Raw genomic sequence first — 55,738 nt, forward strand, 5'->3', positions numbered from 1 at the left:
CCTCACCCTCCTCTCCGGCTGATCCCGCTCATCTCCTCGACGAGCACTAGGAGCGCCGAGTGGTCGAGGTCGCCCCTGCCCTGCGCCTCGAGCGCGGCGAAGAGCTGGTCCGCGAGCGCGGCCGCCGGGAGCACGACCCCGAGCTCACGGGCGGTGTCGAGCGCTATACCGAGGTCTTTGTGATGGTAGCGGGCCTTGCCACCGGGCTCGAAGACGTGAGATAGGAACTTCTCCCTCTTGACCTCCATCACCCTGTTGCCCGCAAGACCTCCTGAGAGAACATCCAGGATCTTCTCCGCAGAGACCCCTCCCCTCTCCCCCAAAACCAGCGCCTCAGAGACCGCCTCTATGCTGAGCGCCACCACGATCTGGTTCGCAGCCTTCACGACCTGCCCGGCCCCCGAGGGACCAACATGGGTTATGGTCCTGCCCATCACCTCGAAGAGGGGCCTTGCCCGCTCGAAGTCCTCCTGTTCTCCTCCGACCATGATCGAGAGGGTCCCCTCTTTAGCCCCCACGTCTCCTCCCGAGACCGGCGCGTCGAGCGCGGAGGCTCCCTGCTCGCGCGCGACTTCGGCTATCTTTCGGGCAAGAAGGGGAGAGGAGGTGGACATGTCCACCAGCAGGGCCCCCGTGCCCCCGCCTTCGATCAGGCCGTCCTCCCCCAGAAAGACTTCCTCCACCTCGGGCGGGCCCGGGAGCATGGTGATGACGACGTCGCTGTTGTTTGCGACCTCTCTGGGGCTCTCTGCGAGCTGTGCACCGGTGTTTTTGGCGAACTCTTCGGCCTTCTTCTTGGTGCGGTTGTGGACGGTGAGGTCGTAGCCGGCCTGCACCAGGTTTTCGGCCATGGGCCACCCCATGATCCCGAGCCCTACGAAGCCGACCCTCATCTCTTATCCCCGTCGAGCGGGACGTTGTGCAGCCTGAGCTGTCCGCGGGCCACCTCCTTGCCGTCCTCCGAGCGCGTGATCACGACCTGCCAGAGCTGCTGCGTCCTGCCCTGCAGGATCGGCTCCGCCACCACCTCGACCCGCCCCTCCCGCATCGGACGTAGAAAATCCGTGGCGTTGTGCACCCCGACGGCGAACATCCCGTCCTCCTCGACCGCCGCCGAGGCCCCCACGCTCGCCGCACTCTCGACCGCCGTCGTGTACACCCCGCCGTGTACCACCCCCCACGGCGTGTGGTGCCGCTCGTCGAGCTCGATGTGACCGCGCACCCTCCTCCCGCTCACCTCATCGAGCTCCAGCCCCGCCGCCTCCAGAAACTCCGAGACCCGATACTTGTCAGCTTCCAACTTCAGAACCTCCTCGCGCTCACGTGCCACGCAAGAGGATAACCTCCCGCCCAGCTCGATTTTTGACTGATCGTTCAGTTGACAGTATTTTGACCGATTGGTTAAACTGAAAGACAGGTGACATGGATCACAGCCGCATGGAGGATTCGTCGTATGGCCGAACCTTTCGTTGGTGGGGAGTACGTCGAGGTCACGGGGATGGGGAGGATATCCGTCGTGGACCCGGCGAGTGGGGAGGAGGTGGACACGGTACCCCTCTGCGGGGACGAAGAGGTGGACCGGGCGGTGGAGAGCGCGCGGGAGGCGCTTGCCGGGTGGCAGGGTATGCCGGCCTCGCGGCGTGGTGAGATCCTGACGGAAGCGGCGCGGGCGGTGATGGAGAGGCGGGACGAACTGGCGCCGCTTCTCACCGCCGAGCAGGGCAAGCCGCTGCGGGAGGCGAGGATCGAGATCCGGCGCTTCGTGCTCACGCTCGAGCACTACGCCGGGCTCGCCAAGAACATCCGGGGCGGGTACGTGCCGGACCTGGACGAGGGGGCCTACGGCATGATCCTGCGGCGTCCGCTCGGGGTGGTCGGGGCGATCGTGCCGTGGAACTTCCCGACGACGCTCCTGGGGAACAAGCTCGGGCCGGCGCTCATAACCGGGAACGCCGTGGTCGCCAAGCCTGCGGAGACGACGCCGCTGACCACGCTCCGGATCGCCGGGATCATGCACGAGGCCGGGCTGCCGGCTGGGGTTTTCAACGTCGTCACCGGTGACGGGCCGACCACCGGGCAGGCGCTCGTGGAGCACCCGCTGGTACGCAAGGTCGCCTTCACCGGCTCGACCCCGGTCGGCAGGAAGCTCGCCGCGCTCGCGGCCGGGGAGCTGAAGCGCGCCACCCTCGAGCTCGGCGGCTCGGACCCCATGATCGTCTGCGACGACGCCGACCTCGACCGGGCGGCGAGCGCCGCGAGCGTCGGGCGTTTCTTCAACTGCGGGCAGGCTTGCCTGGCGGTGAAGCGCCTCTACGTCTTCGAGAGCGTCGCGGAAGAGCTGGTCGAGAAGCTCGTGGGGAAGGTGAAGAAGCTCAGGGTCGGTCCCGGGACCGAAGAGGGCGTGATGATAGGACCCCTCCACACCCCGCGCCAGCGCGAGCTGGTCGAGGGGCAGGTCGAGGACGCCGTCTCCTCCGGGGCGAAGGTCCTCGCCGGGGGGAAGCGCCCCGACGGCCGCGAGAAGGGCAACTTCTACGAGCCGACCCTGCTCCTGGAGCCCTCCCACGACTCCCGGGTCGCGATGGAGGAGGTCTTCGGGCCCGCGCTTCCCATCTGGAAGGTTTCGGACCTCGATGAGGCCATCGAACGGGCCAACTCCTCCGTCTACGGCCTCGGCTCCTCCATCTGGACCCGAGATCTCGACCGCGCCACCGAGGCCGCAGAGCGGATAGAGGCCGGCTACACCTGGGTCAACTCGCCCCAGATCGTCTACGACGAGCTTCCCTTCGGAGGATGGAAGCAGTCGGGTTACGGCAAGGAGCACGGTATCGAGGCGCTCGAGTACTACACCGAGACCAAGTCCGTCGTCGTCCGGCGCTCGTCCTGAGAGAGCGAGGTGGGATCGAATGATAGATATACCACGATGGTACAACGCGAGCGAGCTAATAGACCGCAACCTGGAGGCTGGTCGTAGCGGAAAGGTCGCCGTTCGTTGCGGCGGGGAAGAGGTGACCTACGGGGAGCTCGCCCGCAGGATGAACCGTTTCGGGAGTGTGCTTGGCGAGCTCGGGGTGAGGCAGGAGGACCGGGTTTTGATGGTCCTCAACGATACGCCGGCCTTCCCGGTGGTCTTCTTCGGGGCGATGCGGATGGGCGCGGTTCCGATCCCGGTGAACACCCTGCTCGGGGCGGAGGACTACCGTTTCTTCGTCGAGGACAGCCGGGCCCGCGTGGTGGTGGTGGACGAGACGCTCTACGGGAAGGTGTGGGAGGGCCTCGAAGGATACGGGGAACCGGTCGAGGTCATCGTGGCCAACGGTGATGTCGAGGGCAGAAAGACGCTCGATGAGCTGCTCGAGGGTGGTGAGGACGAGCTCTCTCCGGTGAGGACGCACAGGGACGATCCGGCGTTCTGGCTCTACAGCTCCGGTTCGACGGGCAGGCCCAAAGGGGCCGTCCACCTGCAACACGACATCCTCTACACCTGCGAGACCTACGCGAAAGAGGTGTTGAAGGTCACCGAGGAGGACGTGACCTTCTCCGCCTCCAAGCTCTTCCACGCCTACGGTCTCGGTGGCGGGCTCACGTTCGCGGTCTGGGCGGGGGCCTCCACGGTGCTCTACCCGGGCAAACCGAAGCCGGATGCCGTGCTGGAGACCATCGAACGGTTCCGGCCGACGCTCTTTTTCACCGTGCCTACGTTGTATAACGCCATGTTGAACCATCCCGGAGCGGAGCGGTACGACCTCTCCTCGATAAGGCTGTGTGCTTCCGCGGCCGAGGCTCTGCCGCCGGCGATCTGGCGCCGGTGGAAGGAGACGTTCGGCTCGGTGATACTCGATGGTATCGGTTCGACGGAGATGCTGCACATCTTCCTCTCCAACACGCCCGAGAAGCTCAAGCCGGGTTCGAGCGGGGTCCCGGTACCGGGCTACGAGGTGAAGATACTCGACGAGGAGGAGCGTCCGGTGGAGCCCGGCGGGGCCGGGTACCTTTACGTAAAGGGGGATTCGGCAGCGGCATACTACTGGCGCAACCACGAGAAGACCAAGAAGACGATGAAGGGGGAGTGGCTGTTCGCCGGGGACTGGTACCGGCAGGACGAGGACGGGTTCTTCTGGTACGAGGGGCGGGCGGACGACATGATCAAGGTAGGGGGTTTGTGGGTCTCGCCGGTCGAGATCGAGAACACCCTCGGGGAGCACCCGGCGGTGGTCGAGGCGGCGGCGGTCGGTGTGCCGGTCGGCGGTCTGATGCGGGTTAAGGCGTACGTCGTGTTGCGGGAGGGACGTGAGTCTTCGGAGGTGCTCGTCGCAGAGCTGCAGGAGTGGTGCAAGGGGCGCCTCAAGCGCTACCAGTACCCGCACATGATCGAGTTCGTCGAAGACCTGCCGAAGACGGTCACGGGGAAGATACAGCGCTTCAAGCTGCGCGAGCCCGAGCCGGAGGCCAGGCTTCCAAAGCAGGAGGACGAGCTCGTGTAGCGGGGGGCGAGGGGAGGGGTAAGATGGCGTAGAACACGGGAAAGGAGGAGGCTCATGGAGATCACCGCCGCCGTAGTCCGGGAGAAGGAGAGGCCGTTCGGGGTGGAGGAGCTCGAACTTGAGGAGCCGCGGGAGGGAGAGGTGCTGGTGCGGGTCGTCGCGGCCGGGATGTGCCACACCGACCTCATCTGCCGCGACCAGTGGTACCCGGTGCCGCTGCCCTCGGTGCTCGGCCACGAGGGGGCCGGGGTCGTCGAGAGGGTGGGGGAGGGGGTGACGAAGGTCTCTCCCGGGGACCGGGTGGTCCTCACCTACGCCTCCTGCGGGCGTTGTACGAGCTGCCAGCGGGGCAAACCCTCCTACTGCAAAAACTTCTTCGATCTCAACTTCGGCGGAGCCCGGCTCGACAAGACGAACGCCATCGGGGGCGGGGTGCACGGGCACTTCTTCGGGCAATCTTCCTTCGCGACCTACGCGCTCGCGACCGAGCGTAACGTGGTGAAGGTGGATGCGGACGTGCCGCTCGAGATACTGGGGCCGCTCGGGTGCGGGATCCAGACGGGAGCCGGCGGGGTCCTGAACTCGCTGCACCCGGAGGCCGGCTCGAGCATCGCGGTCTTCGGGACCGGGGCGGTGGGCCTGAGCGCGGTGATGGCCGCGCGGGTCGCCGGGTGCGCGACGATCGTCGGGGTGGACGTGCGCCCGGAGAGGCTCGAGCTCGCCCGGGAGCTCGGCGCGACGCACACCGTGGACGCGAACGAGGCGAACCCGGTCGAGGAGATCCGACGCATCACCGGGGGAGGCGCGGACTACGCGATCGAGACGACGGCCGTGCCGGCGGTCTTCCGCCAGGCGGTCGACGCCCTCGGGACGCTCGGGGTCTGCGGTCTCATCGGGGCGGCCCGGCTCGGGACAGAGGTGAGCCTGGACATGAACGACCTCCTGCTGCCGGGGAAGACGGTGCGGGGGATCGTCGAGGGGGACTCGGTCCCGGACGTCTTCATCCCGCGCCTGATAGAGCTCTACGCCCAGGAGCGTTTCCCGTTCGACCGCCTGATCGAATTCTACGAGCTCGACGAGATAAACCGGGCCGCCGAAGACGCCGAGGGCGGCAGCGTGATAAAGCCCGTGATCCGCATGCCGAACTAGAGAGGGGGAGGTTTTGCTCGAGGGTATCCCGCTCATAGACGCACACGTCCACGCGGCGCGTCTTCCGACGCTCAAGCTTTCCTGGAAGGAGTGGGCGCAGAAGTTTGGGAAGGACGTGCCCTTCTCCAAGATCTACGACGAGGAGGGCACTCTGATCCCGGAGCAGTTCGACGCCTACATGGCCTCCGAGGGGGTGGACCTGGCCGTGCTCTTCTGCGAGTACAGCCCGCGTTCGACCGGTATCCAGCCGGTCGAGGACCTGCTGCCGATCGTGGAGTACAACCCCTCCCGCTTCAAGATCATGGCCAACATAAACCCCCACCTCCACTACCCGCCGGTCGCAGAGGTGCGCAGGCAGCTCGACCTGGGCGCGGTCGGACTCAAGCTCCACCCGGTCCACGGCTCCTTCGCACCCAACGACCGGATGCTCTACCCGGTCTACGCCTTCTGCGAGAGCGAGGGCGTCTCGGTCGTCTTCCACTGCGGGACGAGCGTCTTCCCCGGAGCCACCAACCGCTACGCCAACCCCGAGCTCATCGAGGACGTCGCCCGCGACTTCCCCGACCTCACGATCATCCTCGCCCACGGCGGTCGCGGCTGGTGGTACGACGCCGCCGCCTTCATGACCCTCATGCGCGAGAACGTCTGGATCGAGATCTCCGGGCTGCCCCCCAGAAAACTCCCCGAATACTACAAGAACTACGATCTCGAACGCCTGGCGAAAAAAATGATCTTCGGTACCGACTGGCCCGGCGTCCCCGGCCCCAGGGCAAACGCCACCGCTCTCCTCGACCTCGGCCTCTCCAGAGAGACCATCGAACTGATCTTCCACCGGAACGCCCGCAGAGTCTATCGGCTCGACGGATAGAGAGCACTTGCGTTTGACTGTCCGGTCAGTTATATTTGGGTGGAACGGAAGAGACGAGGAGGAGAGATGCGGGCGGTAACGGAGGAAGCGCTTCTGGAGAGGATCCGGGCGGGGCGTTTGATCGAGGACCCGGAGCAGGCGACCGAGCGGTACATCGAGGGGCTCAAGCGCACCCTGATCGTCTCGGCGGATACCGAGCTCATCAGCGCGCCGGCTTACATGAACGCGGCGAAGAACTTCGCGAGCCTGCCCAGCGTGAACAACTACATCACGATCATGGGGATCGTGCAGGATGAGCTCGGGCACGCGCACATCGCATACCGGATGCTTAGGGACCTCGGGGTCGACACCGAGGAGCTCGTCTACCGCCGCGAGCCGAGACAGTTCAAGTACCCCTACGCCTTCGACGTGCCGCTCGAGAGCTTCACCGAGCTCGTCGTCGCCAACGCCTTCTACGATCGGGCAGGGTTCGTGCTCCTCTCCGACATCCACCGCAACTGCTCTTACGGCCCCTGGAAGCGGGCCCTGGTCAAGGTGGACCGCGAGGAGAACTTCCACCTGCGCCACGGCGAGAAGTGGATGCGCACCCTCTGCCGGGATCCCGAGAAGAAGGAGGAGGTCCAGCGCGCCGTCGACTGGATGTTCGTCCTCACCCTCGAGTGGTTCGGCCTGCCAGACAGCCAGAAGCGCCACAACGAGCAGATCGAATACGGTTACAAGGGTTCGACCAACGACCAGCTCCGCCAGACCTGGATGTCCTCGACCGTACCCCTCTGTGAGAGCCTGGGCATCGATGTTCCTGCACATTACGACGAAGTGCGGGAGGAGTACGTCATAGACTGCCCGTTCCCGGCGGACTTCGTCGCGGAGGAGAAGCGCTGGGACTTCGAGAAGGGTGAGATCTCCTGGGACGAGGTACTCAGGCGCTGGAAGAGACGCGGGCCGAAGAACGAGGAGTACGTGGCGCACCTGCAGCGCGGCTACAGGGAGCTCTACGGGAAGAACGGGGGATGAAGATGGCCGGTGTGGAAGAGGTGAGGGGAGCGCTCGAGGAGGTTCTGGACCCGGAGTACCCGATCAGCGTGGTCGACCTCGGGCTCATCCGGGGGATAGAGGTCGAGGGTAGGGTGGCGAAGGTGAAGCTCACCTACACCTGCATGGGGTGTCCGGCGATGGACATGATCCAGGACGACGTCAGGGAGCGACTGCTCGAGGTCGAGGGGATAGACGGGGTCGAGATCGAGGTCGTCTGGGACCTCTGGTCCCGGCGGGACATAACCGAGAAGGGGCGGAGGAAGCTCAGGGAGGTGGGGGTGGTCTGATGCGTCCGGTCGAGAACTACGAGGTGTTCACCGCGCGCCCGGGTGGTCCCTTGAGGCATAACGGCAACGTCCGGGCCGCCGAGCCCAGAGACGCCGCCGTCTACGCGCACCTGATGTACGACGAGTGGCGCTGGCGGGAGATGTTCGTCGTGCCGAGCCGGTCCCTCATACGGGTCATAAAGCCGCGGTAGGGGGTTGAGCATGGAGAGCTACATGGTCTTCGCCAGGACCGGCTACGACGAGCCGGTGGAGTACAAAGGGCGCCTGGAGGCCGCCGGGGACGAGGCGGCGAGCAAAGAGGCGGTCGAGCGTTTCGGGGAGGAGTGGCTCGAGCTCGTCCTGGTACCCGAGCGCGAGGTCTACTGGGTGCAGAGACAGGAAGAGGAGGTCGAGGTATGAGCTTCGGGCGCGAGGGTACCGACGAGGTCGCTCCCGGACGCGGCACCTTCGAGGAGTTCATCGTCGAGGACGACGAGGCGCTCGCGGCGCTCGTCAACCTGATCGCGGTCCTCGCCGACAACGAGTACTTCATGGGGCGCCGGATCTCGGAGTGGGCCGACGCCGGACCGCTGCTCGAGTCCACCGCGGCCTGCGCCGCTATAACCCAGGACAAGCTCGGGGAGTCGCGCATCCTCTACCCGCTCTTGGAGGAGCTGCCCTGGCCCAACCCGCCCGCCACCCTGCAGGACGAGGCCGACCGCGCGCGCCGCTACTCGGTGAGCTTCCTGGACGAGCCGTTCGAGAGCTGGTCCGACGTGGTCGCCGCGCTCGCGCTCATCAACCCGGCGCTCAACGTCGTGCTCGAGGCCGTCTCGAACTCGAAGTACGAGAACCTGGCCAAACGCGCCACCCGCATCCTGGACGAGGAACGCCTCACCTCCGCCTACGCGGAGAGCCTGGTGCGTCAGCTCGCCTACGAAGAGCGCGGCAGGAAGCTCCTGCAGGAGCGGGTCGAGCGGCTCCTGCCCGAGATGCTCTGCTGGTTCGGCCCCGAGGGCGAGGAAGGGCTCGAACGCCTCGAGCGTGAGGGGCTCGCGAGCATGACCAACGAGCAGATGCGCCAGCGCTACCTGGACAGGGTCGTGCCGCTGCTCGAGGAGGTTGGCATCGACGTGCCGGTGGAGCGAAACGAAAGCGAGAAGAGATGGGAATACGGAGAACTCCCGTGGAGCGAGTGGAACCAGCTTCAGCGCAGGCTCGAGAGGAAGAAGAGCGTGGTCTAGAGTGTCCCTGGTGCGGCTCGGATGACGTCGAGCGCGTCTCGGAGTACGGCCAGCACCTGATGGTCGCGCAGTACATCTGTCGCGCGTGCCACAGCCCGTTCGAGCGCATAAAGCGGTGAGCGGGCTGCGCATCGAACGCGAGGGCGGCGTCCTCCTGCTGACGCTCGACCGTCCCGGGCGGCGCAACGCGCTCGACGAGGGGATGCAGGACGCCCTGCTCGGCGCCCTCGCCGAGGCGGAGGCCGACCGCAGCGTGCGCGGGGTGGTGATAACCGGCAGCGGGGAGGCGTTCTCCGCCGGGGGCGACCTTTCGCGCTTCGAGCGGGAGTGGGACCCGGCCGGGTTTCGGGCGCACAGCCACGAGCTCACCCGCCTCGTCTCGACGATAGAGCGGATCGAGAAGCCGGTCGTAGCCGCGATAAACGGGCTCGCCACCGGGGCCGGGACCCAGCTCGCGCTCTCCTGCGACCTCAGGGTCGCCTCCGAGCGGGCGCGGTTTCTGTTCCGGGAGGGGATGATCGGCCTGATCCCCAGTCACGGCGGGTGCGTCAGGCTCGTCAAGCTCGTCGGGCTCGCCCGCGCGCGGGACATCCTGCTCGGCGGGGAGGATCTCGACGCCGAAGCGGCCTTCCGCCACGGGCTCGTCACCTGCGTCGTGCCGCCCGAGAGGCTGCTGGAGGAGGCGAGAGAACGGCTCGGGCGCATCTTCCTGCGTGCACCGCAGTCCTACGGGCTCGCCAAGCGTCTGCTGTACCTCTCGGCGAGCGTGGACATGGAGAGCGGGCTCTTCGCCGAGAGCCTCGCGCAGAGCCTCCTGGTGCAGACGGAGGATCACAGGGAAGGCGTCCGGGCGGCGCGCGAGAGGCGTGCCCCCGAGTTCGAGGGGAGGTAGGAGTACTTGGCGCATCTGCTGGCCTTCGGGGGCAGGGAACCACGGGTGGCGGAGGACGCCTTCGTGGCTCCGAACGCGACCCTCGTCGGGGACGTGGTCGTCGAGTCGGGGGCGAGCGTGTGGTTCGGCGCCGTTCTGCGGGGGGACTTCAACCGCATCGTGATCGGTGAGGGGACCAGCGTGCAGGACAACTGCGTCATCCACACCAACGAGAGCCTTCCGACGCTCGTCGGCGCGAACGTCACCGTCGGGCACCTCTCGCTGCTCGAGGGCTGTACGATAGAGGACGGGGCTCTCGTCGGGATGGGGAGCATAGTCCTCAACCGCGCCCGCGTGGGGAGGCGGGCGATGCTCGCCGCGGGCACCGTGGTGCGCGAGGGGCAGGAGATACCGCCGGGGGTGCTCGCCGCGGGCGTCCCGGCCGAGGTCAAGAAGGAGCTCGGTGGGAGCTCCTCGGAGTGGGTCGAGAGCGCGGCGCGCGAGTACCAGGCGCTGCGCCTCAGGTACATGACCTGAAGGGAGGAGAGATGGAGAAGATGCTAATAGGCGGCGAGAGGGTCGCCGCGCGCGGCGGAGAAGAGATGCCGGTCGTGAACCCGGCGACCGAGGAGGAGTTCGACTCGGTCCCAAACGGCGGGAAAGAGGACGTCGATGCCGCGGTCGAGGCCGCCTCACGGGCGTTCGATGAGTGGTCGAAGAAAGACCCGGACGAGCGGGCGGCGGTGCTCAGGGCTGGCATCGCCGCGGTCGAAGAGAACGGTCGGGAGATAGCGCAGCTGCTGGTCCGCGAGCAGGGCAAGCCCCTCTCCGAGGCGATGGGGGAGCTGCATCACCTGCTGCACGGGTTGAACTTCTACGCGGATCTGGCGAGCAAGATCCGGGGTTCCCACGCCCCGCTGCCGTCGAACCTGGGCAGGAGCTACGGGATGGTAATAAAGCGCCCGGTCGGCGTGTGCGGCGCGATAGTCCCCTTCAACTTCCCGCTCACCCTGATGGGGACCAAGGTCGGACCGGCGCTCGCGGCGGGGAACACCGTCGTCGTGAAGCCCTCCGAGAGCACCCCGCTCGCCACGCTCAGGGTCGCGCAGCTCCTGCAGGACGCGGGGCTCCCCGCCGGGGCGATAAACGTCGTGACCGGCGGGGCCTCACCCGGTGAGGCGCTCGCCGCGCATCCCCGGGTGAGGCGACTGGCGTTCACCGGGAGCACGAAGACGGGCAGCAGGATCATGCAGATCGCGGGTCCCGCCTTCAAGCGGGTCACCTGCGAACTCGGCGGGTCCGACCCGACGATAGTCTGCCCCGATGCCGACGTGGAGGCGGCGGTTAAGGGTGTCGTCATCGGTCGCTACTTCAACGCCGGGCAGCAGTGCCTTGCCACCAAACGGGTCTACGTCTTCGACGAGGTCTACGACGAGTTCATGCAGAGCCTGATCAAACGCGTCTCACGCTACGAGCTCGGGGACGGGATGGAGAAGGCCGAGCGGCCGAAGGTCAGGATGGGGCCGATGAACGCCGCCCGCTACCGCGACGCGATAGCCGACCAGCTCCAGCGGGCCGTCGACGGCGGCGCGAGGGTCGTCCACGAGGGCGAGGGCAGGGACGGCAAAGGCTACTTCTTCGCCCCGGTCGTCGTCGAGGGGGGCCCGCACGAGGGCCCGCTGGTGCGCGAGGAGGTCTTCGGTCCGGTCCTCCCGGTCTGGAGGGTGCACGACATGGACGAGGCGATAAGGCTCGCCAACGACACCCCCTACGGGCTCGGTTCTTCGATCTGGACGTACGATGCCCGCCTCATCAACCGGGCCGCGGAGGAGATAGAGGCCGGGATGACGTGGGTCAACCAGATCCACTACGGTTACGACGAACTGCCCTTCGGCGGCTGGAAGAACTCCGGCATAGGGCACGAGCACGGCCTGGAGGCTATGGATTACTACCTGGAGACCAAGTCGGTCGTAATCGGCGGGCTCGACTAGGAGGGGAGGAGAAAGAGATGGCGGTGAGCTACACCAGAGAGGGCAATATCGGGTACATCACGCTCGACAACCCTCCGGCGAACAGCTACGAGTACACCTTCATGGAGGAGCTCGGGCGGGCGATACAGTCCTCCGCCAACGACGAGGATGCCCGGGTGGTCATCCTGCGCAGCGCGAGCGAGAGGTTCTTCTCCGCCGGGGCGGACATCAAGGCGTTCAACGAGAACTCCGCCAGGGACAACATGCGCATGATCGAGCTTGCGCACGAGAACCTGGCCTACATCGCGGAGATTCCCAAGGTCTTCATCGCCCAGGTCAACGCGACCGCCCTGGGGGGCGGACTGGAGATGGCGCTCGCCTGCGATCTGCGCTTCGGGGCCGAGGGGGACTACCCGGTCGGCCTGCCGGAGGCGACGCTCGGGCTTTTGCCCGGAAACGGCGGCACCCAGCGGCTGCCCCGGCTCATCGGGGCGAGCCGGGCGCTGGAGCTGATGGTCACCGGGCGCAGGATCTCCCCGCGGGAGGCGTACGAGATCGGCATCTTCAACCACCTCTTCCCGGCCGAAAAGCTCGCCGGGAAGACCCGCGAGTACGCCGAGACGCTCGCCGCCGGTGCCACCCGGGCGATAGGCGCCATCAAGCTCGCCGTGCACCGGGGTATGGACCGCCCGCTCCAGCAGGGGCTCGAGATAGAACGCGAGCTCGTCGAGCCCCTCTTCGAGGGTGAGGAGGCCAGGGAGGGGATCTCGGCGTTCATGCAGAAGCGCAAGCCGCAGTTTAGTAGGTAAGCTGCTACCATTAGATACACTCATGTAGAATAAAGCAATGGTTCTCGGGGCCTCGGCAGGTCCCGGCTGGTCCATGGCTAGAGTGGAGGGAGCGTGGCACGGTCTGACACCCTTATAGACGCCTCCGGCGACGAGGCTCTTGCCCCCAAGCAGGCTCACCTGATAAGGAGCGCTTACAAGGTGATGGGCGAGAAGGGGCTGACGCGTCTCTCGCTACAGGACGTCGCCGACGAGGCGGGGGTGAGCAAAGCCATCCTCCCCTACTACTTCGACTCCAAGGAGAACCTGACGCTGCTGACGATGCGCTGGGTCCTCGCGCGGGTGGCCCGGCGCATCCACGAGGCGATAGACGAGGTCGAGGACGCCGAGGAGAAGGTCTCGGCGATGGTCGACGCGATCTTCGTCGGGCCCGAATCGAACCGCAACTTCTACCTGACCTTCTTCGACTTCCTCGGCTACGCGGCGCGCAACGACCGCTTCGCCGACGTGGGGACGACCTTTCATGAGATCTGCAACGGCCTCTACGCCGAGGTGGTGAAAAGCGGGCAGGAGCAGGGCATCTTCGCGCCGCGCGACCCCCGCGAGGCGGCGACCGTGGTGCGGGCGCTGGTGGACGGGCTCTTCACCCAGTGGGTGCAGGAGAGGGACTGGGAGAAGACGCACGCCGCCTACCGCGACCTGTGCAAGCGTTCGATCCTCACCTACCTGAAGAGCGCCGACGATTAGCGTGAGCGTTCCTCCCTCCACCCTGGGTACCCAGCCGATAGGGGCGGCCTCGCGCGTCGCCGGGGGTGTCTTCCAGCTCAAGCTGCCGGTGCCCTTCCCGCTGCGCTTCATCTCTTCCTACCTGATCCGGGAGGAGGACGGCTGGACGGTCATAGACCCCGGTTTCGATTACCCACCGGCGCGTAGGGTGTGGGAGGAGGCGGCGGGGGATCTCGGGATCGACCTCGACCGTGACCTCTCCCGCATCATCGTCACCCACCTCCACCCGGACCACCTCGGGCTCGCCGGCTGGCTCGAGGCGCTCTCCGGAGCACCGGTCTGGATGCTCGAAGGTGAGATCGAGAACGCCCGCCGGGTCTGGACCTCGGGGGATGCGGCTGGCCTGGAGGGTTTTCTGCGACGCAACGGTATGAACCACGATACCGCCCGGGACGTCGCCTCGTTGACCGGAAGCGAGGTGAGGATGCCGCAGGAGATCTTCGCCCTCCGTCCCGGGGACGAGGTGTCCCTGGGAGAGGGATCTGCCCGCGTGATCCACACGCCGGGACACTCCGACTACCACTTCATGCTCTTCGACGAGGGAAGTGGGCTTCTTCTCGCCGGGGATCATCTCCTGCTCAGGATAACGCCGAACATCGGGCTCTGGCCCTACACGGCCGCGAAGCCGCTCGGGCGCTACCTCGCCTCCCTGCGCTCGTTGCGCGGGCTCGGGGCGAAGACCGTCCTGCCGGGACACGGCCCGCTCTTCCACGACCTCGACGGCAGGATAGACGAGCTGCTCGCCCACCACGCCGAACGGCTGGACGTGATGCACGCGGTCTTCGAAGGCCGGCCGGCGACCCCGTTCGAGATCTCACGCCGCGTCTTCCGTAAGGACCTCACCGCCCACGAGATGCGCTTCGCGCTCGCCGAGACCCTCGCCCACCTGGAGTACCTGGAGGACGAGGGGCGGGCCGTGCGCCTGGCGGAGGGCGATGTTGTGAGGTATGCCCCCCTCTGATCTCCCGGACCCCGGCGGCGCCGCCCGCGCGCTCGGCATAGAGCTGCAGGAGGCCTCGCGGGAGCGGGCCACAGCCTCGATGAGCGTCGGGGAGCGTCACCTCGGACCCGACGGCGTACTCGACTGGGGTGCCCTGGTCTCGCTCTCCTGGGCCGCCGCCCGCGCCGGTGCCTGCTTCAACCGCTCCCCGAGCCGCGCCACCCGTCCATCCGGACTCGACGCCCGCCACCCCCGTCCGGCCCGCGCCGGGCAGACCCTCACCGCCACCGCCACCCCGCTCTACGTCGGGCTCGACCGCCAGCTCTGGGAGGTCGAGGTGAGAGACGAGGGAGGCTCCCTGGTCTGCGCCTGCCGCTGCGACTTCGGCCCCGATCCCGGGCTGACGCGTTAGAATGTAATCGTTGACCTTCCGGTCAGACAGGAATGCTGACCGGGACGCCTGTGGGGAAACGTTTGGGGAAGGGGTGATCCCATGAGAGACGTCGTGCATGGCAGCGGTCTCAGGCTGGAGCTGGACGGCCGTTCGCTCACGATAGACGATGTGGTGGCCTTCGCCCGCCGCGAGGGTGAGGCGGTATGCACCCTATCCGACGATGCGTGGGAGAGGGTAGAGGCTTCGTGTGCGCTGAAGCGGGAGTTGATCGGGCGCGAAGTACCCATCTACGGCGTGACGACCGGCTTCGGAGACAGCGCGCACCGGCAGATCTCGCCGCAGAAAGCCGCCCGGTTGCAGCAGAACATGCTCCGGTTCCTCGGCTGCGGGACGGGGCCAATCGCGCCCCCCGAGGTGACGCGGGCGATGATGCTCCTCCGGGCCAACTGTCTGGCGCGGGGCAACTCCGGGGTCAGGCCGGAGGTCGTCGAGCGGCTGCTCCTCTACCTCAACGAAGACATCCTGCCGCTCGTGCCCGAGAGGGGTTCCTGCGGGGCGAGTGGGGATCTCATCCCGCTCTCCTACCTCGGGGCCGCGCTCGTCGGGGAGGAAGACGTCCTCTACGAGGGAGAGGTCAGGCCCTCGCGCGAGGTGCTCGCGGATCTCGGCCTCGAGCCGCTCGAGCTCGAGGCCAAGGAGGGGCTCGCGCTCACCAACGGAACCTCCTTCATAACCGCCATCGCGGCGCTCGCCGTCCGGGACGCCGAGGAGCTCGCCCTCGTCTCCGACCTGTGCACCGCGATGGCCTCCGAGGCCTTGCTCGGCAACAGGGGACACTTCAACGCCTTCATCCACGAGAACAAGCCTCACCCCGGGCAGAAGGAGAGCGCCCACATCATAAGCTCCCTGCTCGCCGACTCCCACCTCGCGCTCGACTCCGAGGAGATCTTCGCCACGGACGGGCTCGGGGGAAGGGAGTTCCTCGAGCTCGAGCGCCAGGTGCAGGACCGCTACTCGATCCGCTGCGCACCCTACGTCTCGGGCGCGCTGCGCGACACCCTCGATTGGGTCAGGCGCTGGGTCGAGATCGAGATGAACTCCTCGGACGACAACCCACTCTTCGATGCCGAAGGTGGCCGGGTGCAGAGCGGCGGCAACTTCTACGCCGGGCACATGGCTCAGGCGATGGACTCGCTCAAGGTCGCCCTCGCCAACCTCTGCGACCTGATGGACCGCCAGCTCGAACTGCTCGTCGACGAGAAGTTCAACGCGGGCCTCACCCCCAACCTCATCCCTTACTTCGACGAGGACAGCCCCGAGGCCGGACTCCACCACGGCTTCAAGGGCATGCAGCTGTGCTCCTCGGCCATGACCGCCGAGGCGATGAAGCTCTCCGCCCCCGCCAGCGTCCACTCCCGATCCACCGAGTGCCACAACCAGGACAAGGTGAGCATGGGCGCGATCGCCGCCCGCGACGCCCGCTCCATCGTGGAGTTGACGCAGAACATTGCGGCGATACACCTGATCGCCGCCTGCCAGGCCCTCGAGCTGCGCGGGGAGGAGAAGGCGAGCCCGAAGACCCGCCGCGCGCTCGAACTGGTGCGCTCGCGGGTGCCTTTCCTGGAGGCCGATCGCAGGATGGACGAAGACATAGAGGAGGCCGCAGAGATCATCCGCTCCGGCGCGCTCTCGGAGGTGGTCTCCGGGTAAGGCGCGGGGTTCGGGGGGTGCTTAGAATGGGGAGAGGGAAAGGAGGAAGCCATGCTGCAACGGGAGAGACCCTGGCTATCCGTCTACGGGGGTAAGCTCTCGGGGGAGCCCCTGCAAGGTTCGCTCGTCGGATTCCTCGAGGAGGCCGCCCGGAAATACCCGCAGCACGTCGCGTTCACCGGCGGAGGGCGCAGGGTGAGCTACTCCGAGTTCCTGGAGATGAGCCGTGCCCTCTCGCGGGCGCTGTGTGATCTCGGGGTGAAGAAGGGCGACCGGGTGGGTCTGATGCTCCCCAACTGCCCCGAGTACGCGATCGGGTTCTTCGGGTTGCTCGGGGCCGGGGCGGTCGCCACGCAGCTCAACCCGCTCTACGTCGGGCGCGAGCTCAAGCACATCCTCGGCGATTCCGGCACGGAGACGGCGATCGTACACCCGTCGGTGTACCGGAGGATCAAAGAGGTCCAGCCCAGGACCCCGCTGCGGCGGGTGATATGCTCCGACGAGCCCGAGGGTGGGCTCGAAGAGGGAGACCTCCTGCTGGAGGACGTGCTCTCCTCGGCCTCGGGAGCGCCGCCAGAGGTGTGGATAGACCCCGGGGAGGATCTCGCCTCGCTGCAGTACACCAGCGGCACGACGGGCGTCTCCAAGGGCGCGATGCTCACCCACGCCAACCTGCTCGGCGGGATCAAGCAGACGATGGACCTCCTGATCGAAGACCCCGGCGCATTCCCGGAGAACGGCAAGGTCGTCGCCGTGGCGCCCTTCTTCCACATCTTCGGGATGACGATGGTCCTGCTGTTCGGGATCAGGATGGGCTGGAACCTCCTCACCGTCGAGCGCTTCAAACCGGACGTGGTGATGGAGATGATCCGGGACGAGAAACCCGTCATGGTCCCCGGGGTGGCGACGGTCTTCATCGCGCTGCACAACTACCCCGGGATGGAGCACTACGGCCTCGATGAAGTCCTCCTCTACACCTCCGGCGGCGCCAGCGTCCCGACCGAGCTGCTCCGTTCCTTCGAGAGGAGAACGGGGCGTCCGATCTGGGAGGGCTACGGCCTCTCCGAGGGCGCTCCCGCCACCTTCAACACCTATCTGCGCGGTCCCGTCCCGGGGAGCATCGGCGTACCCATCCCCGGCACCGACGCCAGGATCGTGGACGTGGAAAGCGGGGAGAGGGAGCTTCCCCCGGGAGAGCCCGGAGAGCTGCTCATAAAAGGCCCCCAGGTCATGAAGGGATACTGGAAGATGCCCGGGGAGACCCGAAAGGTCCTCTCAGAAGACGGCTGGCTGCACACCGGGGACATCGTGCGCATGGACGAGGACGGCTACCTCTACGTGGTGGACCGCAAGAAGGAGCTGATAAACGCCTCGGGCTACAAGGTATACCCGAGGGAGGTCGAAGAGGTGCTCTACGAGCACCCCGACGTGGTCGAGGCCGTCGTGATAGGCGTCCCCGACCCCTACAGGGGGGAGACGGTCAAAGCCTTCGTGGTCAGGAAGGAGGGGAGCACCCTTACGGAGGAAGCTTTGATCTCGCACAGCAGAAAGAGGCTTGCAGCGTACAAGGTCCCAAAGGTGGTGGAGTTTCGGGAGGAGCTGCCGAAGAGCGCGGTGGGCAAGCTCCTGAAGAGGGTTCTCGTGGAAGAGGAGCGCCGGAAGGCGGAGGGTAGAGGGTGAGGTTCGAGAAGGCGTTCATCCCGGCGGGTTTCTGCTGGTCTTCCCCCTTCACCCGCTGGCAGGGACCGCTCGCCGAGGTGAACAGTTTGGATCTCGCCGTTCGGGTCACGGAGAAGGCGCTCGAGCAGAGAGACCTCGCGCCGCAGGAGGTCGGCTCCATCGTTTTGGGCTGGACCATCCCCCAGAAGGAGATCTTCTACGGCGCGCCCACGCTCGCCGCCCGCATCGGAGCACCGGGTGTGACGGGCCCGATGATCTCGCAGGCCTGCGCGACCTCGGTCGCCTGCATCCATGCCGCCGCGTCCGACCTCGAAGCGGGGGTGGAGGATCTCACGCTCGTCGTCACGACCGATCGCACCTCCAACGGCCCGACCCTCTTCTACCCCCGACCCTCCGCCCCCGGCGGCTCCCCCGAGGTGGAGAACTGGGTGCTCGACTCCTTCGCCAGAGACCCCTGGGGCGGGGCGGCGATGTACCAGACGGCCGAGAACGTCGCCAGGGAGAAGGGTATCTCGCGCGAGGAGCTCGACGAGATAGCCGCCCTGCGTTACGAGCAGTACCGGCGCGCGCTCGAGGACGACCGCGCGTTCCAGCGGCGCTACATGGTGCCGGTCGCCGTCCCCGAAAAGCGCGGTGAGCCCACCCTCGTGGAAGAAGACTTCGGCGTCCATCCGACCACGCGGGAGGGGCTGGCCAGACTCAAGCCCGTGGCCGAAGGCGGCGTCGTCACCTACGGCACCCAGACCCACCCCGCCGACGGGGCGGCCGGGGCCGTACTGACGACGGAGCGGAGGGCGCGAGAGCTGGGAAGAGGAGAAGGGCTCATAAGGCTCCTCTCCACCGGCTTCTGTCGGGTGGAGAAGGCGAGGATGCCCAAGGCCCCGGTTCCGGCGGCGAGAGCGGCGCTGAAAGATGCCGGGATCTCCCTCGCAGGAGTGGACGTGATAAAGACCCACAACCCCTTCGCGGTCAACGACGCGTACTTCGCCAGAGAGATGGGGGTCGGGGTGGAGGAGATGAACAACTTCGGCTCCAGCCTCGTCTACGGGCATCCGCAGGGACCGACGGGGATGCGGCTCGTGGCCGAGATGATCGAAGAGCTCAGGATGAGGGGAGGAGGCGTGGGACTGTTCACGGGGTGTGCCGCCGGGGACACGGGGGCGGCGGTGGTCCTGCGGGTCGAGGATTAGCTCCCTTCGGAGAGCCTCTCCTTGACCCTCTCCTCCCTGTCCTTCAGGTACAGGAAGACGTCCTGGGCGAAGCGGATCGCGTGCTCCTCGTTCAGGTTGACCCGGCGGTTCACCAGGACCGACTCCAGGTACTTCACCGCCTGGTCGGCCATCCCGACCATCAGCTCCGCCTGGTGCAACGTCTCCCGTCGCTCCTCTGGCGAGAGCTCCCCGGCCCTTTGCGCCTTCTCCTCGTGTTCTTCCAGGTAGCGGATGAAGTCCCGTATTCCCAAAACGAACGCCTCCTCTAGAACCTCGAGTCCTCCAGTATCTCGCGGGTGATCCTGTGCTCGCCCAGCTCCCTCGCTCGCTCCTCGGCGAGCCTGCGCGCCCGTCCCCGCAGGAACGCCGGTACCTCCTCGAGGGCGGCGAGCGCCTCTCCGGTCCACACGGGTTCCTCCGGTGCCGCCGGCGAGGGGCTCCTGGTGCGGCGCAGCGCGCCGTCCACCGCATCGGCCAGCAGTGCCGCCCCCCGGTAACCCATGAGCGGCAGGCGGACGAACGGATGTACCGCGGCCGGAGGGCAGAGCGGGAGGAAAGAGGCGCCGGATCTCTCCGCAGCCTCACGCTCGAAGTGCGTCGCTATGAGCAGGTCCGGGCGGGTGCGCTCCACCCTCAGGGCCACCTCCCCCGGCTCTTCGGCGACGAAGGTCTTCTCGGTGAACGTGCCGGCGTGGAACGAGAAGTCGTGCTCGAGATGGGAGAGGTAGGTCCCGCTCCAGGCGATCTTCGCCCCGACCTCGCGCGAGAGAGCGTAGCCGAGCCCCACCGCGTAGGTGAAATCTCCGAAGATCGCGACCTTCTTCCCCCGCAGGGTCCGGGGGCTGAGAAGCCGGGCGTACCACGGCAGCTTCGCCGTCTGCGCCAGCTCCCGGAAGACGAGCCGCCGCACCCGCTCCTCGCTCGTCGAGCAGGCCTCTCCCACCGCCCGCAGCGCTGCCCCGGTGCCGGCCGAGCCGATCATGGGGGTGGTGATCCTCGGCATCCCGAAGCGTTCTTTGAGGAAGCGGGTGGCCGACTCGCCGGCCTCCCTGTAGAGGACGACGTTCGCCCACGCCCGGGGGAGGTTCCGGAGGTCTTCCAGGCTTGCTCCGAGCGGCACCCGGGCGTTCACCCCGACGCCGAGTCCCGCCAGGAGCCGCTGCAGCTCGTCCATCTCGGCCTCCGCCCTCGGGTCCAGTACCGGGGCGCCGAAGAGGTTGACCGAAGGCTCGGGTGTCTTCTCCTGGGGGACCGCGTACTCCCGGACGAGTTCGGCGAGCATGAGGTCGGCGGCCTCGTGCTCACCGAGTCCCGGCTTCTGCCAGGGGCATCGGAAGAGACGGCGGGGACGATCTTCTCTTGCCGGCAACCTCACCTCGGGCACCTCTTCTCCCGAGAGCAGCGCGGAATCCGAGCGGGCCACGATGACGGCGCCGACCCCGGGGTGTCGCCGCACGACCTCGAGTACGTCCCTCTGCAGGCTCTCCGCCCCTCTGCCCGCCGGACTCGGGGAGACCGGCGCACGCCCTTCGTAGCGCGCCCAGGGCCCCCAGAGAACCTGGAAGTACTCCTCGTGGGCGGAAGCCCGGAAGATTACCCACACGTCCTTCAGGCTCGCGGCGACCCTGAGGATGCCGTGGGCCGAGGGGCCCTCGTAGACGCCCGCTACCACCCTCACAGCTTTATCGAGTCCAGATCTTCGGCCCGATCGAGGGTGCTGCAGAGGAACTCGAGCACCCGGCGGGCTCCGCGGTAGCCGTAGACCCCGAGCTGCATGAGCTCCGTGCTCTGGCAGCACAGCCAGCCCCGCGCGGCGAGCGGTACGTGGAGCCCGGGGCTGGCGACGACGATGTCGGGGCGGCTGCTCTCGATGCGCTCCATCTGTCCCTCGGGATCCGGCGCCTCGACCACGTCCACCTCGCCTCCGAGCGCCTGTATCTCCGCAGAGAGCACCCGGCGGTCGAGGCGCGGTACGCCCACCTCCACGATGACCGCCCCGGCGTCCGCCAGGAAGCGCGCCAGCGGCAGCTCGAGCCCGGTATCCCCGGCGAAGAAGATCCTCTTGCCCCGGATACGGCTTCTGAGCGGCTCGAGCTCCTCCCACGTGGGGTGTGGTCCGCCGGCCCACTTCACATCCAGCCCTGCTGCGGAGGCCACGTCCTGCAGAAACCTCGAGGTGCCCCCGATCCCGATCGGGAGCAGGCTGCGCACCACCAGCGCGCCGCGCTCTGCGGCGGCCCGGACGGCGGTCGGCAGATACGGCGAGCAGGCTGCCACTACCACGCCTTCGCCCAGGGCGGGCAGGCTCGCCGCTCCGAGCCCGGGCAGCCCCCCCGCCACCTCGACCCCCAGACGGTCCAGCTCCGACGCGAGCTCCTGCCAGGCGCCGGGGGGAGACCCGGCCCCGAGCAGGACCACCCGGCGGGATTGCTCCCGGCCGGGCCTCTCCGAGCGCCCGGTCCCGAAGAGTCCCCCGAACAGACGGCCGGTGCGGCCCTTCGGCGGTGGTGTAGGGGCTATCTCGCCCGTGGCGGCGGGACACAGGTCGACGAGCGCCGCCAGCGCCCGGTCCTCCAGGTCGGTGGATAGGATGCGTGATCCCTCGGGCTCGAGCCCCACCGCCCGGACCGGCACCCCCAGACGCCTCTCCGCGAGCCGGGCTTCGAATGCCGCGTCCACCCCCAGTTGTCGCGCCGGGCGCCCGCAGACGATGAGCCCGGCCGAGATGCCCGCCAGACCGTCGGCCGCCTCGGCTACGCCGGAGGCCACGCTCCCCTGTCTCACCTTCGTCTCCGGGTCGAGCAGGATGAACCGAACCCGCTCTCCCGGTGAGTAGTCCGCGGTCAGGGCTCCCGGCAGCAGGCGGGACAGGTGTATATCGGAGCGGGTTCCGACGAGGACGATGAGCACGTCGGACAGCTCTTCGGAGAGGCTCCTCAGGCCGCAGAGCGGCGAGAGGACGTCAGGTGTGCCCGCTTCGTCGAGGATGGTCAATTTCTTCCGGATCCCCTCCCGAGATACCGTCCCCCAGAAGACTAGTCTAGCGCGACGAGGGTGTCGAGCGCCAGCTCCACCATGCCTTCCACCGCCTCCTTGAGCGCCGCGTCGGAGATGCGCTCGGTCTCGTGCCCGGTGAAGGTGTCGGAGACTGTGAGCAGGCACCCCGCCCGTGCTCCGTGCATCGCGGCGAGGGTGAAGATGGCCGCGGCCTCCATCTCGACGGCGAGGACCCCAAGCTTCCCCCACGTTTGCTTGGGATCCTCCATGGGGTCGTAGAAGAGGTCGGAGCTGACGATCGGGCCGGTGAAGACCTTCCTCCCGGCCTCCTGCGCGGCGTGGTGGGCGGCGTGCACGATCTCGAAGCTGGCCGCCGGGGCGTAGGGCAGCCCCCGGGTGAGCTTCGAGACGGTCCCGTCGAGCGGGGTCGCGGCGGTGGCGACGACGAGGTCCCCGAGCTGCATCTGCGGGTGGTAGCCGCCGCAGGTGCCGACCCTGAGCAGGTTCCTGGCTCCGAGCTGCAACAACTCCTCCGCGACGATGGAGGCGCTAGGGCACCCCATCCCGGTCGTCTGCACCGAGACGGGACGGCCTTTGTAGGTGCCGGTGTACCCGAGCATCCCACGCTCCTCGTTGACGAGCCGGGCGCCCTCGAAGAAGTTCTCTGCTATGTAGCGGGCCCGCCGGGGGTCGCCCGGCAAGAGCACGCTCTCGGCGTAGTCTCCCGGCTCGGCGCGCAGGTGGACGGGGCTCAAGTCTCGCTACCTCCCTCCTCCGTTCTCTTCTACGGACCCTCAAGGATAGCAGGGAGAGGGCGGGGCGGCTCGTCGGAGATCCCGATCGAACGCACCAGCCGTCTTCGAGCCTCTTCGAGGCCCCGCCCGCCTCTGTGGTAGAGGAGGGCCACCTCTCGCCCGCTATCGACGCCGTCCCCGACCCGGACGAGCACCTCGACGCCGACGCCGGGGTCCACATCATCACCTTTTCTCTGCCGCCCGGCGCCGAGCAACAGCGCCGCCTCACCGACGAGGTGGGCGTCGAGGCGGGCGACGTAACCGTCGCGGGGGGCTCTCACGGCCTCGACCTCCCCGGAGACGGGGAGGGTATCGAGCGCGGAAGGATCCCCCCCCTGGGCGGCGACGAGGCGGAGGAAGGTCTCGTAGGCCGCCCCCGAGGAGATGGCCCGCTCGACATCCCGTCCGGGCTCCTCCCGCCCCGCGAGCGAGAGCAGACGCGAGGCGACGGTCTCGGCGGTCTCCGAGAGGTCTTCCCTGACCTCCTCCCCCTTCAGGAACCTCACGGCCTCCCGCACCTCGAGCGCGTTGCCGACGGCGCTGCCCAGCGGCTCGTCCATCCCGGTGATGATCGCCGAGGCGGAGATGCCGAACCGACCGCTCAGCCGTACGAGCATCCCGGCGAGCTCGCGGGCATCCTCCACGCTCTTCATGAACGCTCCCGAGCCGCACTTCACGTCGTAGAGCAAAAACTCCGCGCCGGTGGCCACCTTCTTGGAGACGATCGAGGATGCGATGAGCGGCAGCGAGTCCACCGTCGCGGTCGCGTCCCTCAAGGCGTAGATCGCCCGGTCCGCCGGAGCGACCTCCCCGGCCTCTCCGATCGCGATCCCCACCTCCTCGACCTGCCTCCGGAAGCGATCCTCCGTGAGCGCGCACGAAAAGCCGGGGATGGACTCGAGCTTGTCCACCGTCCCACCCGTCGTCCCCAGCCCCCGGCCGGAGAGCTTGGCGACCGGGAGCCCGCAGGCGGCGGCGACGGGGAGAGCGGTGAGCGAGACCTTGTCCCCGACCCCGCCCGTGGAGTGCTTGTCCGCGCATCCCGGAAACGAATAGTGCTTCCCGGAGTACGCCATCGCCCGGGTCATCGCGAGCGTCTCCCCGTAGCTCATGCCCCGGAGCAGGATCGCCATGAGTAGGGCGGACATCTGGTAGTCCGGGATCTCACCCGAGGTATACCCGAGGACGACCTCCTCTATCACATCCCGCGGGAGTTCTCCTCCACGCTTCTTGACCTCGATCGCTTCGAGTATCCCACCGCTCCCTGGCACCTTTCCTCCCCGCGTCATCGTTGCCACGAAGACCCATCTTAACCCGTACACGGCATCCTTGAGGATGTCGTGTACCCAGAGATTTTGTGGGGGCGGGCATCGTAGCCGCCGACGCCATCCTGCTCGGCGCGATGGTAGCCTCCGGCATGTGTGGACCGGTACCGCGGACAACGGACGGGCCGACTGAACCACACGAGAGCCTCTTTTATCACCGAGGAGGAGATCCCCTTCACGGCGGGCCCGCTGCGCGTGATCCCCTCGAACATGGTAGGCTCAGCGATGGCCGGGACGCTCTCGCTCGCGTTCGGTTGTACCCTGCGGGCGCCCCACGGTGGCATCTTCGTGATCGGGCTCGTCGGACGCTGGACGCTATAGCAACGGGTAGAAGGCTGGGTAGATAAACCAGCTTGCAGACGCGCGTACCGCCAAACATCAGGTTGATCTCAGCCCGATCACGCACAGGCTCAACAGTCGACCTCGTAAGACTTTAGCCTACGAGGCTCTAACTGCTACACCTGTCAAGACCGTTGTGCTTGCCGATGAACCACAAGCTTTCCTGTACGAGTTCGGGTTCAACAAACTGCCAGTAAACCTCACAGCTTAAGAACTTTAGCATCTGGAAGTGTGCGTGCCGAATAGAAGTCAAAATTTTACATTTGCTCTTGACTGGAACATTAGTCAAAGATATTATGTTGCGAGACGAACTCGGGAAGGGGTAAGTCGAATGACGATATGGTCGGCATTGCTTATGGTGTTGGGGGTGTTATGGCTGGCTCAGATAGTCGGCACCTACTTCCAGATGCGCCACTACCGGCGAGTTCTGGGCAGGATCACAGAGAGATACAGCGAGGGGTATGTGGGGGTAGGCAACTCGCGGACACGTTTTGGTAAAGGGGTCATTCTTATCCTGGTGGTTGACAGCAAGGGGGTAATAATCCGGGAAGCTTTGCGAATGAAGGGTATGACAGTATTTGCCCGTTTCAAGAGATGCTCAGCGCTTGAGGGATTGGACCTGGAGAAAATCAAGAATGGGGGTGAGCCGCTGATGGATCGTTCCACTGCACTAGCCGCTCAGAGAGCGATTGAGCAGATCGAGCGGATAAGCGAAGAACGTGGCCGTCAACTTGTCTCCGGTCAAGCAAAAAAATAAACACATACGAGACATAGTAGGGGGGTAGAGATCATGCACGAAATATCTGGCTGGCTGAGTCATGACCAGGTACTAGCTCTGATTCAGAGCGCTTCGAAAGCCCAGCAGCAAGTGCAGGCAGGAGGCATCTTCGGAACTCTGGGTGCGATAGGGCAGTGGTTCATTGGACTTTTCCAAGCGGGTGGGAAGGTCTTCGTCAGCTATGTAACCGGTATACTGCCACTCCTAATCGTGCTGTTGACGGCACTTTACGCCGTTATAAACCTTGTCGGTGAGCAGCGCATACACCGGGCTGCTAGGTTCGCGGCCGGGAACATAATTACCAGGTACTCGTTGCTGCCGCTTCTCGCGGTGTTCTTTTTGACCAACCCGATGGCGTACACCTTCGGGACTTTTCTGGAAGAGAAGTACAAGCCAGCCTTCTATGATTCTGCGGTTTCCTTCGTACACCCGATACTCGGGCTCTTCCCGCATGCCAATCCCGCGGAACTCTTCGTGTATCTTGGGGTGGCACACGGCATTCAGAAACAAGGGCTTCCTCTCGGCCCTCTAGCGGTCAGGTACTTCATCGTCGGGTTGATCGTCATCTTTATTCGCGGGGTTGTAACTCAACAGATAACGTTTTTCTTGGCCCGCCGTCAGAACATAGAACTTTAGGGGACGTTAAAAGATGCAGGAGCAGGAGAAGAGGCGTACCTTCAGAGCCGTACGAGTCGAGCGCGGAGCTCAGGGATGGGGAGGCCCGCTCGTAATCAAGCCCACCGAGGAGAGGGATAAGATCTCAGCGGTTACTGGGGGAGAGATCCCACCTGTAGCCCGCAGGCTCGCCGAGCTCACCGGAGCAACTGTGGTGGATGGATTCCGCAATCCACCCCCGGATGACGAGATCGCTGCTGTAGTTATAGATTGTGGAGGGACCGCGCGCGCCGGGGTCTACCCGAAAAAGCGCATTCCGACGATCAACCTTACCCCATCGGGGCAGACTGGGCCTCTGGCCCAGTTCATAAAAGAGGATATCTACGTAAGCGGGGTTCGGCCAGAGAACATCAGCCTGGTTAATGAAGAGAGCACACCGATCACCGACGTTGGGGAGGCTGAGCCCCGAGGTGCTCCTGCCAATCCTTTCGAGCTTGGGGGTAGAGCCCAGGAGGCTATCCCGGAGCACGGGGGTGGCATCACCGGGTTCATCTCTCGGCTGGGCCGCATTATGGGCGGCATCATAGGGGTACTCTACCAGAGCGGTCGACAGGCGATAGACCAGGTCATAAGGAACATCCTGCCGTTCATCGCCTTCGTAACGATGCTCATCGGGATCATCAACGCGACCGGTTTGGGCAATATAATCGCTCATGTTCTGACCCCTCTTGCAGGCAGTCTACCGGGTTTGATCGTTCTCTCGTTGATCGTGGGATTGCCTTTCCTCTCCCCGGTCCTTGGTCCGGGGGCGGTCGTGGCTCAGGTTACCGGTGTTCTCGTCGGGCAGCAGATAGCCGCAGGCAACATTGCCCCGGCCTTTGCGCTCCCGGCGCTCTTCGCCTACGACACTCAGGTGGGGTGTGACTTCATCCCGGTGGGACTCTCTCTCGGAGAGGCCAAGCCCAAAACCATAGAGGTCGGGGTCCCAGCAGTACTCTTCTCGCGCCAGATCACCGGCCCCATAGCGGTCATCATAGCCTGGGCGTTTAGCCATGGACTCTACTGATAGAGCGCCTGCGCTCGAAAGCAAGGGGGATAGGAAGTTTTGGATAAGGTTTATTCAACGGAGATAAAGGAGCTCGGCCCTGAGGCGACAGAGTTTCTTGACGCGGGTATGGCCATCCTCTTTCAGACCGGGGCTCCACCGGAGCTGGCCGAAATGAGTGTGCTGCATGAGCCACGGGTCTGTCGGGAAGCCCCTCCTTTGCCAGGAGATGTGCTCCGTGTTGATGCGGCGAAGGTTCATATAACGGCCATTGGTGAGAAAGCCTGGCAGAACATGCGTTCTCTTGGTCACGCCGTCCTCAAGTTCAACGGAGAAAAGACGCCAGAGTTGCCCGGGGACATCTGTTTGGAAAAACTGGATGGCAAACGAATTGCAGAAGCCTTCAGGCCTGGTGTGAGGCTCGAGATAGATGCGGAGACAAGATGAGTCTGCGCCGGAGACTGGAAGAGCTGCAGCGGGAGGGCAAGCCCATCAGGGTCGGCCTTATCGGAGCGGGACAGATGGGGCGTGGTTTCATTGCGCAGGTGACCTGTATCCCGGGTATGGAGGTGGTCGCCTGCGCAGACATGTTTCCCGAGCGCGCTATCTCCGCACTTCGGGAAGCCGGGCTTGCGCCGACGGAAGGTGTCGGTGGTCTGCCTGGACGTCCGGCCGTGACCGATGACGCGGTTATGGTTGCACGTTCTGAAGGGATAGACGTCGTAGTTGAAGCGACCGGTGTACCCGAAGTAGGCGCGCGAGTTGCCTATGAAGCCATACAGAGTTCAAAGCATACTGTCATGCTCAACGCCGAGGCCGACGTTACCGTTGGCACCATACTCGCTCGAATGGCTAAGAGCGCAGGCGTCGTCTACACTGGCTCTGCCGGGGACGAGCCCGGTGCGATAATGGAGCTTTTCGAGTTTGCCTCTACCCTGGGCTTCGAAGTGGTCGTCGCGGGGAAGGGTAAGAACAATCCACTCGATGTGTCGGCGACGCCCGATTCGGTAGCAGAGGAGGCACACTCCAAGCGTATGAACCCACACATGCTCGCCTCCTTCGTGGATGGAACTAAAACCATGGTCGAGATGGCTGCGCTAGCCAACGCAACCGGTTTCGTCCCAGATGTTCCGGGGATGCACGGTCCTGAGGAAACTGATCCCAACCGTCTCTCGGATATCTTCAGCCTCAAGGAAGAGGGAGGGTTGCTCTCTCACTATGGCGTGGTCGACTACGTTCGGGGAGTTGCCCCTGGAGTCTTCGTCGTGGTTCGCTCTCAGGAAGGAGCCGTACGAGAAACAATGCACTACGTGGGCCGTGGTGAGGGGCCTAACCACGTACTCTATCGCCCCTATCACCTCACGAGCCTGGAAACCCCGCTCTCCGTGGCACGTGCAGCTATCTATGGCGAGCCCACGATAGTCTCGCTGCCCGAGCCTTCAGCCGAGGTGGTGGCGATTGCGAAAAGGGACATACCAGCAGGAGAAAAATTGTGCAGTATAGGCGGCGAAGACTACTACGGCAGGCTTTATGCAGCAGGTGAGGCAACGAGTATGCTGCCTATAGGTCTCGCCGCGGGTGCTCGTACCATCCGATCCATACCACGAGGGCAAGCTATACCACGCACCGCAGTGGAGCTCGCTGATGATTCCTTCGTGGTTAGCCTGAGGAGATTGCAGGAGGCGACCAATATTCACTCAGAACAGTAATGCAGCTAATCAGGAGACGATAGAGAGGTAGATAGTAGTGAAGCGCATTCTGGTCATATGCGGAACCGGCATAGCGACTTCCACGGTCGTGGCACAGAAAATCAAAGAGTACTGCATCGCTCACAACATAGAGGTGACAATAGATCAAAAAAAGGTAATGGAAACCTTGAGTGGCGTAGAAGGGTACGACCTTGTCGTTTCCACCACCCAGGTGCCATCGAATGTGCAAACCCCTACCATTAGCGGACTGCCTTTTATCACGGGGGTGGGGGTAGAGGAAACCTTAAAAGAGATAGAGAGTAAGTTGCGAAGCTAATTACAAGGAGGCTTGCGCGTGTCCCACATAACTCAGTTCATAACCAGCCTCGGGCCATCGGTTGTCCTTCCTGTTCTGATCTTCGTCTTCGCCCTCATCCTGGGCCAGAGGCCAGGACGAGCATTCCGGTCCGGCCTTCTGATCGGCATAGGTTTCGTAGGCATCGGCTTAGTCATAAACCTACTGACCTCACAGATCGGACCGGCGGCCAAAGGTATGGCGAAGAACTTCAACGTGGGATTGAACACGATAGACGTGGGCTGGCCAGCAACCTCGGCGATAGCTTTCGGATCTCAGGTTGGTGCCCTCGTCATCCCTCTTGGGCTTGCGGTCAATATACTTCTCCTGACGGTAGGTCTTACCAGAACGTTGGATATAGATCTCTGGAACTACTGGCACATAGCCTTCACCGGCGCTCTGGTGGCAATCTTAAGCGGTAGCATACTCTGGGGCTTCGCTGCTGCAGCAATACACATGGTGATCCTACTCGCTCTTGCGGATTGGAGCGCGCCTTGGATCCAAAAGTACTATAACTACCCCAACATTTCGCTGCCGCACGGGACCTCAGCACCGTATATCTTACTCGCCATCCCGCTAAACTATGTCTTCGACCGTATCCCCAAAGTTCGCGATCTGAAAGCAGATCCGGAGACCATCCAGCGGAGGTTCGGGGTCTTTGGTGAATCGATTATCTTGGGACTCGTGCTCGGCCTTCTGCTCGGCATCTTGGGTGGTCTGTCGTTCATCAAGACGGTACAGTTGGGGATCAACCTGGCAGCGGTGATGTTACTGTTGCCACGGATGGTCTCAATCTTGATGGAGGGGCTGATTCCCATCTCTGAGGCGGCACGAGAGTTCGTGCAGAGGCGCTTTCCGGGCCGAAATCTCTATATAGGTCTGGACTCAGCGGTAGCCGTCGGAGCTCCGGCGGTCATCGCCACCGCCGTGCTCATGGTGCCGATAACCCTGCTCTTGGCAGTGATATTGCCTGGCAATCACGTCCTTCCTTTTGGGGACCTGGCAACCATGCCGTTCATCGTGGTAATGATGGTTCCTATACTTGGGGGAAACATTCTGCGCTCGGTAATAGCAGGGACGATCGCGATAGCCGGGGGCCTGTATATAGCGACCTGGATCTCTCCTACCTTCACTCAAGCTGCGGAGAACGTGAATTTTAAGGCCCCGGGCGGGGCAACTCACCTCTCGTCCCTGGTTGATGGAGCAAACCCGCTGACGGCCGTCTTCTACGCGCTGGGGCACGTTCCGACCGTAGGGTTGCCTCTGCTCGCCGTGGTGGCGCTGCTTTTCGCGTGGTGGGTGTCACGCCGCTCCCAGCAGGAGCCTTCGCCTGCGAGTGGAGCGCCAGAGGAACCTGTAGAGCTTGAGCGTACGGGAGAACCGGACATTACTACTGAGGCGTGAAAGAATGAGGGGACTTGGGCAACTATGACATCAGAGGTGGAAACCACAGGAAGCGGGTCTCCTTTTGCTCCACATCTCATTAAGCTTGGGCTCGAAGCTGCTGATAGGAAGAAAGCCCTGAGTGAACTTTCACGTTTGTTGGAGGATTCGAATAAGGTGCGTGATTCATACCTGGGGGCGGTTTTGGTGCGGGAAGAAGAGTTCCCGACCGGACTCCCTACTCCAGGGGCGGCGATAGCGATTCCACACGCGGATCCAGAACACTGCTTGGAGCCTGCTGTAGCGGTGGGGATCACGAAGTCCCCCGTCTCTTTCGCGGAGATGGGTTCACCCGAGTCGGAGCTCGATGTCAGGATCATATTTCTCATCTCGGCGACGGAGTCTGGAGACCACCTACGATGGCTGAGTACTCTTGCTACGGTCTTCCAAGATCCCGATTTCGCCCTCAGATTGCTCGACTCTAAGGACAGCTGCGAAGCATACAGGCTACTGGATGAAGCATTCGGATTTCACAAGGAGAGCGATAGAGCATGATTGTTTACTCGCTCAAGGGGAACAACCTCTCTTCGCAAGACAGGCTGATCTTGAAGGTACTCAAGCTTTATTATGAGCACAACCTTACGCAGACCGAGGTCGCCAACAGGATGGGCTTCTCCCGACCCAAGGTCTCCAAACTACTTGCCGAAGGCCGGGCACGGGGCTTGGTCAGGATACAACTCGCCCAGCCAGCGGGGGACTTCACGGAACTCGAGATAGCTCTCGAAAATCGTTATGGTCTGCCGGAGGCACTCGTGGTCGAGACCGCGGATGATCCTCGCGCTACCGAACTTGCGGCGGGGGGAGCAGCAGGAGAGCTCCTCTCAGGTATCTGCGACGAGACCACCACGCTTGGTCTCTCTTGGGGACGCGCCTTGCGGGGCTTAGCCGAAGCCTTGCCTGCCCAAGCGTTCACGTGTGGAAGAGTGGTTCCGCTGGTCGGGGGCATGGGGAGGGCCCAGAATTCTCTACATGCCAACCAGATCTGCTCCGTGGTCGCCAGCAAGCTCGGGACAGAGTGTGTATTCCTGACGACCCCAGCGATGGCTCCTTCTCCACAATCCCGCGCCGAGCTTGCTGAGACACCAGGGATACAGGAAGCACTCATCGAAGGCACCCGGTGTGATGTGGCCGTCGTTGGCATTGGGGCGGTTCACCCAACCTCGACGATAGTACAGGCCGGGTATTTGAGCCTTGAAGACTTTCTCGCTTTGGGAAAGCGTGGGGTCGTAGGGGACATTTGTTGCCATTTTATAGACGGGGCCGGGGAGCCATGCTGCCCGGAGATCTCAGACAGGGTCGTCGGTATCACTCTAGAGCAGTTGAAAGACATCCCGAAGGTCATCGGGATAGCGACCGGGGCCGAGAAGGCTGCGGGGGTAGCTGCAGCCCTCACAGGAGGCTACCTCGACGTGCTGGTCACCGACCGTGAGTTGGCTGAGACCCTTTTGAACATCACACTCCACCATCGAGAGGAGAAAGGAGAGCTTGCTTGAGCGCACAGGACGGTCGGATCAGACTTCTCGAAGAGATGCTTCTGATTCGTGCCTTCGACGAGAAGGTCAATGACCTCTATGCCGAGGGCAAGGTCCACGGCACGGCCCACTTCTACGTTGGCGAAGAGGCGGTTGCCGTCGGTGTGATCTCCACTCTGCGAAAGGGCGATGTAATCACCTCTACACACCGCGGACATGGGCACGCTATAGCTTTCGGGCTCGACATAGATCGAATGGCCGCGGAGCTTCTGGGCAAGGCAGAGGGGTACTGCCATGGTAAAGGTGGCAGCATGCACATAGCGGATGTAAGCGCGGGGATGCTCGGCGCCAATGGAATCGTCGGTGGGAGCATGGGGATAGCCTGCGGCGCAGGGTGGGCCTTCAGGAGACGAGGCGAGGATAGAGTTGTAGTTTGCTTCTTCGGCGATGGGGCCGTGCAGGAAGGCATCTTCAGCGAAGCCCTGAACTTGGCCTCGATCTGGGATCTCCCGGTGGTCTTCGTATGTGAGAACAACCAGTACGCGATGTCCATAAGCGTCGAGCGGGCATTGGCAGGAGAACGTATCTCCGAGCGGGCCTCAAGTTACGCCATGCCTGGGGTCACGGTCGATGGAATGGATCTCCTCGCCGTGCAGGAAGCCGCTCGAGAGGCCGTTTCGCTCGCCCGCGGAGGTGGCGGTCCCTCGCTTATCGAAGCTGTTACCTACCGATACCTCGGACACTCCAAGAGCGATGCAAACCTTTACCGCACCAGAGAGGAAATACAGCGCTGGCGTGAGCGTGATCCTATATCTCGCTTCGCCTCGTTGCTTGAGAAAGAGGGTGTGCTAGAGGAGGGAGGGGTGGAGCAGATGGAGCGCTCTGCCAGAAGCAGGATAGAGCAAGCTTTCGAGCGGGCGGCGTCTCTCCCAGAGCCCGAGCCTGAGAGCGCCCTGGAGGACGTTTATGCCTAGTGGACGCGAAATCTCCTATCGGGAGGCCGTCCGGGAAGCAATGGTCCAGGTGATGCGGGGAGATGACAACGTCTTTCTGATCGGGGAAGACGTCGGTGTCTACGGCGGAGCTTTCGGCGTCTCACGCGGGATGATCGAAGAATTTGGTCCCGATCGAGTCGTGGATGCACCGCTGTCCGAAGCTGCAACGGCCGGGATGTGCGTAGGTGCGGCCCTGCTCGGTATGCGCCCGATCTTCGAGATACAGTTCTCGGATTTCATTACCCACTGTATGGACCAGTTGGTAAACCAGGCAGCCAAGCTGCGCTACATGTTCGGTGGCGAAGCAAGGGTGCCGCTGGTCGTGCGTACCCCGGGAGGGGCGGGTACGGGTGCCGCTGCCCAGCACTCCCAGTCCCTCGAAGCTTGGTTTGTCCACGTCCCTGGCCTCAAGGTGGTGATGCCCTCCACCCCATACGATGCTAAAGGGCTCCTGCTCGCCGCACTCGACGATCCCAATCCCGTCATCTTCTACGAGCACAAGCTCCTTTACAATCGTAAGGGCGAGGTTCCCGAAGAACTCTACCGACTACCGCTCGGCGAGGCCGCAGTGAGCCGGGAGGGCGATGATGTAACTATCGTCTCCTGTGGGCTTGTCCACCACTTCGCGCTCGAAGCCGCGCAGGAGCTCTCCGGTGAAGGCATAGAGGCTGAGGTTATAGACCTCAGGACACTCTCACCGATGGACCATGCCACCGTGCGACGTTCAGTGGAGAAGACCGGCAGGCTTGTGGTTGTCGAGGAAGACGTGAAGACCTGTGGGTGGGGTGCGGAGGTGATCTCACGCCTCACCGAAAGCGAGACGTTCTACGCGCTCGACCGTGCTCCGGCACGGGTAGCCGGAGAAGACACACCGATCCCGTACAACAAAACCCTTGAGGCTTTCGTGCGTCCGAGTCCGGAGAAAATAACCCGGGCTGTACATAGCTTGCTGGACGCCAGGGTGGGGGTGTACGGCTGATGGCTGTCGAACTGAAAGTCCCGGCGCTGCTGATGGATATGGAGGAGGTTGCCATCTCGCGTTGGCTCGTAAAAGAGGGCGCGACGGTGAAGAAAGGTGATCCTCTGCTCGAGATAGACACCGATAAGAGCACCTTCGAGGTCGAGTCACCGGCAGACGGCGAGGTACATGGCATACGAGGTGAGCCAGGGGATACTATGCCTGTGGGGGCACGCTTAGCCTACATTCTTGCTCCAGGAGAGAAAGAAGCCGGGCTTGCCGAGAGGCTCGCCACCACCTCCGACGGAGAAATAAAAAGGAACGAAAAGGTCCGTTCTGCTCGATCCCAGCGAGGACAAAAGAACGGTCGGGAGCTTCGAGCCTCTCCTGCAGCTCGTCGGGCTGCAGCCGAGCGCGGCATCGCGCTTGAGGATGTTCGCGGCTCAGGACCCTATGGCAGGGTCTACCTCTCGGATGTGCTCGCCGTGGATACCTCGGAGATGTCCCGTGAGCTCCCCATCGGGATGCTAGAGAGCACATGCGAGGATGAGGAGGGGGGGGTGATCCGGGAGCCGCTCTCCCGCATCCGCAGAATCGGGGCCGAACGTACCGCTCGCAGTTTCGCCGAGGTTCCTCATTTTTATCTCACCCGCGAACTCGAGGTTGGGAGGCTTCTCGAGTTACACGAGAAGCTCAAAGAGAAGCTAGTTCCAGCCCCCTCGTTCAACGACCTGCTTTCTTTTGCCGTCTGCCGTACTCTGCCAGATCATCCCAGGATAAACAGCCGCTACGAGGATGGAATGCTCCTGATCAACCGCCAGGTGAATCTCGGAATAGCCGTGGCCACTGATGACGGGCTCGTCGTTCCCGTAGTGCGGGGCGCGAACGATATGCGCCTTGCAGAGTTCGTGGCGTGTGCCAGAGAGGTCATATCCCACGCCCGGGAGGGGAGGCTCTCCCCACAGGAGCTCTCAGGGGCTACCTTTACTGTTTCCAACCTTGGTATGATGGGAATAGACTCATTCGATGCGGTCATAAATCCACCTGAAGCTGCTATCCTGGCCGTAGGACGTGTGAAGACGGTTCCAGAGTGGCACGAGGGTGAGTGGCTACCTAGACGGGTAATTTCCGTTACTCTTTCGGTCGATCATCGAGCTGCTGATGGGGCTGATGGTAGTCGCTTCCTTGCAGCTCTAGCGGATGTGTTGCTCGACTGGGAACTGCTGCTCTGACGGGAAGGAGATTGTGGCCGGGGTGAAGAATGCGAGGTTAGAGGGAGTTGCGGCCTCTGAGGGTGTTGCGGTGGGGCCACCCTTCCATTACCGTCCCCAGACTCTCGAACCCGAGCGTACTTCGATCCGAGAGGAGGACGTCGGGCGGGAGGTAGAGCGCTTTCACGCAGCGGTGGAGAGGGTCGCGCGGAGGATCTCCCAAACCAGGGAAGAGCTCGAGAGGCGTGGAGCCTCCGAGGAGGCCGGGATCCTCGAGGCGCACGTGGAGCTTGCAAAAGACCCCGAGCTCTCCTCGGAGGTGGAGAGGAAGGTGAAGGAGGAGCTGAAAAGCCCCGAGGTCGCCCTGCTCGAGAGTGCAGAGGAGTTCGCCACGCTCTTCGAGGGAATGGAGGACGAGTACCTGAGAGCCCGGGCCGATGACGTGAGGGACGTCTCCCGCCAGATAGCCTCCGAGATCATGGGCGTCTCCTCTTCTTCGCTCTTCTCGCGGATGGAGGGGCCCTCCGTCGTCGTGGCGCAGAACCTCGCCCCTTCGGAGACGGCGACGCTCCCGAAGGAGAAGGTTCTCGCCATCGTGACGGCCGAGGGGTCGAAGACCTCCCACGTCGCGATCATGGCCCGCTCGATGGGCATCCCGGCCGTCGTGGGGCTCGGAAGCGAGGCCATCGAAGGGCTCTCTTCGGCCTCCGTCGTGGCGGTGGACGGTGGTGAGGGCTACGTGGTGGCAGACCCGGACCCCGAGGAGCTCGCCCTCTTCGAAGAGAAGGAGCGCGCGGTGAGCGCCGAGAGGGAATCACTCGAGGCTTTCCGACACGTCCTGGCCAGGACCAGAAGCGGCAGGCGCATAGAGGTCTCTGCCAACCTCGGCTCGCCCGAAGAAGCTGAAGGAGCCCTGCAGTGGGGGGCCGAAGGGGTGGGGCTCTTCCGGACGGAGTTCCTCTTCATGCAGAGGGAGAGCCTGCCGGAGGAAGAGGAGCAGTACGAAGCCTACGCCGCGGTGGCCCGAGCCTTCTCGGGTAGACCCGTCATCGTGCGCACCCTCGACGTGGGAGGAGACAAAGACCTGCCCGGCATAGAGCAACCCGAAGAGGATAACCCCTTTCTGGGCTGGCGGGGGATAAGGATGTCCCTCGACGAGCCGGAGCTCTTCAAGGTTCAGATCAGAGCGCTGCTCAGGGCCGCCACAGAAGGCAACCTCAAGGTCATGTTCCCCATGGTCACGGGGGTGGAGGAGGTGAAGAGGGCCCGGCGGCTCATAAAAGAGTGCGAGGGAGAGCTCGAAGCGGAAGGGAAGCCGAAAGGGGAGCTCGAAGTCGGGGTGATGATAGAGACCCCCGCTGCGGCGTTGTGCGCGGAAGAGCTTGCAGAGGAGGTCTCCTTCTTCTCCGTAGGCACCAACGATCTCGTGCAGTACACCCTGGCCGTGGACAGGGGAAACGAGAAGCTCAAGAAGCTCTACCGGGCCGATCACCCGGCGGTCTTGAAGCTGATCGAGACGACCTGCCGGGCGGCGGAGGAAGGGGGGATCTGGGTCGGGGTGTGCGGGGAGGCGGCATCCGATCCCGATCTCATCCCCACGCTGGTGGGGCTCGGGGTGAGCGAGCTCTCGATGAGCCCCCCCTCCATCCCGCGGGCGAAGAAGGTGATCTCGGAGCTGCCGTAGGCCTCTTCAGCCGAGCAGGCTCTCCCCCGGCAGCCCCTTTCCGTCCGCGCCGAGCCAGGCGGCGACGGTCGCCCCGACGTCCGAGAAACCCCGGCGCACGCCGAGCGGGCGTGCCTTCCCGCTGGCGGCCGCCAGGAGCAGCGGAACCCGCTCGCGGGTGTGGTCGGTGCCGCGGAAGGTCGGGTCGTTGCCGTGGTCGGCGGTGATGATGAGGAGGTCCTCTTCGCCGAGGGTTGCCAGGATCTCCGGGAGGCGCCGGTCGAAGCGCTCCAGGTTCTCCGCCATCCCCTCCGGGTCGCGCCGGTGGCCGTACTTCGCGTCGAAGTCGACCAGGTTCGCGAAGACGAAGCCCTCCTCGAGGTCGCCGAGCGCCTCGAGCACCGCGTCCACCTTCGCCATGTCGTCCGGTTTACCGGGGAGGTGGCGGGTTATCCCCCGGCCGTCGAAGATGTCGTAGACCTTGCCAACGGCGACGACCTCCCGCCCGGAGGCCTCCACCCTGTCCAGATAGGTCTCCCCGAAGGGCTCGATGCCGTAGTCGTGGCGGTTCTCGTTCTCCCGTTCGTAGGAGCCGGGCTCCCCGTGATAGGGGCGGGCGATGACCCGCTCGACCATTATCCTACCCTCGCCGATGAGCATACGGTGGGCTTTCTCGCAGGCCGCGTAGAGCTCCTGAAGCGGGATCACACCGGTGTGGGCCGCGACCTGGAAGACCGAGTCGGCGGAGGTGTAGACGATCCAGGCGCCCGTCCTCTCCTGCTCGGGCCCGAGCTCCTCTATTATCTGCGTGCCGGAGGCGGGGCGGTTGCCGATCACCCTCCTCCCGGTCTCCCGTTCGAAGCGGGAGATGATCTCCTGCGGGAACCCCTCGGGGTATGTGGGGAGCGGCTCTTCCAGCACGAGCCCCATCATCTCCCAGTGGCCGGCGAGCGTGGCCTTCGCCGCCGAGCGCTCGGTCATGAGGCCCCAGGAGGCCCGGGGCTCTTCGGTTGGAGGCACTCCTTCCAGCTCCAGGACGTTGCCGAGCCCGAGGGAGGCCAGGTTCGGCAGCCTGAGGTCGCCCACGGCCCGGGCGGTGTGGGCCAGCGTGTTCGCGCCCTCATCGCCGAACCTGGCCGCGTCGGGAGCGTCTCCGGCCCCGACCCCGTCCAGCACGATCACGGTGGCCCTGCGTCCCATGTCCCTCCTCGCGGTACCATCTATACTGCCGTGTCGGGGAGAATATTAACGTCTGGAGCGTTCTTGCGAGATGGATTCGATCTCTGAGACGAAGACCACGGAGGGTCGGGTGCGCGACGCCCGGGCCGAAGATGCCGGTGTCCTCTACGAGCTGGCCTGCGAGCTGGCGAGGGCCGTAGGAGACGTGGAGCCGCCGCAGGGGGCGGTGAGAGAGAGGTTGCTCGAGCTTCTGGAGGAGCCGCGGGCCCGGGTCTTCGTGGCCGAGCTCGGGTGTGGCGTCGTCGGGGCAGCGAGCGCCTGGGTGAAGCCGGATCTCGCCCACGGCGACCGGGTGGTCGAGGTGCCGATGCTCGTCGTCTCGCAGGAGTACCGGCGCAGGGGGTTCGGGAGGCTCCTGATCGAGGCGGTGAAAGAGCTCGCTCTCGCGAGCGGGGCCTCGCTCATCGAGCTGGTCGCCACGAAGGACAACAGGAGCGCCCGCAACTTCTACCGGACGATGGGCTTCGTCGAGACCGAGCACGTGGCGCTCGAGTACGTCGGCGACCTGCGCGGGACCTCCTCCTAGAGGAGCACCCGGGCCGCGGCGAGGAGCAGGATGGCGGTGGTGGGCAGGGCAGCGTAGAGGATGCGCCTCAGAGGAACCTCCTGCACGATGCGCAGCCCGGCCGGGATGAGCCCGGCCCCGAAGAGCACCCCGAGGACCCATCTGAGACCCGGTACGGCGGAGAGCACGGCCAGGTACCCGAGCGGGTACGCGAGCGTCCGCCAGGTCATCAGGTAACCGAAGCGCCCCCCGAGCGTTCCCAGGTGGTAGAGCGCGCCGAGCGCGAGGGAGAGCGGGAGCGGTAGGAGGAGCGCCACCGCGGCCTCCCGGATTCCCCCCGCGAAAAACCACGCCACGGCCGCCGGAAGCCCTGAGAACGCCAGGAAGAGCGCCGGGGCGCGCACGTCACCGAGCTTCGGCAGGACCTCGAAGAACTGCAGGGGGTGTGAGACGAGCCGGCCGAAGAGCCTGAGGTAGCTGGAGAGCGGGCGCGAGACGTCCCACTCGCTCGGCGCCCCCCGGATCGTCTCCCGCGTGTAGCCGCGCTTCGTCATGGCGGCAGTATACGCGGTGTGCCAGGTGTTTTGCGCCCCATGACCCCGGGCGGTATAACTCTGTGGGCGTGTCCTGTGAAAGGAGATCTTTGAGAGGTTCATCAGAGGATGACGGCGACCTCGTCGTCGAGACCCGGGGGCTGACCAAGCGCTACGGGAGGGTGCTCGCCGTGGACGGCGTGGACCTCCACGTGCGGCGGGGTGAGATCTACGGGTTCCTCGGGCGCAACGGGGCGGGAAAGACGACCACCCTGCGGATGCTCCTCGGCCTGATCCGGCCCACCGCCGGGGAGGCCCGGGTGCTCGGACAGAGGCCCGGGGATCCGGCCGTGCTCTCCCGGATCGGCTCTCTGGTCGAGACGCCGGCCTTCTACCCCTTTCTCTCCGGGATGGACAACCTGCGCGGGGTGGCGAGCTACGCCGGGATCCGGGCGGGACGGGGGAGGTTGCGCGAGGTGCTCGAGCAGGTCGGGCTCGGGAAGAGCGCGAGGACGAAGTTCAGGAAGTACTCTTTAGGGATGAAGCAGCGTCTCGGCGTGGCGGCGGCGCTCTTGAAGGACCCGGAGCTGCTCGTCCTCGACGAGCCCACGAACGGGCTCGACCCGCAGGGGATAACCGAGATGCGTACCCTGATCCGCTCGCTCAGGGAGGAGGGCAGAACGGTGCTTCTCAGCAGCCACCTGATGTCCGAGGTCGAGCAGGTGTGCGACCGGGTCGGGATCATAAGCCGGGGGCGTCTGGTCGCCGAAGGCTCCGTCGAAGACCTGCGCGGGGTGGGCGGTCTCGTCGTGCGGGCCGAGCCCCTCGGGAGGGCCGGTGAGATCCTCCGCTCCGTGGAAGGCGTGGGGGGAGTCGAGGTTTTGGACGGCGAGCTGCGCCTCGCCGCTGCCCCCGAGGCCGCGCCGGCGGTGGCCCGCGCCCTGGTCGAGTCCGGGATGGAGCTGCTGGAGCTGCGGGTGGCCCGGCGGTCGCTGGAGGAGGCGTTCTTCGAGCTCGCAGGCGAGCGGGAAGGGGAGGGTGGGACGTGATCGCGTGCCTCCGCTTCGAAGTCTACAAGTTCCTCCGGCGGCCATCCACCTGGATACTCGCGCTCATCCTCGTCGTCGCCGTCGCCTTCCTGGACTACTACCAGCTCTACAATGCCTACGAGACGACCGTGAACGGCGGCAAATCTTTCGTCGGGAACCTCTCGGGGCGCGGTCTGAGAGACTTCAGGGATTACATGCTACCGAAGGAGGCCACGCTCAACATCCCCTCGTTCCTCGCAGCGCTCGCCGCGCCGTTCGTCCTGATCCTCGGGGCACTCTCGGTCGGGAGCGAGTACGGCTGGGACACCGTGAAGACCTCGCTCACCCAGGGAGTCGGGAGGGCGGGCCTGCTCGCCGGGCGCGTCCTCGCCGTCGCCGTGGTCACCCTGGCCTTCGTTGTCGTCTCGTTCGCCGCCGGGCTCGTCTCGAGCTACGTCGTCGCCGGGGCGCTCGGCGTGCGGGCGGTAGCCTGGCCGGAGGCCTCCATGCTCCTGAAGAGCATGGGGGTCACCTGGCTCATCTTCGGCGCCTGGGCCTCGCTCGGGATGTTCCTCGCGTTCCTGTTCCGGGGGACGGCGCTCTCGATCGGGCTCGGCCTCATCTACGGGATCGTCTTCCAGACGCTCATCTCGAGCCTCTCGGCCAACAGCGAGCTCTTCCAAAGGATACTCGACGCGCTGCTCTCCAAGAACTCCTCCGATCTGGTGAGCTCGCTCGGCAGCGCGCCGAAGGCCTTCTCCGGGGGGCAGAGCACCGGTGACCCGACCCAGGCCGCTCTCATCCTCTCCGCCTACGTCGTCGCCTGTCTTCTGCTCTCGGCACTCCTTTTCGGGCGGCGGGACGTGACCTAGGCGGAGCGGGGAAGCATCCACGCTTACTGTTATACTTTCGAGCAGGTATCGAGGTCTTCGGGCTTGTCGAGTTTGACATCGCAGAAAGGCGGGAGGCGATGAGCGTAAAAGACTCTTTTGGCGTACGCAAGAAGCTTGCGAGCGACTCCGGAGAGGTCGCCTACTACAGTCTGAAGGAGCTGGATGAGAAGGTCTCCGGGGACGTCTTCTCGCTACCGTTCTCGCTCAGGGTGATCCTGGAATCCCTCGCGCGGGAGTGCGGCGGCAAGTTCGTCTCCGAAGAGGACGTCGAGACCCTGGCCTCCTGGCCGGATTCGGTCGGGGAGGAGCTCGCTTATCTGCCGGCGCGGGTTGTGATGCAGGACTTCACCGGCGTTCCGGCGATCGTGGACCTCGCGGCGATGCGCAGCGCGATGAAGGCCGTCGGGGGCGACCCGAAGAAGATCAACCCGCTCATCCCGGTCGACCTGGTGATCGACCACTCGGTCCAGGTGGATGCGTTCGGGACGCCGCTTGCCTTGCGGATCAACGCCGAGCGCGAGTTCGAGCGCAACCGCGAGCGCTACGAGTTTTTGAAGTGGGGCCAGCAGGCCTTCGACAACTTCAGCGTGGTCCCGCCGGCCACCGGTATCATCCACCAGGTCAACCTGGAGTACCTCTCGAAGGTGGTGCAGGTGCGCGACGGGGTGGCCTTTCCGGATACCTTGCTCGGCACCGACAGCCACACCACGATGATCAACGGCCTCGGGGTGCTCGGCTGGGGCGTGGGCGGCATCGAGGCCGAGGCGGTGATGCTCGGCCAGCCCTACTACATGCTCTCCCCCGAGGTGATCGGGTTCAAGCTCACCGGGGCTCTGGGCGACGGGGTGACGGCGACCGACCTGGTCCTCACGGTGACCGAGATGCTGCGGGCGCACGGGGTCGTCGGCAAGTTCGTCGAGTTCTACGGCGAGGGGCTCTCGAAGCTGCCGCTGCCCGACCGGGCGACGATAGCGAACATGGCGCCCGAGTACGGGGCGACCTGCTCGTTCTTCCCGGTGGACGAGGAGACGTTGAAGTACCTGCGGGGCACCGGGCGCGAGGATCTGGTGGACCTCGTCGAGCGCTACACCAAGGAGCAGGGGCTCTTCCGCACCGACGAGACGCCGGAGCCGCGCTTCTCGGAGACGCTCGAGCTGGATATGGCGACCGTCGAGCCGAGCCTGGCCGGACCCAGGAGGCCGCAGGACAGGATCCGGCTCTCCGAAGTCAAGTCGAACTTCCGGCGGGCGCTGGCCGAGATCACCGGCGCGACGAACGGGCACGCGAACGGGAGTGGCACCCCGAAGGACGCCCCGATCGAGGAGCAGTCCGCCGAGTCGTTCCCGGCGAGCGACGCCCCGGCCGACGCGGCAGGCGTTACCGGGGAGGGCGAGCCGGAGGTGCGCTCCTCTTCGGGCGGTGAGGAGGCCGATCCCGGCGGGACGGTCACCGTCACGCTCGATGGCAAGGAAGACAGGATCGGGCACGGTTCGGCGGTCATCGCCGCGATAACGAGCTGCACCAACACCTCGAACCCCTCGGTGATGGTCGGGGCGGGGCTCCTGGCGAAGAAGGCGGTCGAGAAGGGTCTCTCGGTCGCGCCGCACGTGAAGACGAGCCTCGCGCCGGGCTCGAAGGTCGTCACCGAGTACCTGGAGACCTCGGGGCTCCTGGACTACCTGGAGAAGCTGCGCTTCGACGTGGTCGGCTACGGGTGCACCACATGCATCGGCAACTCCGGGCCGCTCCCCGACCCCATCCACGAGGCGATCGAGGAGAACGACCTGGTCGTCGCGGCGGTCCTCTCGGGCAACCGCAACTTCGAGGGCCGGATCAACCCGGACGTGAAGGCCAACTACCTGGCCTCCCCGCCGCTCGTGGTCGCCTACGCGCTCGCCGGGCGGGTGGACATAGACCTGGAGCACGAGCCCCTTGGCGAAGACAGCGACGGCAACCCGGTCTACCTCAGGGACATCTGGCCCTCGCAGGAGGAGATCGCCCGCGAGATCGCCGGTGCCCTCGACCCCGAGCTCTACAAGGAGCAGTACGCCGACGTCTACACCGGCAACGAGCAGTGGAACGCGGTCGAGGTGCCCTCGGGCGAGCTCTACGAGTGGGATCCGGACTCCACCTACATCCAGGAGCCCGCGTTCTTCAAGGACCTCAGCCCCGAGCCCGAACCCCTGAGGGACATAGAGGGGGCGCGGGTTCTGGTGAAGGTCGGCGACTCGGTCACCACCGACCACATCTCCCCCGCCGGGGCGATCCCCTCCAAGAGCCCGGCCGGGCAGTACCTGATCTCCAAGGGCGTCGAGCCGCGCAACTTCAACTCCTACGGCTCCCGCCGCGGCAACCACGAGGTGATGGTGCGGGGGACCTTCGGCAACATCCGCCTGAAGAACCAGCTCGCCGGCGGCAAGGAGGGCGGTTACACCGTCCACCTGCCCGACGGGGAGGAGACCACGATCTACGAGGCCTCCGTGCGCTACCAGGAGGAGGGCGTGCCGCTCCTGGTCATCGCGGGCAAAGAATACGGCACCGGCTCGAGCCGCGACTGGGCGGCCAAGGGAACCTTCCTGCTCGGGATAAAGGCCGTCATCGCCGAGAGCTTCGAGCGCATCCACCGCTCCAACCTGATCGGGATGGGCGTCCTCCCGCTGCAGTTCACGGACGGGGAGAGCGCCGACTCGCTCGGGCTCACCGGCCGCGAGACCTACGACATCCTGGGGCTCGAGGATCTCTCGCCAGGCAAGGAGCTCACCGTGCGCGCCACCACCGAGGAGGGCGAGACCAGGGAGTTCCGGGTGAAGGCCAGGGTCGACTCGCCCGTCGAGGTCGAGTACGTGAGAAACGGCGGCATCCTGCAGACCGTCCTGCGCCAGCTCCTGAAGGAGGATGGCTGAGCTGCCGCGGAAGGTCCTGGTAGCCCGCAGGATCCCCGAGGTCGGGCTGGACCTCCTCTCCGGCCTCGACGTGGAGGTTCTCTCGGAGGAAGAACCCCCGCCGCGGACGGCGCTCCTCCGCGCCGTCCGCGGCGCCTCGGGGATTCTCACCACGCTGACCGAGCGGGTCGATGCGGAGGTGCTCGACGCCGCGGGACCCTCGCTCGAGGTCGTCGCGAACATGGCCGTCGGCTACGACAACATCGACGTCGCCGCGGCGGAGAAGCGCGGCGTGATCGTCACCAACACCCCAGGCGTGCTCGACGAGACCACCGCCGACACCGCGTTCATGCTCATGCTGGCCGCCGCGAGGCGGCTCGGGGAGGCTGAGCGGATGGTCCGAGCCGGGAGGTGGCGCCACTGGGGTCCGGAGCTCCTCGTCGGCCCCGACGTGTGGGGCAAGACGCTCGGCATAGTCGGGATGGGGCGCATCGGACAGGCCGTCGCCCGGCGCGCCCGGGGCTTCGGGATGGGCGTCCTCTACACCGCCCGCAGCAGCAAGGCGGAGGCCGAGCGCGAGCTCGGGGCCCGACGGGTGCACCTGGAGGAGCTTCTGGCAGAGAGCGACTTCGTCTCGTTGCACGTCCCGCTCACCCCGCAGACGCATCGTCTGATCGGCTCTAAGGAGCTCCGGAAGATGAAGCCCACCTCCGTGCTCGTCAACACCGCCCGCGGTCCCGTGGTGGACGAAGAGGCGCTCGCGGAGGCTCTTGCAGAGGGCCGCATCTTCGCCGCCGGTCTCGACGTCTACGAGAACGAGCCCGAGGTGCACCCGAAGCTCCTGGAACTGGAGAACGTGGTGCTCGCCCCGCACATCGGCAGCGCCTCGATCGAGACGAGGAACAGGATGGCCGAGATGGCGGCCCGCAACCTCCTCGCCGTCCTGCGCGGCGAGGAGCCACCGAACCCCGTCGTCACCCGGCGATGAGGGCTCTGCGGCGGGTTTTGTAGTAAGATCTTGCGATCCTGTTCGTGACCGGGAGGGATGATGCTCACCCTGGCCGAAGAACTCTTGCTCCTCGCACTCGACGACGAGAGCGGTGCGGTCGAGCCTGCGGTCTCGGGGTCACTGCAGTACGGGCTCGCCGGGGCTCTCCTGATGGAGCTCGTGCTCGCGGGGAGGCTCGGGATGCAGGATGGCCGGCTCGTGCCGTTGGACGAAACCCCTACGGGCGACGGTCTGCTGGACGAGGTCGCCGGGATGATACGCTCCGGGGAGCCGCGCGAGCCCGGGTTCTGGGTCGAGCGTCTCGGCCGGAGGGATCCGAAGGACGCTCTGCTCTCTCGTCTGGTCGAGAAGGGGATACTCCGGCGCGACCGGCGGCGGGTGCTCTGGCTCATCCCGAGCGTTCGCTACCCGACGCTCGACGGCCGGCCGGAACGTGACGTCAGGGAGAGGGTGCGGGAGGTCGTCTTCGGCGGGGCGGAGCCGCTGCCGCGCGACGCGGCGCTCCTCGGCCTCATCAAGGCCTGTGAACTCGTGGACGTGGTCTTCCACGCGGGCGAGCGTGGGAGGGCCCATGAGCGGCTCGATTCTCTGACGGACGGTGAGCTGATCGGCCGGGCGGTGAGCGGAGCGGTGAGACGTGCGCAAGAGGAGGACTTCCTGGCCGCCCAGGCTGCTGCGGCGGGGGCGGTGATCTCGGCTTCCTCTGCAGGGGGGCGCTGATGCCTGCCGGGGGGCCCGTCGCCGTCGTAACCGGCTCGGGGCGCGGGATAGGCCGGGCCACGGCGATCGAGCTGGCCCGGCGCGGCTACCGGGTGGCGGCGAACGACGTGCGCGAGCCGGAGGCGACTCTGGACGAGCTGCGCAGCCTCGGGGCCGGGGCCATGGCACTCCCGGGTGACGTATCCGAGGAGAGCGACGTCCGGAGGATGGCCGCGAGCGTCCTGGAGCGTTTCGGGCGGGTGGACGTGCTGGTGAACAACGCCGGGATCAGCAAGATCGTCCCCGCCGAGGAGACGACGCTGGCCGACTGGAGCCGGACGCTCGCGGTGAACCTGACCGGTCCTTTCCTGATGTGCCGGGAGTTCGGCCGGGTGATGCTGGAGCGGGGCTCGGGCAGCATCGTCAACGTGAGCTCCGTGGCCGGGCTTCTGGGGGTGGCGGACCGGGCGGCGTACAACGCGAGCAAGCACGGCCTCGTCGGCCTCACCCGCACCCTCGCCGCGGAGTGGGGCGGGCGCGGCGTACGGGTGAACGCGGTCTGCCCCGGATGGGTGAAGACGGAGATGGACGCCGAGGATCAGGCCGGGGGCGGCTACACCGACGCGGACATCGAGGGAAGGGTGCCGATGGGGCGCTTCGCCTCGCCCGCGGACGTCGCGCGGGCCGTCGCGTTCCTCGCCGACCCGCGCGAGAGCGGCTTCGTCAACGGCCACACCCTCTCGGTCGACGGCGGCTGGTACGCCGACGGGAGCTGGGAGAGCCTGCGCCGCCGCAAGCAGGGCCGCTAGTCGCCGCGCGGAGGTCGCTTCCATACGGGAGGATCTCTGTCCGGGTCGGCTTTCCAGACACGGTAGGAGTAGACGAGGGGCACCGCGACGCAGACGAGGACTGTCGGCCCGATCGCGACCGCACCCGCCGCGGGGTACACCAGGCCCATCCCCATCAGCGCCAGCCCGGCGAGCACGAAGAGCCATCCCCCGAGGCGGTGGGTCCTGACCCACGAGCGCCTGCTCGAGAGCGTCCACGGCGTTCTGATGCCGACGAACCAGTTGGGCCTCACCTTGCCCAGGAAGTTGCCCAGCACCACGAACAGCATCCCGAGCACGACCGTGATCGCCCGGGAGAGGGAGAGTTCGTAGCCCAGATCCCACGCGAGCATGAACCCGTAGACGAGGGTGAGCAGGATCACGACCGCGTAGCGGAAGACGAGGTAGACCCCCCCGAAGGCTTCGTAGCTCTCCCGCAGGGGGTCGATCCGCGGCAGGAACCTCATCAACACATAGACGCCCAGCGTGATCAGCGGGAGCAGGAAGAGCCCCTCGAACCTGCCGCCGTACCCGTCCGGCCTCCCGGAGAGATCCCAGTGCACCGCTACCCGGCCCGGTACCAGCCGCCACGCCCGGGCCCCGGCCGCGAACATCGCCACAACCAGGACCAAAAGCGGCAGCTCAGTCCGCCAGCCCGTACGCATCCCGGACCTTCCTCGTGCCCTCTTTCCCCACCCCGAAGAGCTCCATCACCGCCCCCACGATCTCCTCGCAGACGGAGACGTTCAGGCTGTAGACGATCGTCGTCCCGTGACGCTCGGCCACGACCAGGTTCGCCTCCCTGAGCACCCTCAGATGCCCCGACATCGTCGAGGGCGCCACCCCCACCCGCTCCGCAAGCTCCCCCGCGCTCAGATCCCCCTCCCCGAGCAGCCGCAGAACCTCCCGCCTTCTCGGATCCCCCAGCGCCCTGAATGTACTGTCCACCTCGCTCCTTTTTCGTTGTTTCGCCAAACAGCGAAATAATGTTATCATGCCGGGTGTCGATCTTCGGAAGAGGAGGCTACCGTGGCTGGGAAGAGGCGTTGGGGGGAGCTGAGCCGGGGGCAGCGGGCGGCGATTGTTCTGGCGGGTACGGTCGAGCTCGGGCTGAAGGTGGCGGCGCTCGTGGATCTTTACCGGCGCGAGGGGAGCGAGGTGAGGGGGCCGAAGGCCGCCTGGGTGGTCGCGCAGGCGGTGAACTTCTTCGGGCCGGTGGCGTACTTCGCTTTCGGGCGCCGGAGCAGTTTTGACCGGTAGGGTGTGGGCGGGTAGAATGCTGGCCATGATCGCCGGTCACGGGATGAACGTGCGCTTCTATTACTTTATCCGGCGGGCCCTCCGGAGGGACGGGCCGGCCGGCGGGGTTCACCCGGCTTAACCGCGGTCGGTTCGGCGGAAGATTCGGAGGGCGGAGGCTCCTGGAGCCTCCGCCTTTCGTTTGGGAGAAGACGGAGGGAGAAGAGGAGATGGTGATGAGGGAGATGCTCGTCCTGATGCGGCCCGGGAGTTCGCGGGCGCAGGCGGAGGCCGTGCGGGCGCAGGTCAGGGAGGCGGGGCTCGAGGCCGGCATGTTCCCGGGGACGGGGAGGATCGCAGTGTGGGTGGAGGGAGAACCCCCGGACGGGCTCGAGAGGACGCTCGAGTTGCTGCCCGGGGTGGAGGAGGTACTCCGCGCCGACGGATCCGCGGGCACCAGCGACCTGCGCGTCACGGGCATCCGGCCGCTCTTGCCCCCGGCGATCCTCTCCGAGCAGCTCCCGCTCTCGGAGGGGCAGGCCCGGAGCGTCGGCCGGGCGCGGGAGGAGATCGTGCGGGTGCTCGACGGCTCGGACGACAGGCTCATCGTCGTGGTCGGGCCCTGCTCGATACACGACCCGGAGGCGGCCCTCGACTACGCCCGGAGGCTCCGGGGGATCGCCGACGAGTTGCGGGAGGAGCTCCTCGTCGTCATGCGGGTCTACTTCGAGAAGCCCCGGACGACGGTGGGCTGGAAGGGCCTCGTCAACGACCCGCACCTCGACGGGAGCTTCGCGATCAACGAGGGGTTGCATCTGGCGCGCAGATTGCTGCTGGAGATCGCGGAGCTCGAGCTCCCGGCCGGGTGCGAGTTCCTCGACCCCATCTCCCCGCAGTTCTTCGCCGACGCCGTCGCGTGGGGTGCGATCGGGGCGCGCACGACCGAGAGCCAGGTGCACCGCCAGCTCGCCTCGGGGCTCTCGATGCCGGTCGGCTTCAAGAACGGGACCGGTGGGAGCGTCAGGATCGCCGTGGACGCCGTCCGGGCCGCCGCCCACCCGCACAGCTTCCTCGGGGTGACCCGTCAGGGGCTCGCCGGGATCGTCACCACCCGCGGCAACCCGGACTGTCACGTGATCCTGCGCGGCGGCAAGAACGGGCCCAACTACGACGCGAAGAGCGTGGAGGGCGCGCTCGGGGAGTTGCGCGACGCGGGCCTGCCGCCGCGGGTGATGGTCGATGCGAGCCATGACAACAGCGGCAAGGATTACCGGCGCCAGCCGCAGGTGGCCAGCGCGCTGGCGGAGCAGGTCTCCGGCGGGCAGCGGGGCATCGTCGGGGTGATGCTCGAGAGCTTCCTCGTCGACGGCCGGCAGGATCTCGACGCCGGGAAACCTCTCGTCTACGGCCAGTCCGTCACCGACTCCTGCATGGGGTGGGAGACGACCGTGCCAGTTCTGCGCGAGCTCGCGCAGGCCGTCCGCGCCCGGCGGAAGAAACCGGATGCGCCGGCCGCCGGGGCCTGGGCCACGACGTGATGTAGACTCACCGGGGGCCCAGAGCGAGAGGAGTTTGCGGTTTTCGTGAAGGGATGGAGCGCGGTGCTCCTGGTTTTGCTCCTCGCGGCCGTCGCGTGCGGCGGGGAGCAGGGAGGCGGGACGCGGACGAAGGCGGCGCCGGACCTCGCCTCGACCCTGCCCGCCGCGGAGAAGGTCGACTGGGTGCGCTTCGGCTTCAGCCCCGATCGCAACGGGGTCAACCCGCACGAGAAGCTCATAGACCGCAAGAGCGTGGGGAGGCTGCGCAGGATCTGGCGGGCGAAGCTCCCCGACGTCGCCGACTCCTCCCCGGTGCTGCTGCACGGCGTCAGGGCGTCGGGGAAGGAGCGCGACGTGCTCTACGCGACGCTCGAGAACGGTTCGCTCGTCGCGCTCGACGCCGCGAGCGGCAGGAGGCTCTGGCTCCGCAGGACTTCTGGACCGAAGATCACCACCTCCTCGCCCGTCGCCGATCCCGCCCGCTCTCTCGTCTTCTCCTACGGGCTCGACGGCAGAATCCACCGGTACAGGGCCGCGAGCGGCAAGGAGATCGAAGGCAACGGCTGGCCGGCTCCGGTCACCAGGATGCCCGAGACCGAGAAGGGTTCCTCGGCGCTCAACGTAGCGGACGGGTGGGTGTACGCGACCACAAGCGGCTACCTCGGCGACGCCCCGCCCTACCAGGGGCACGTCGTCGCGGTGAGCGAGAGGACGGGAGAGGAGCACGTCTACAACAGCCTCTGCGCAGGCCTCCGGCATCTGCTCTCGAACGGGGAGTGCGACTCGCAGCGCTCCGGCATCTGGGGCCGGGGCGGTGCCGTCGTGGATCCGACGGACGGAAGCCTCTACGCGACGAGTGGCAACGGCCCATACGCCCCCTCCCGCGGCGACTACGCGGACAGCGTGCTGAGGCTCGCGGCTCCCGGTCTGCGCCTCGTCGATTCCTACACCCCGGAGAACTACCGGAAGCTCGAGGCGCAAGACCTCGACCTCGCGAGCGCCTCCCCCGCGGTCCTGCCCCGGATACCCCGGAGCAGGACCCCGTATCTGCTGGTGCAGGGCGGCAAGGACGGGAAGCTGCGTCTGATCTCCCGCGGGAACATGAGCGGTGGGGGCGGCCCCGGTCACGTCGGCGGAGCGCTTCAGACCATACGCTCCGCTGGATGCGCCACCTTCACCCAGCCCGTGGTCTGGAGGAACGGAGGCAGGCTGCGCGTCATCGTCGCCGGCACCTGTGGGATGGCGTCCTACCGGGTGGCGACCGATGCGGGCGGCCGCACCCGCCTGCGTCTGGAGTGGAAGAAGGACTACAGGACGACCACGCCGGTCGTCGCGGGTGGGGTGCTGTTCGCGGCCTCGGACGGAGACCTGCTCGCGCTCGACCCCACCAGCGGACACCTCCTGTGGTCGAGCGAACGGAAGGGTGCGGGCGGGACCATCGGGGACATCCACTGGGAGAGCCCCATCGTGGCGAACGGGAGAGTCTACGTCTCCGACGAGTCCGGCGCGATGAGCGCCTACGGACTGCCCCGCGGGAAGTAGGGCACCTTCAGCTGTCGGCGCGCACGAAGATCGAACGCGTGAGCGGCTCACCCAGGGTGTGTACGGATCCGTCCTCCCCCTCGACCGTCACCACCCCGTCCACCCCGCGCACCTCCAGCACCCTGATCGCCGTGCCGGGTACCAGCCCTTGCTCCCCGAGATAGGCGAGCACGGCTTCGTCGCGCTGGTCTACCCGCGAGACGTGGACCAGCTGTCCCTCTTCGACGTCGCGCAGCGGTTTGTTCCGGTCCGGCTCCAGCATCCCTTCAGGGGTCGGGATGGGATCTCCATGCGGATCGTGCTCCGGATGCCCGAGGTACTCCGCAAGACGCTCGGTGAACGTGTCCGAGACCGCGTGTTCGAGCCTCTCCGCCTCCTCGTGTACCTCGTCCCACGAATACCCCAGGTGCTCCAGGAGGAAAGTCTCGATCAGACGGTGCCTCCGGACCAGCCGCATCGCCTCCTTCTTCCCCCGCTCCGTCAGCGATGCTCCGTGGTAGCGCTCGTGCCGTACCAGCCCCATCTCCTGTAGCCGCACGAACATGCTCGATACCGACGCAGCAGAGACCGAGAGCCGCTCCGCCACGTCCTTCGTCGAGGCCGCGCCGGTGCCGGCTACCTCCCATACGCTCTTCAGATAGTCCCCCACAGAGACCGAGGGCTGGGTTTCGGCGTTCGTGCTCATTTCTCGCGTACAAATACTAGCCCAACCCGGCGCTTTTGCCAGCAGAACCAATCGTTGACGGTTAACCGTAGCTGATAGTAATATTAGACGTGGCTAAAAATTCTCGTTTTCGAGAGGAAGGAGCGTGGTTTGAGCGGGCGTCCCGGGGATGGATCCGAGAAAGCCGAGGGGGTGTTGCTGGCGGGTGAGGACATGGTGGCCCGGGCTGCGCGCGCTTCGCTGGAGGGGAAGCGCCGAGGTTTGAGGGGGCTGTGGCCGTTTCTTGGGCCGGCGTTCATCGCTGCGGTGGCCTACATAGACCCGGGCAACTTCGCGACGAACGTCTCCGGGGGGGTGAGGTTCGGATATACGCTGCTGTGGGTTGTGGTGCTGGCCAACCTGATGGCGATGCTGGTGCAGGCGCTTTCTGCCAAGCTTGGGATCGCGACGGGCAAGAACCTTCCTGAGGTTTGTCGGGAGCGGTTTTCACGGCCGGCGACGATCTTCATGTGGTTACAGGCTGAGGTCGTGGCGATGGCCACGGACCTCGCGGAGTTCATAGGTGCTGCCATCGGGATCAACCTCATCTTCGGGATACCGCTTTTCGTGTCCGGTTTGATCACCGCGGGTGCGGTATTCGCGCTGCTCGCGCTGGAGATGTACGGGGTGAGGCCGGTCGAGGCTGCCATAAGCGTGCTGGTCGGGGTCATCGTGGTCGCGTTCGCGTTCGAGGTCTTCTATGCGAAGCCGGACGTCGGGCAGGTGCTCGAGGGGGCCTTCATCCCCCGTTTCTCGGGTTCCGGCAGCGTGTTCCTCGCGACGGGGATAATAGGGGCGACGGTCATGCCTCACGTCATATATCTGCACTCGGCGCTGACCCAGAGACGGGTCGTAGGCAGGACCGACGAAGAGAAGCGCAAGATCTTCCGCTTCGAGCTGATAGACGTGGTGATCGCGCTGGGCATCGCGGGTCTGGTCAACGCCAGCATGATGATCATCTTCGCCGCGCTCTTCCACGCCCGGGGGAAGGGAGGGGTGACCGAGAGCATAGAATCGGCCTTCCACGGGCTCGCAAGCTCCGAGGGCATGGGGGTGGCGATCATCTTCGGCGTGGCGCTTCTGGCTTCGGGGCTCTCCTCCTCCTCGGTCGGGACGATGGCCGGGCAGGTCGTGATGCAGGGGTTCATCCGGCGCAGGATCCCGATATTCCTGCGCCGGGCGATAACGGTGACCCCCTCGCTCGTGGTGATCGCTCTCGGTGTGGACCCGAGCTGGGCGCTGGTCGTAAGCCAGGTCGTCCTCTCTTTCGGGATACCGTTCGCGCTGGTACCGTTGCTGGTCTTCACCAGCGACCGTCGGTTGATGGGGCCGCTGGTGAACCGGCGTGCGACGAGCGTTGCGGCCGTCGTGATCGCCGTCTTGATAATGGGCCTCAACCTCTTCCTGCTCTATCAGACCTTCCTCGGATAGGGCATATAATCGCCCTGTAATGAGCGTGCGTGCACCGGCGGCCACCGTCTCCGGCCGGCGGGCCACCTGGCCCGCCGTGATCTCCTGGGCGCTCTACGACTTCGCCGGCACGATCTTCTCCGTCTCGATCCTGAGCGTCTACTTCCCGCTGTGGCTCGGATCGGAGCTCGGCGCCGGAGCGGACACCGTCAACTACGCCGCGGCCGGTAGCGCCCTGCTGGTGCTCCTCCTCTCGCCCTTCCTCGGGGCCGTCTCGGACCTCGGCCAGCGCCGAAAACCATACCTCGTCGTGTTGGTGTCGGTCTCGGTCGTCTTCACCGCCTTGCTGGGCGTTTCGGGGGAGGTGGCGGTGATCGTGGCGCTCTTCGTCGCGGCGAACTTCTGCTACCAGTCGGCGACGGTCTTCTACAACGCGCTCCTGCCCGGCGTCTCGGCCGGGCGCGGGACCGGGAGGGTGAGCGGTTACGGTACCGCGCTGGGCTACGTCGGCGCGATCTTTGCGCTCCTCTTCCTGCAGCTCTTCGTCGGCGACGCCTCAGCCGTGAAGGAGCTTCTCGGCCCTCTGGGGTGGTGGATCGGGACGGGCGCCGCCCGCAGTTCGAACGCGTTCGTGCCTACCGCCGTCCTGTACCTGCTCTTCAGCCTGCCGGCCTTCTTCTTCGTGCCGGATCCGAAGGTGCGACGGCCGATGGACGTACGCCCTTCGGCGGTCTACCGGGACGTCATCGCCACCATCCGGAACCTCCGGTCCTACCCCGGGGCCGGGACGTTCATCGCCGCCACCGTGCTCTACACCGACGCGGCGAACACCGCAGTCTCCAACATGGCGCTCTACGGCCGGGAGGTCTTCGGGATGAGCTCGGGGGGGATCCGCAACCTGCTGCTCTTCTCCACGGTGTTCGCCATCGTGGGGTCGGCCGCTTTCGGACACCTCTCCGACCGGGTGGGGCCGAAGCGGGCGCTCGTCGTGGTGCTCCTGCTGTGGCTGGTCGCGATAGCTCTGGCCGCGGTCGCGCCCGGTCCCCGGGTGCTCCTCCTCGTCGGGCCGGTCGTCGGGGTCGCCCTCGGCGCAACCTGGACCGTGAGCCGGGCGATGCTCGTCGCGCTCGCCCCGCCCGAGAAGACCGGGGAGTTCTTCGGGCTCTACAACCTCGCGGGGAGGTTCTCCGCCGTCGCCGGCCCCGCCCTCATAGCGCTCCTTCTGGACGCCTTCGGTGGCCTCGGGGCACCCTCTTACCGCATCGCCATAGGGGCGCTCGCGATCGTGGTGCTCGCCGGGCTCTATCTGCTCTCCCGCACTCCCGACGTGCGCCCGTCCACCACCCCACCCGAATACCACGTGCCGCCGGATGCGGGAGCTTGAGAGCCCGGAGCATAACTGGGAAGATGGACCGTGATGCCACGGGGAGGCGAGATTTTGCCGGATAGAGAACCCGCCAGACGCATCGCCCTCAGAGGGAGGGTGGTGACCGACTACGAGGTATGGTCCGAAGGAACGGTCCTCATCGAGGGCGGCGCGATAAGGGAGGTGAGCCGCGAGCCGCTCGACCCCGGCGAGGGTGGGGAGGTGAGGGATTGCGGGGACTCGCTGCTCGTGCCAGGCTTCGTCGACCTGCAGGTCAACGGAGCCTTCGGGGTGGACGTAGCCTCTTCGCCCGAGAGGATCGACGAGCTCTCCCGGCGGCTGCTCGCCACCGGGACGACCTCCTACGTGCCGACCGTGATCTCTTCTCCGGAGAGCCTCTACGAGGAGACCCTGCCCGTCCTCGCCGAAAAGGTCGCGCGCCGGGGCGGGATGGCCGAGCCGCTCGGCATACACCTGGAGGGACCCTTCATCAACCTGAAACGACGGGGGGCGCACGCCGCCGCCCACATCGTCCCTCCGGACCCCTCCCTCTTCGCCAGGCTGCTCGAGCTCGGTCCTATCAGGATGGTCACCCTCGCCCCGGAGCTCGAGGGAGCGAGGAAGCTCATCGAGATGGCCCGCAGGTACGGGGTCGTCGTCTCGGCGGGGCATTCCGACGCCTCCTTCGAGGAGGCCTACGAGGCGCTCGACGCCGGGGTTCTGGCGCTCACGCACCTGTTCAACACGATGAGCCGGATGCACCACCGCGAGCCCGGTCTTCCTGGAGCGGCCTTTGCCCACCCGCTCGCGGTCTGCGGGCTCATCTCCGACGGCATCCACATCCACCCGGAGATGGTCGCGCTCGCCTTCCGCATGCTCGGCCCCGACCGCATCTGCCTGGTCACCGACTCTACGGCGGCGACCGGGATGGGGCCGGGGGAGTACGCGCTGGCCACCCGCCGCATTTACCGCGAGACGAACGTCACCCGGCTCGGCAGCGGCGCGCTCGCGGGGAGCCTCCTGACCATGGAGGAGGCCTTCCAGAACATCCTCGCCTTCACCGGGTGTACCCTGCCCGAGGCGGCCCGCATGGCCTCGACCGCACCGGCGCGCCTGATCGGGGAGGGGCGGCGCAAGGGACGCCTCGCCCCGGGTTACGACGCCGATATCACCGTGCTCAGACCCGACCTCTCGGTGGAGGCGGTCTGGAAGGGGGGAGAGCTCTCCTACGCCGATAGAACCGGCAAGTCG

The 55,738-nt window shown here is 65.8% G+C and carries 58 protein-coding genes and 1 pseudogene (1 of these 59 cut by a window edge); 47 read left to right on the forward strand and 12 right to left on the reverse strand.

Annotation, left to right across the window (positions count from 1 at the left end; all coding sequences use genetic code 11):
* Positions 1-2: 2 nt before the first annotated feature.
* Positions 3-893: a 2-hydroxy-3-oxopropionate reductase gene (locus AC6EKW_RS11835; protein WP_498514490.1), complete on the reverse strand. Its 891-nt coding sequence runs from the start codon at positions 891-893 to the stop codon at positions 3-5.
* Positions 890-1,300 carry a PaaI family thioesterase gene (locus AC6EKW_RS11840; RefSeq protein WP_498514491.1) on the reverse strand — a complete coding sequence of 137 codons (411 nt, stop codon included), beginning with the start codon at positions 1,298-1,300 and terminating at the stop codon, positions 890-892. Before AC6EKW_RS11840 ends, AC6EKW_RS11835 begins: the two co-directional genes overlap by 4 nt.
* Positions 1,301-1,453: 153 nt before the next feature.
* On the opposite strand from AC6EKW_RS11840, the gene AC6EKW_RS11845 reads away from it, so the two are divergent.
* The 20 genes from AC6EKW_RS11845 (at position 1,454) to AC6EKW_RS11940 (ending at position 19,375) form a co-directional block, all read left to right on the forward strand.
* Entirely contained in the window at positions 1,454-2,887 is a 1,434-nt protein-coding gene (locus tag AC6EKW_RS11845) for an aldehyde dehydrogenase family protein (protein ID WP_498514492.1), read from the forward strand.
* Positions 2,888-2,906: 19 nt separating this feature from the next.
* Positions 2,907-4,484 carry a benzoate-CoA ligase family protein gene (locus AC6EKW_RS11850; RefSeq protein WP_498514493.1) on the forward strand — a complete coding sequence of 526 codons (1,578 nt, stop codon included), beginning with the start codon at positions 2,907-2,909 and terminating at the stop codon, positions 4,482-4,484.
* 54 nt (positions 4,485-4,538) lie between these two features.
* Complete coding sequence (locus AC6EKW_RS11855; protein ID WP_498514494.1) at positions 4,539-5,633, forward strand: NAD(P)-dependent alcohol dehydrogenase; 1,095 nt, start codon at positions 4,539-4,541, stop codon at positions 5,631-5,633.
* Positions 5,634-5,646: 13 nt separating this feature from the next.
* Positions 5,647-6,501 (forward strand): amidohydrolase family protein, encoded by an 855-nt coding sequence (locus AC6EKW_RS11860; RefSeq protein WP_273888279.1) that lies wholly within the window; start codon positions 5,647-5,649, stop codon positions 6,499-6,501.
* A gap of 66 nt (positions 6,502-6,567) precedes the next feature.
* Complete coding sequence (locus tag AC6EKW_RS11865; protein ID WP_498514495.1) at positions 6,568-7,515, forward strand: Phenylacetic acid catabolic protein; 948 nt, start codon at positions 6,568-6,570, stop codon at positions 7,513-7,515.
* Positions 7,512-7,823, forward strand: a complete 312-nt coding sequence (locus AC6EKW_RS11870; RefSeq protein WP_273888281.1) for a metal-sulfur cluster assembly factor — start codon at positions 7,512-7,514, stop codon at positions 7,821-7,823. Before AC6EKW_RS11865 ends, AC6EKW_RS11870 begins: the two co-directional genes overlap by 4 nt.
* Complete coding sequence (locus AC6EKW_RS11875) at positions 7,823-8,014, forward strand: hypothetical protein (protein ID WP_273846883.1); 192 nt, start codon at positions 7,823-7,825, stop codon at positions 8,012-8,014. Before AC6EKW_RS11870 ends, AC6EKW_RS11875 begins: the two co-directional genes overlap by 1 nt.
* A gap of 10 nt (positions 8,015-8,024) precedes the next feature.
* Positions 8,025-8,222 carry a hypothetical protein gene (locus tag AC6EKW_RS11880; RefSeq protein ID WP_273846882.1) on the forward strand — a complete coding sequence of 66 codons (198 nt, stop codon included), beginning with the start codon at positions 8,025-8,027 and terminating at the stop codon, positions 8,220-8,222.
* Positions 8,219-9,046, forward strand: a complete 828-nt coding sequence (locus tag AC6EKW_RS11885) for a Phenylacetic acid catabolic protein (RefSeq protein WP_273888283.1) — start codon at positions 8,219-8,221, stop codon at positions 9,044-9,046. The genes AC6EKW_RS11880 and AC6EKW_RS11885 overlap by 4 nt, the downstream gene beginning before the upstream one ends.
* Positions 8,968-9,165 carry a PaaD-like zinc ribbon domain-containing protein gene (locus tag AC6EKW_RS11890; protein ID WP_420541957.1) on the forward strand — a complete coding sequence of 66 codons (198 nt, stop codon included), beginning with the start codon at positions 8,968-8,970 and terminating at the stop codon, positions 9,163-9,165. Before AC6EKW_RS11885 ends, AC6EKW_RS11890 begins: the two co-directional genes overlap by 79 nt.
* The gene (locus AC6EKW_RS11895) at positions 9,162-9,938 is read left to right on the forward strand and encodes an enoyl-CoA hydratase/isomerase family protein (protein WP_498514496.1); all 777 of its coding nucleotides are present in this window, start codon (positions 9,162-9,164) and stop codon (positions 9,936-9,938) included. Before AC6EKW_RS11890 ends, AC6EKW_RS11895 begins: the two co-directional genes overlap by 4 nt.
* 6 nt (positions 9,939-9,944) lie before the next feature.
* Complete coding sequence (locus tag AC6EKW_RS11900; protein ID WP_273888285.1) at positions 9,945-10,454, forward strand: gamma carbonic anhydrase family protein; 510 nt, start codon at positions 9,945-9,947, stop codon at positions 10,452-10,454.
* A gap of 11 nt (positions 10,455-10,465) precedes the next feature.
* Positions 10,466-11,908, forward strand: a complete 1,443-nt coding sequence (locus tag AC6EKW_RS11905; RefSeq protein ID WP_498514497.1) for an aldehyde dehydrogenase family protein — start codon at positions 10,466-10,468, stop codon at positions 11,906-11,908.
* Between the two features lie 17 nt (positions 11,909-11,925).
* Entirely contained in the window at positions 11,926-12,696 is a 771-nt protein-coding gene (locus tag AC6EKW_RS11910; protein ID WP_498514498.1) for an enoyl-CoA hydratase/isomerase family protein, read from the forward strand.
* A gap of 93 nt (positions 12,697-12,789) precedes the next feature.
* A complete protein-coding gene (locus tag AC6EKW_RS11915) occupies positions 12,790-13,422 on the forward strand; it encodes a TetR/AcrR family transcriptional regulator (RefSeq protein ID WP_273846863.1) in 633 nt (210 codons plus the stop codon).
* A gap of 1 nt (position 13,423) precedes the next feature.
* A complete protein-coding gene (locus AC6EKW_RS11920; protein ID WP_498514499.1) occupies positions 13,424-14,422 on the forward strand; it encodes an MBL fold metallo-hydrolase in 999 nt (332 codons plus the stop codon).
* On the forward strand, positions 14,409-14,813 hold the full coding sequence (locus AC6EKW_RS11925) for a PaaI family thioesterase (protein WP_273888289.1): 405 nt from the start codon (positions 14,409-14,411) through the stop codon (positions 14,811-14,813). Before AC6EKW_RS11920 ends, AC6EKW_RS11925 begins: the two co-directional genes overlap by 14 nt.
* 81 nt (positions 14,814-14,894) lie before the next feature.
* Entirely contained in the window at positions 14,895-16,505 is a 1,611-nt protein-coding gene (locus AC6EKW_RS11930) for an HAL/PAL/TAL family ammonia-lyase (RefSeq protein ID WP_273888290.1), read from the forward strand.
* Positions 16,506-16,556: 51 nt separating this feature from the next.
* Positions 16,557-18,185 (forward strand): long-chain-fatty-acid--CoA ligase, encoded by a 1,629-nt coding sequence (locus tag AC6EKW_RS11935; protein ID WP_498514500.1) that lies wholly within the window; start codon positions 16,557-16,559, stop codon positions 18,183-18,185.
* Positions 18,182-19,375, forward strand: a complete 1,194-nt coding sequence (locus tag AC6EKW_RS11940; protein WP_498514501.1) for a thiolase family protein — start codon at positions 18,182-18,184, stop codon at positions 19,373-19,375. The genes AC6EKW_RS11935 and AC6EKW_RS11940 overlap by 4 nt, the downstream gene beginning before the upstream one ends.
* Here the strand turns inward: AC6EKW_RS11940 and AC6EKW_RS11945 are convergent.
* Genes AC6EKW_RS11945 through AC6EKW_RS11965 form a run of 5 tightly spaced genes read right to left on the reverse strand, consistent with a single transcriptional unit; the run spans position 19,372 to position 24,458 of the window.
* The gene (locus tag AC6EKW_RS11945; protein WP_273888293.1) at positions 19,372-19,647 is read right to left on the reverse strand and encodes a hypothetical protein; all 276 of its coding nucleotides are present in this window, start codon (positions 19,645-19,647) and stop codon (positions 19,372-19,374) included. The two genes, AC6EKW_RS11940 and AC6EKW_RS11945, sit on opposite strands and share 4 nt — an antisense overlap.
* Positions 19,648-19,661: 14 nt before the next feature.
* Positions 19,662-21,074: a nitrogenase component 1 gene (locus AC6EKW_RS11950; RefSeq protein WP_273888294.1), complete on the reverse strand. Its 1,413-nt coding sequence runs from the start codon at positions 21,072-21,074 to the stop codon at positions 19,662-19,664.
* Complete coding sequence (locus AC6EKW_RS11955) at positions 21,071-22,390, reverse strand: nitrogenase component 1 (protein WP_498514502.1); 1,320 nt, start codon at positions 22,388-22,390, stop codon at positions 21,071-21,073. The genes AC6EKW_RS11950 and AC6EKW_RS11955 overlap by 4 nt, the downstream gene beginning before the upstream one ends.
* 41 nt (positions 22,391-22,431) lie before the next feature.
* On the reverse strand, positions 22,432-23,148 hold the full coding sequence (locus AC6EKW_RS11960) for a DeoD-type purine-nucleoside phosphorylase (RefSeq protein ID WP_273888296.1): 717 nt from the start codon (positions 23,146-23,148) through the stop codon (positions 22,432-22,434).
* Positions 23,149-23,177: 29 nt separating this feature from the next.
* The gene (locus AC6EKW_RS11965; protein ID WP_273888297.1) at positions 23,178-24,458 is read right to left on the reverse strand and encodes a thymidine phosphorylase; all 1,281 of its coding nucleotides are present in this window, start codon (positions 24,456-24,458) and stop codon (positions 23,178-23,180) included.
* 198 nt (positions 24,459-24,656) lie between these two features.
* On the opposite strand from AC6EKW_RS11965, the pseudogene AC6EKW_RS11970 reads away from it, so the two are divergent.
* The 14 genes and pseudogenes from AC6EKW_RS11970 to ptsP form a co-directional block, all read left to right on the forward strand.
* A pseudogene (locus AC6EKW_RS11970) lies at positions 24,657-24,818 on the forward strand (PTS fructose transporter subunit IIC); the annotation flags it as partial.
* 364 nt (positions 24,819-25,182) lie between these two features.
* Positions 25,183-25,608, forward strand: a complete 426-nt coding sequence (locus AC6EKW_RS11975) for a transcriptional regulator GutM (protein ID WP_273888299.1) — start codon at positions 25,183-25,185, stop codon at positions 25,606-25,608.
* 33 nt (positions 25,609-25,641) lie between these two features.
* Positions 25,642-26,265: a PTS glucitol/sorbitol transporter subunit IIC gene (gene srlA / locus AC6EKW_RS11980; RefSeq protein ID WP_498514503.1), complete on the forward strand. Its 624-nt coding sequence runs from the start codon at positions 25,642-25,644 to the stop codon at positions 26,263-26,265.
* Between the two features lie 13 nt (positions 26,266-26,278).
* Positions 26,279-27,310 (forward strand): PTS glucitol/sorbitol transporter subunit IIB, encoded by a 1,032-nt coding sequence (srlE, locus tag AC6EKW_RS11985; RefSeq protein ID WP_273888301.1) that lies wholly within the window; start codon positions 26,279-26,281, stop codon positions 27,308-27,310.
* 39 nt (positions 27,311-27,349) lie between these two features.
* On the forward strand, positions 27,350-27,736 hold the full coding sequence (locus AC6EKW_RS11990) for a PTS glucitol/sorbitol transporter subunit IIA (RefSeq protein WP_273888303.1): 387 nt from the start codon (positions 27,350-27,352) through the stop codon (positions 27,734-27,736).
* A 116-nt stretch (positions 27,737-27,852) separates the two neighbouring features.
* Positions 27,853-28,998 carry an NAD(P)H-dependent oxidoreductase gene (locus tag AC6EKW_RS11995; protein WP_498514504.1) on the forward strand — a complete coding sequence of 382 codons (1,146 nt, stop codon included), beginning with the start codon at positions 27,853-27,855 and terminating at the stop codon, positions 28,996-28,998.
* A 37-nt stretch (positions 28,999-29,035) separates the two neighbouring features.
* Positions 29,036-29,314, forward strand: a complete 279-nt coding sequence (locus AC6EKW_RS12000) for a PTS sugar transporter subunit IIB (RefSeq protein ID WP_498514505.1) — start codon at positions 29,036-29,038, stop codon at positions 29,312-29,314.
* A gap of 18 nt (positions 29,315-29,332) precedes the next feature.
* The gene (locus AC6EKW_RS12005; RefSeq protein WP_273888307.1) at positions 29,333-30,736 is read left to right on the forward strand and encodes a PTS galactitol transporter subunit IIC; all 1,404 of its coding nucleotides are present in this window, start codon (positions 29,333-29,335) and stop codon (positions 30,734-30,736) included.
* Between the two features lie 24 nt (positions 30,737-30,760).
* Complete coding sequence (locus AC6EKW_RS12010; protein ID WP_273888308.1) at positions 30,761-31,270, forward strand: PTS sugar transporter subunit IIA; 510 nt, start codon at positions 30,761-30,763, stop codon at positions 31,268-31,270.
* Complete coding sequence (locus AC6EKW_RS12015; protein ID WP_273888309.1) at positions 31,267-32,268, forward strand: sugar-binding transcriptional regulator; 1,002 nt, start codon at positions 31,267-31,269, stop codon at positions 32,266-32,268. Before AC6EKW_RS12010 ends, AC6EKW_RS12015 begins: the two co-directional genes overlap by 4 nt.
* Positions 32,269-32,303: 35 nt before the next feature.
* A complete protein-coding gene (locus AC6EKW_RS12020; RefSeq protein ID WP_498514536.1) occupies positions 32,304-33,221 on the forward strand; it encodes a thiamine pyrophosphate-dependent dehydrogenase E1 component subunit alpha in 918 nt (305 codons plus the stop codon).
* Between the two features lie 40 nt (positions 33,222-33,261).
* Complete coding sequence (locus AC6EKW_RS12025) at positions 33,262-34,221, forward strand: alpha-ketoacid dehydrogenase subunit beta (protein WP_498514506.1); 960 nt, start codon at positions 33,262-33,264, stop codon at positions 34,219-34,221.
* Positions 34,221-35,432, forward strand: coding sequence for a dihydrolipoamide acetyltransferase family protein (locus AC6EKW_RS12030; protein ID WP_498514507.1), 1,212 nt, complete (start codon positions 34,221-34,223; stop codon positions 35,430-35,432). Before AC6EKW_RS12025 ends, AC6EKW_RS12030 begins: the two co-directional genes overlap by 1 nt.
* Positions 35,433-35,454: 22 nt before the next feature.
* Positions 35,455-37,095 (forward strand): phosphoenolpyruvate--protein phosphotransferase, encoded by a 1,641-nt coding sequence (ptsP, locus tag AC6EKW_RS12035; RefSeq protein WP_498514508.1) that lies wholly within the window; start codon positions 35,455-35,457, stop codon positions 37,093-37,095.
* Between the two features lie 6 nt (positions 37,096-37,101).
* Here ptsP and AC6EKW_RS12040 read toward each other — a convergent pair whose 3' ends face one another.
* Positions 37,102-38,274 carry a phosphopentomutase gene (locus tag AC6EKW_RS12040; RefSeq protein ID WP_498514509.1) on the reverse strand — a complete coding sequence of 391 codons (1,173 nt, stop codon included), beginning with the start codon at positions 38,272-38,274 and terminating at the stop codon, positions 37,102-37,104.
* A gap of 70 nt (positions 38,275-38,344) precedes the next feature.
* Here AC6EKW_RS12040 and AC6EKW_RS12045 point away from each other — a divergent pair, with 70 nt between their 5' ends.
* On the forward strand, positions 38,345-38,839 hold the full coding sequence (locus AC6EKW_RS12045) for a GNAT family N-acetyltransferase (protein WP_273888317.1): 495 nt from the start codon (positions 38,345-38,347) through the stop codon (positions 38,837-38,839).
* On the opposite strand, the gene AC6EKW_RS12050 is transcribed toward AC6EKW_RS12045, so the two are convergent.
* On the reverse strand, positions 38,836-39,372 hold the full coding sequence (locus tag AC6EKW_RS12050) for a hypothetical protein (RefSeq protein WP_498514510.1): 537 nt from the start codon (positions 39,370-39,372) through the stop codon (positions 38,836-38,838). The two genes, AC6EKW_RS12045 and AC6EKW_RS12050, sit on opposite strands and share 4 nt — an antisense overlap.
* A gap of 89 nt (positions 39,373-39,461) precedes the next feature.
* On the opposite strand from AC6EKW_RS12050, the gene AC6EKW_RS12055 reads away from it, so the two are divergent.
* The 6 genes from AC6EKW_RS12055 (at position 39,462) to AC6EKW_RS12080 (ending at position 46,671) form a co-directional block, all read left to right on the forward strand.
* Positions 39,462-40,400, forward strand: coding sequence for an ABC transporter ATP-binding protein (locus AC6EKW_RS12055; RefSeq protein WP_498514511.1), 939 nt, complete (start codon positions 39,462-39,464; stop codon positions 40,398-40,400).
* Positions 40,397-41,251 (forward strand): ABC transporter permease, encoded by an 855-nt coding sequence (locus AC6EKW_RS12060; RefSeq protein WP_273846312.1) that lies wholly within the window; start codon positions 40,397-40,399, stop codon positions 41,249-41,251. Before AC6EKW_RS12055 ends, AC6EKW_RS12060 begins: the two co-directional genes overlap by 4 nt.
* A gap of 98 nt (positions 41,252-41,349) precedes the next feature.
* Complete coding sequence (locus tag AC6EKW_RS12065) at positions 41,350-44,175, forward strand: aconitate hydratase (protein WP_498514512.1); 2,826 nt, start codon at positions 41,350-41,352, stop codon at positions 44,173-44,175.
* Positions 44,168-45,142 (forward strand): 2-hydroxyacid dehydrogenase, encoded by a 975-nt coding sequence (locus AC6EKW_RS12070; protein ID WP_273888321.1) that lies wholly within the window; start codon positions 44,168-44,170, stop codon positions 45,140-45,142. Before AC6EKW_RS12065 ends, AC6EKW_RS12070 begins: the two co-directional genes overlap by 8 nt.
* A 57-nt stretch (positions 45,143-45,199) precedes the next feature.
* Positions 45,200-45,883: a GOLPH3/VPS74 family protein gene (locus tag AC6EKW_RS12075; protein ID WP_498514513.1), complete on the forward strand. Its 684-nt coding sequence runs from the start codon at positions 45,200-45,202 to the stop codon at positions 45,881-45,883.
* The gene (locus AC6EKW_RS12080) at positions 45,883-46,671 is read left to right on the forward strand and encodes an SDR family NAD(P)-dependent oxidoreductase (protein ID WP_273888323.1); all 789 of its coding nucleotides are present in this window, start codon (positions 45,883-45,885) and stop codon (positions 46,669-46,671) included. Before AC6EKW_RS12075 ends, AC6EKW_RS12080 begins: the two co-directional genes overlap by 1 nt.
* Here the strand turns inward: AC6EKW_RS12080 and AC6EKW_RS12085 are convergent.
* Together AC6EKW_RS12085 and AC6EKW_RS12090 are read right to left on the reverse strand one after the other, a co-directional pair.
* Positions 46,668-47,354, reverse strand: coding sequence for an SdpI family protein (locus tag AC6EKW_RS12085; protein WP_273888324.1), 687 nt, complete (start codon positions 47,352-47,354; stop codon positions 46,668-46,670). The genes AC6EKW_RS12080 and AC6EKW_RS12085 overlap by 4 nt on opposite strands.
* Positions 47,332-47,637 (reverse strand): metalloregulator ArsR/SmtB family transcription factor, encoded by a 306-nt coding sequence (locus AC6EKW_RS12090; protein WP_273846321.1) that lies wholly within the window; start codon positions 47,635-47,637, stop codon positions 47,332-47,334. Before AC6EKW_RS12090 ends, AC6EKW_RS12085 begins: the two co-directional genes overlap by 23 nt.
* Positions 47,638-47,718: 81 nt before the next feature.
* On the opposite strand from AC6EKW_RS12090, the gene AC6EKW_RS12095 reads away from it, so the two are divergent.
* The 3 genes from AC6EKW_RS12095 (at position 47,719) to AC6EKW_RS12105 (ending at position 51,008) form a co-directional block, all read left to right on the forward strand.
* Positions 47,719-47,949, forward strand: coding sequence for a PLD nuclease N-terminal domain-containing protein (locus AC6EKW_RS12095; RefSeq protein ID WP_273888325.1), 231 nt, complete (start codon positions 47,719-47,721; stop codon positions 47,947-47,949).
* Positions 47,950-48,164: 215 nt separating this feature from the next.
* Positions 48,165-49,466 (forward strand): 3-deoxy-7-phosphoheptulonate synthase, encoded by a 1,302-nt coding sequence (locus AC6EKW_RS12100; protein WP_498514514.1) that lies wholly within the window; start codon positions 48,165-48,167, stop codon positions 49,464-49,466.
* Between the two features lie 45 nt (positions 49,467-49,511).
* Entirely contained in the window at positions 49,512-51,008 is a 1,497-nt protein-coding gene (locus AC6EKW_RS12105) for an outer membrane protein assembly factor BamB family protein (protein WP_498514515.1), read from the forward strand.
* Positions 51,009-51,015: 7 nt separating this feature from the next.
* Here the strand turns inward: AC6EKW_RS12105 and AC6EKW_RS12110 are convergent, their stop codons facing one another.
* Positions 51,016-51,693 (reverse strand): metal-dependent transcriptional regulator, encoded by a 678-nt coding sequence (locus AC6EKW_RS12110; RefSeq protein WP_273888328.1) that lies wholly within the window; start codon positions 51,691-51,693, stop codon positions 51,016-51,018.
* 192 nt (positions 51,694-51,885) lie between these two features.
* On the opposite strand from AC6EKW_RS12110, the gene AC6EKW_RS12115 reads away from it, so the two are divergent.
* The 3 genes in view from AC6EKW_RS12115 to nagA are tightly spaced (at most 54 nt apart) and all read left to right on the forward strand, a layout consistent with a single transcriptional unit that may run on beyond the window.
* Positions 51,886-53,142 (forward strand): Nramp family divalent metal transporter, encoded by a 1,257-nt coding sequence (locus tag AC6EKW_RS12115; RefSeq protein ID WP_420542062.1) that lies wholly within the window; start codon positions 51,886-51,888, stop codon positions 53,140-53,142.
* Between the two features lie 19 nt (positions 53,143-53,161).
* Positions 53,162-54,505 carry an MFS transporter gene (locus tag AC6EKW_RS12120; protein ID WP_273888330.1) on the forward strand — a complete coding sequence of 448 codons (1,344 nt, stop codon included), beginning with the start codon at positions 53,162-53,164 and terminating at the stop codon, positions 54,503-54,505.
* Between the two features lie 54 nt (positions 54,506-54,559).
* On the forward strand, positions 54,560-55,738 hold the 5' portion of the coding sequence (gene nagA / locus AC6EKW_RS12125) for an N-acetylglucosamine-6-phosphate deacetylase (RefSeq protein WP_273888331.1). The gene runs 30 nt beyond the window's last position; only the first 1,179 of its 1,209 coding nucleotides appear in the window; its start codon is at positions 54,560-54,562; its stop codon lies off the right edge, out of view.

The organism is Rubrobacter sp. M3-4 (assembly GCF_059772285.1).

Bases quoted from the DNA above. Each gene is read 5' to 3' on its own strand.
- AC6EKW_RS11890 (WP_420541957.1), top strand. From the start codon at position 8,968: ATGGGAATACGGAGAACTCCCGTGGAGCGAGTGGAACCAGCTTCAGCG.
- AC6EKW_RS12070 (WP_273888321.1), top strand. From the start codon at position 44,168: ATGGCTGAGCTGCCGCGGAAGGTCCTGGTAGCCCGCAGGATCCCCGAG.
- AC6EKW_RS12115 (WP_420542062.1), top strand. From the start codon at position 51,886: ATGGTGGCCCGGGCTGCGCGCGCTTCGCTGGAGGGGAAGCGCCGAGGT.
- AC6EKW_RS12050 (WP_498514510.1), bottom strand. From the start codon at position 39,372: ATGACGAAGCGCGGCTACACGCGGGAGACGATCCGGGGGGCGCCGAGC.
- AC6EKW_RS12085 (WP_273888324.1), bottom strand. From the start codon at position 47,354: ATGCGTACGGGCTGGCGGACTGAGCTGCCGCTTTTGGTCCTGGTTGTG.
- AC6EKW_RS12075 (WP_498514513.1), top strand. From the start codon at position 45,200: ATGATGCTCACCCTGGCCGAAGAACTCTTGCTCCTCGCACTCGACGAC.
- AC6EKW_RS11995 (WP_498514504.1), top strand. From the start codon at position 27,853: ATGGAGGTGGTCGCCTGCGCAGACATGTTTCCCGAGCGCGCTATCTCC.
- AC6EKW_RS11880 (WP_273846882.1), top strand. From the start codon at position 8,025: ATGGAGAGCTACATGGTCTTCGCCAGGACCGGCTACGACGAGCCGGTG.
- AC6EKW_RS12045 (WP_273888317.1), top strand. From the start codon at position 38,345: ATGGATTCGATCTCTGAGACGAAGACCACGGAGGGTCGGGTGCGCGAC.
- AC6EKW_RS12110 (WP_273888328.1), bottom strand. From the start codon at position 51,693: ATGAGCACGAACGCCGAAACCCAGCCCTCGGTCTCTGTGGGGGACTAT.
- AC6EKW_RS11925 (WP_273888289.1), top strand. From the start codon at position 14,409: ATGCCCCCCTCTGATCTCCCGGACCCCGGCGGCGCCGCCCGCGCGCTC.
- AC6EKW_RS12015 (WP_273888309.1), top strand. From the start codon at position 31,267: ATGATTGTTTACTCGCTCAAGGGGAACAACCTCTCTTCGCAAGACAGG.
- AC6EKW_RS11865 (WP_498514495.1), top strand. From the start codon at position 6,568: ATGCGGGCGGTAACGGAGGAAGCGCTTCTGGAGAGGATCCGGGCGGGG.
- AC6EKW_RS11845 (WP_498514492.1), top strand. From the start codon at position 1,454: ATGGCCGAACCTTTCGTTGGTGGGGAGTACGTCGAGGTCACGGGGATG.
- AC6EKW_RS11870 (WP_273888281.1), top strand. From the start codon at position 7,512: ATGAAGATGGCCGGTGTGGAAGAGGTGAGGGGAGCGCTCGAGGAGGTT.
- AC6EKW_RS11975 (WP_273888299.1), top strand. From the start codon at position 25,183: ATGACGATATGGTCGGCATTGCTTATGGTGTTGGGGGTGTTATGGCTG.
- AC6EKW_RS11835 (WP_498514490.1), bottom strand. From the start codon at position 893: ATGAGGGTCGGCTTCGTAGGGCTCGGGATCATGGGGTGGCCCATGGCC.
- AC6EKW_RS11910 (WP_498514498.1), top strand. From the start codon at position 11,926: ATGGCGGTGAGCTACACCAGAGAGGGCAATATCGGGTACATCACGCTC.
- AC6EKW_RS12100 (WP_498514514.1), top strand. From the start codon at position 48,165: ATGAGGGAGATGCTCGTCCTGATGCGGCCCGGGAGTTCGCGGGCGCAG.
- srlA (WP_498514503.1), top strand. From the start codon at position 25,642: ATGCACGAAATATCTGGCTGGCTGAGTCATGACCAGGTACTAGCTCTG.
- AC6EKW_RS12030 (WP_498514507.1), top strand. From the start codon at position 34,221: ATGGCTGTCGAACTGAAAGTCCCGGCGCTGCTGATGGATATGGAGGAG.
- AC6EKW_RS12040 (WP_498514509.1), bottom strand. From the start codon at position 38,274: ATGGGACGCAGGGCCACCGTGATCGTGCTGGACGGGGTCGGGGCCGGA.
- AC6EKW_RS11850 (WP_498514493.1), top strand. From the start codon at position 2,907: ATGATAGATATACCACGATGGTACAACGCGAGCGAGCTAATAGACCGC.
- AC6EKW_RS12020 (WP_498514536.1), top strand. From the start codon at position 32,304: ATGCTTCTGATTCGTGCCTTCGACGAGAAGGTCAATGACCTCTATGCC.
- AC6EKW_RS12120 (WP_273888330.1), top strand. From the start codon at position 53,162: ATGAGCGTGCGTGCACCGGCGGCCACCGTCTCCGGCCGGCGGGCCACC.
- AC6EKW_RS12080 (WP_273888323.1), top strand. From the start codon at position 45,883: ATGCCTGCCGGGGGGCCCGTCGCCGTCGTAACCGGCTCGGGGCGCGGG.
- AC6EKW_RS11905 (WP_498514497.1), top strand. From the start codon at position 10,466: ATGGAGAAGATGCTAATAGGCGGCGAGAGGGTCGCCGCGCGCGGCGGA.
- AC6EKW_RS11935 (WP_498514500.1), top strand. From the start codon at position 16,557: ATGCTGCAACGGGAGAGACCCTGGCTATCCGTCTACGGGGGTAAGCTC.
- AC6EKW_RS12010 (WP_273888308.1), top strand. From the start codon at position 30,761: ATGACATCAGAGGTGGAAACCACAGGAAGCGGGTCTCCTTTTGCTCCA.
- AC6EKW_RS11875 (WP_273846883.1), top strand. From the start codon at position 7,823: ATGCGTCCGGTCGAGAACTACGAGGTGTTCACCGCGCGCCCGGGTGGT.
- AC6EKW_RS11855 (WP_498514494.1), top strand. From the start codon at position 4,539: ATGGAGATCACCGCCGCCGTAGTCCGGGAGAAGGAGAGGCCGTTCGGG.
- AC6EKW_RS11885 (WP_273888283.1), top strand. From the start codon at position 8,219: ATGAGCTTCGGGCGCGAGGGTACCGACGAGGTCGCTCCCGGACGCGGC.
- AC6EKW_RS12065 (WP_498514512.1), top strand. From the start codon at position 41,350: ATGAGCGTAAAAGACTCTTTTGGCGTACGCAAGAAGCTTGCGAGCGAC.
- srlE (WP_273888301.1), top strand. From the start codon at position 26,279: ATGCAGGAGCAGGAGAAGAGGCGTACCTTCAGAGCCGTACGAGTCGAG.
- AC6EKW_RS12025 (WP_498514506.1), top strand. From the start codon at position 33,262: ATGGTCCAGGTGATGCGGGGAGATGACAACGTCTTTCTGATCGGGGAA.
- AC6EKW_RS11930 (WP_273888290.1), top strand. From the start codon at position 14,895: ATGAGAGACGTCGTGCATGGCAGCGGTCTCAGGCTGGAGCTGGACGGC.